Origin of the sequence: Marinobacterium ramblicola (assembly GCF_019084545.1) — a bacterium.
Lineage (GTDB): Bacteria > Pseudomonadota > Gammaproteobacteria > Pseudomonadales > Balneatricaceae > Marinobacterium_D > Marinobacterium_D ramblicola.
This window is the reverse complement of sequence record NZ_JAHREP010000026.1, coordinates 1-57,671: the sequence shown is the minus strand read 5'-3', so window position 1 is coordinate 57,671 and position 57,671 is coordinate 1. Positions and strand designations below refer to the sequence as shown.

Annotated in this window: 53 protein-coding genes (1 of these 53 running past the window's edge); 10 read left to right on the top strand and 43 right to left on the bottom strand. The window is 58.2% G+C overall.

Annotated features, from left to right (window positions below; all coding sequences use genetic code 11):
* From KQ940_RS18160 to KQ940_RS18120, 9 genes are all read right to left on the bottom strand, one after another.
* A protein-coding gene (locus KQ940_RS18160; protein WP_217415243.1) for a TRAP transporter small permease crosses the window boundary here: on the bottom strand, positions 1-30 show its 5' portion. 492 nt of this gene lie to the left of the window's left edge; 30 of the gene's 522 nt are visible here — the first part of the coding sequence; the start codon lies at positions 28-30; the stop codon falls past the left edge of the window.
* Positions 31-91: 61 nt separating this feature from the next.
* On the bottom strand, positions 92-1,096 hold the full coding sequence (locus KQ940_RS18155) for a TRAP transporter substrate-binding protein (protein WP_217415241.1): 1,005 nt from the start codon (positions 1,094-1,096) through the stop codon (positions 92-94).
* A 76-nt stretch (positions 1,097-1,172) separates the two neighbouring features.
* Positions 1,173-2,135 (bottom strand): PDR/VanB family oxidoreductase, encoded by a 963-nt coding sequence (locus KQ940_RS18150; protein ID WP_217415239.1) that lies wholly within the window; start codon positions 2,133-2,135, stop codon positions 1,173-1,175.
* A 10-nt stretch (positions 2,136-2,145) separates the two neighbouring features.
* Entirely contained in the window at positions 2,146-2,901 is a 756-nt protein-coding gene (locus KQ940_RS18145; RefSeq protein ID WP_217415237.1) for an SDR family NAD(P)-dependent oxidoreductase, read from the bottom strand.
* A 12-nt stretch (positions 2,902-2,913) separates the two neighbouring features.
* On the bottom strand, positions 2,914-3,396 hold the full coding sequence (locus KQ940_RS18140) for an aromatic-ring-hydroxylating dioxygenase subunit beta (protein WP_217415235.1): 483 nt from the start codon (positions 3,394-3,396) through the stop codon (positions 2,914-2,916).
* 3 nt (positions 3,397-3,399) lie between these two features.
* Complete coding sequence (locus KQ940_RS18135) at positions 3,400-4,695, bottom strand: aromatic ring-hydroxylating oxygenase subunit alpha (RefSeq protein ID WP_217415234.1); 1,296 nt, start codon at positions 4,693-4,695, stop codon at positions 3,400-3,402.
* Positions 4,696-4,707: 12 nt separating this feature from the next.
* On the bottom strand, positions 4,708-5,259 hold the full coding sequence (locus KQ940_RS18130; protein WP_217415233.1) for a nuclear transport factor 2 family protein: 552 nt from the start codon (positions 5,257-5,259) through the stop codon (positions 4,708-4,710).
* A gap of 10 nt (positions 5,260-5,269) precedes the next feature.
* On the bottom strand, positions 5,270-5,632 hold the full coding sequence (locus KQ940_RS18125; RefSeq protein ID WP_217415232.1) for an IacB protein: 363 nt from the start codon (positions 5,630-5,632) through the stop codon (positions 5,270-5,272).
* A 20-nt stretch (positions 5,633-5,652) separates the two neighbouring features.
* Positions 5,653-6,804, bottom strand: a complete 1,152-nt coding sequence (locus KQ940_RS18120) for an acyl-CoA dehydrogenase family protein (protein WP_217415231.1) — start codon at positions 6,802-6,804, stop codon at positions 5,653-5,655.
* 662 nt (positions 6,805-7,466) lie between these two features.
* Between KQ940_RS18120 and KQ940_RS18115 the strand changes: the two genes are divergently transcribed.
* Positions 7,467-7,946 (top strand): MarR family winged helix-turn-helix transcriptional regulator, encoded by a 480-nt coding sequence (locus KQ940_RS18115; RefSeq protein ID WP_217415229.1) that lies wholly within the window; start codon positions 7,467-7,469, stop codon positions 7,944-7,946.
* Positions 7,947-8,050: 104 nt separating this feature from the next.
* On the opposite strand, the gene KQ940_RS18110 is transcribed toward KQ940_RS18115, so the two are convergent.
* From KQ940_RS18110 to KQ940_RS18095, 4 genes are all read right to left on the bottom strand, one after another.
* A complete protein-coding gene (locus KQ940_RS18110; RefSeq protein WP_217415228.1) occupies positions 8,051-9,529 on the bottom strand; it encodes a tripartite tricarboxylate transporter permease in 1,479 nt (492 codons plus the stop codon).
* 12 nt (positions 9,530-9,541) lie between these two features.
* On the bottom strand, positions 9,542-10,123 hold the full coding sequence (locus KQ940_RS18105) for a hypothetical protein (protein WP_217415227.1): 582 nt from the start codon (positions 10,121-10,123) through the stop codon (positions 9,542-9,544).
* A gap of 59 nt (positions 10,124-10,182) precedes the next feature.
* A complete protein-coding gene (locus tag KQ940_RS18100) occupies positions 10,183-11,031 on the bottom strand; it encodes a tripartite tricarboxylate transporter substrate binding protein (RefSeq protein ID WP_343222682.1) in 849 nt (282 codons plus the stop codon).
* A 124-nt stretch (positions 11,032-11,155) separates the two neighbouring features.
* Positions 11,156-11,743 (bottom strand): universal stress protein, encoded by a 588-nt coding sequence (locus KQ940_RS18095; RefSeq protein WP_217415224.1) that lies wholly within the window; start codon positions 11,741-11,743, stop codon positions 11,156-11,158.
* 379 nt (positions 11,744-12,122) lie between these two features.
* Between KQ940_RS18095 and KQ940_RS18090 the strand changes: the two genes are divergently transcribed.
* On the top strand, positions 12,123-13,178 hold the full coding sequence (locus KQ940_RS18090) for an FUSC family protein (RefSeq protein ID WP_217415223.1): 1,056 nt from the start codon (positions 12,123-12,125) through the stop codon (positions 13,176-13,178).
* Positions 13,179-13,247: 69 nt separating this feature from the next.
* Entirely contained in the window at positions 13,248-13,976 is a 729-nt protein-coding gene (locus KQ940_RS18085) for an IclR family transcriptional regulator (RefSeq protein ID WP_246590173.1), read from the top strand.
* A 75-nt stretch (positions 13,977-14,051) separates the two neighbouring features.
* Here KQ940_RS18085 and KQ940_RS18080 read toward each other — a convergent pair whose 3' ends face one another.
* The 20 genes from KQ940_RS18080 to KQ940_RS17985 all read right to left on the bottom strand — a co-directional run bounded on the left by KQ940_RS18080 (position 14,052) and on the right by KQ940_RS17985 (position 36,376).
* Positions 14,052-15,353, bottom strand: a complete 1,302-nt coding sequence (locus KQ940_RS18080; RefSeq protein WP_217415220.1) for an NAD(P)/FAD-dependent oxidoreductase — start codon at positions 15,351-15,353, stop codon at positions 14,052-14,054.
* A gap of 81 nt (positions 15,354-15,434) precedes the next feature.
* Positions 15,435-15,797, bottom strand: coding sequence for a nuclear transport factor 2 family protein (locus KQ940_RS18075; RefSeq protein WP_217415219.1), 363 nt, complete (start codon positions 15,795-15,797; stop codon positions 15,435-15,437).
* Positions 15,798-16,027: 230 nt separating this feature from the next.
* Entirely contained in the window at positions 16,028-16,858 is an 831-nt protein-coding gene (locus KQ940_RS18070) for a helix-turn-helix transcriptional regulator (protein WP_217415217.1), read from the bottom strand.
* Between the two features lie 270 nt (positions 16,859-17,128).
* On the bottom strand, positions 17,129-18,736 hold the full coding sequence (locus KQ940_RS18065) for a bifunctional 3-(3-hydroxy-phenyl)propionate/3-hydroxycinnamic acid hydroxylase (protein ID WP_217415216.1): 1,608 nt from the start codon (positions 18,734-18,736) through the stop codon (positions 17,129-17,131).
* Positions 18,737-18,834: 98 nt separating this feature from the next.
* Positions 18,835-19,293, bottom strand: a complete 459-nt coding sequence (locus tag KQ940_RS18060) for a VOC family protein (protein WP_217415215.1) — start codon at positions 19,291-19,293, stop codon at positions 18,835-18,837.
* A gap of 10 nt (positions 19,294-19,303) precedes the next feature.
* A complete protein-coding gene (locus KQ940_RS18055; protein ID WP_217415213.1) occupies positions 19,304-20,338 on the bottom strand; it encodes a VPS10 domain-containing protein in 1,035 nt (344 codons plus the stop codon).
* Positions 20,339-20,720: 382 nt separating this feature from the next.
* On the bottom strand, positions 20,721-21,119 hold the full coding sequence (locus tag KQ940_RS18050) for a carboxymuconolactone decarboxylase family protein (protein ID WP_217415211.1): 399 nt from the start codon (positions 21,117-21,119) through the stop codon (positions 20,721-20,723).
* A 6-nt stretch (positions 21,120-21,125) separates the two neighbouring features.
* Positions 21,126-21,902 (bottom strand): 2-keto-4-pentenoate hydratase, encoded by a 777-nt coding sequence (locus KQ940_RS18045; protein WP_217415210.1) that lies wholly within the window; start codon positions 21,900-21,902, stop codon positions 21,126-21,128.
* Positions 21,899-23,359, bottom strand: a complete 1,461-nt coding sequence (locus KQ940_RS18040; protein WP_217415209.1) for an NAD-dependent succinate-semialdehyde dehydrogenase — start codon at positions 23,357-23,359, stop codon at positions 21,899-21,901. Before KQ940_RS18040 ends, KQ940_RS18045 begins: the two co-directional genes overlap by 4 nt.
* 70 nt (positions 23,360-23,429) lie before the next feature.
* Positions 23,430-25,037 carry a bifunctional 3-(3-hydroxy-phenyl)propionate/3-hydroxycinnamic acid hydroxylase gene (locus KQ940_RS18035; RefSeq protein WP_217415208.1) on the bottom strand — a complete coding sequence of 536 codons (1,608 nt, stop codon included), beginning with the start codon at positions 25,035-25,037 and terminating at the stop codon, positions 23,430-23,432.
* 21 nt (positions 25,038-25,058) lie between these two features.
* Positions 25,059-25,895 carry an alpha/beta fold hydrolase gene (locus KQ940_RS18030; RefSeq protein WP_217415207.1) on the bottom strand — a complete coding sequence of 279 codons (837 nt, stop codon included), beginning with the start codon at positions 25,893-25,895 and terminating at the stop codon, positions 25,059-25,061.
* Positions 25,896-25,927: 32 nt separating this feature from the next.
* Positions 25,928-26,530: an amino acid synthesis family protein gene (locus tag KQ940_RS18025; RefSeq protein ID WP_217415206.1), complete on the bottom strand. Its 603-nt coding sequence runs from the start codon at positions 26,528-26,530 to the stop codon at positions 25,928-25,930.
* 20 nt (positions 26,531-26,550) lie between these two features.
* The gene (locus tag KQ940_RS18020; protein ID WP_217415205.1) at positions 26,551-27,009 is read right to left on the bottom strand and encodes a VOC family protein; all 459 of its coding nucleotides are present in this window, start codon (positions 27,007-27,009) and stop codon (positions 26,551-26,553) included.
* Between the two features lie 10 nt (positions 27,010-27,019).
* On the bottom strand, positions 27,020-28,054 hold the full coding sequence (locus KQ940_RS18015; RefSeq protein ID WP_217415204.1) for a WD40/YVTN/BNR-like repeat-containing protein: 1,035 nt from the start codon (positions 28,052-28,054) through the stop codon (positions 27,020-27,022).
* Positions 28,055-28,064: 10 nt separating this feature from the next.
* The gene (locus KQ940_RS18010) at positions 28,065-28,859 is read right to left on the bottom strand and encodes an SDR family NAD(P)-dependent oxidoreductase (protein WP_217415203.1); all 795 of its coding nucleotides are present in this window, start codon (positions 28,857-28,859) and stop codon (positions 28,065-28,067) included.
* A 20-nt stretch (positions 28,860-28,879) separates the two neighbouring features.
* Positions 28,880-30,373: an aldehyde dehydrogenase family protein gene (locus KQ940_RS18005; protein WP_217415202.1), complete on the bottom strand. Its 1,494-nt coding sequence runs from the start codon at positions 30,371-30,373 to the stop codon at positions 28,880-28,882.
* Positions 30,374-30,382: 9 nt separating this feature from the next.
* Complete coding sequence (locus KQ940_RS18000; protein WP_217415200.1) at positions 30,383-31,924, bottom strand: acetolactate synthase large subunit; 1,542 nt, start codon at positions 31,922-31,924, stop codon at positions 30,383-30,385.
* Positions 31,925-32,219: 295 nt separating this feature from the next.
* Positions 32,220-33,569: an aminotransferase class III-fold pyridoxal phosphate-dependent enzyme gene (locus KQ940_RS17995; protein WP_217415199.1), complete on the bottom strand. Its 1,350-nt coding sequence runs from the start codon at positions 33,567-33,569 to the stop codon at positions 32,220-32,222.
* A 19-nt stretch (positions 33,570-33,588) separates the two neighbouring features.
* Positions 33,589-35,001 (bottom strand): aldehyde dehydrogenase family protein, encoded by a 1,413-nt coding sequence (locus KQ940_RS17990; RefSeq protein WP_217415198.1) that lies wholly within the window; start codon positions 34,999-35,001, stop codon positions 33,589-33,591.
* A gap of 73 nt (positions 35,002-35,074) precedes the next feature.
* Positions 35,075-36,376, bottom strand: coding sequence for an alginate export family protein (locus KQ940_RS17985; protein WP_217415197.1), 1,302 nt, complete (start codon positions 36,374-36,376; stop codon positions 35,075-35,077).
* 519 nt (positions 36,377-36,895) lie between these two features.
* On the opposite strand from KQ940_RS17985, the gene KQ940_RS17980 reads away from it, so the two are divergent.
* From KQ940_RS17980 to KQ940_RS17970, 3 genes are read left to right on the top strand one after another with little or no spacing between them, the layout of a single operon-like run.
* Positions 36,896-37,909, top strand: coding sequence for a TRAP transporter substrate-binding protein (locus KQ940_RS17980; RefSeq protein ID WP_217415196.1), 1,014 nt, complete (start codon positions 36,896-36,898; stop codon positions 37,907-37,909).
* 14 nt (positions 37,910-37,923) lie between these two features.
* On the top strand, positions 37,924-38,451 hold the full coding sequence (locus tag KQ940_RS17975) for a TRAP transporter small permease (RefSeq protein ID WP_217415195.1): 528 nt from the start codon (positions 37,924-37,926) through the stop codon (positions 38,449-38,451).
* 3 nt (positions 38,452-38,454) lie between these two features.
* Positions 38,455-39,771 carry a TRAP transporter large permease gene (locus KQ940_RS17970; RefSeq protein WP_217415264.1) on the top strand — a complete coding sequence of 439 codons (1,317 nt, stop codon included), beginning with the start codon at positions 38,455-38,457 and terminating at the stop codon, positions 39,769-39,771.
* Positions 39,772-39,886: 115 nt separating this feature from the next.
* On the opposite strand, the gene KQ940_RS17965 is transcribed toward KQ940_RS17970, so the two are convergent.
* From KQ940_RS17965 to KQ940_RS17935, 7 genes are all read right to left on the bottom strand, one after another.
* Positions 39,887-41,326 (bottom strand): amidase, encoded by a 1,440-nt coding sequence (locus KQ940_RS17965; RefSeq protein ID WP_217415193.1) that lies wholly within the window; start codon positions 41,324-41,326, stop codon positions 39,887-39,889.
* Between the two features lie 81 nt (positions 41,327-41,407).
* Positions 41,408-42,628, bottom strand: coding sequence for an MFS transporter (locus KQ940_RS17960; RefSeq protein WP_217415192.1), 1,221 nt, complete (start codon positions 42,626-42,628; stop codon positions 41,408-41,410).
* Between the two features lie 15 nt (positions 42,629-42,643).
* Positions 42,644-43,564 (bottom strand): SphA family protein, encoded by a 921-nt coding sequence (locus tag KQ940_RS17955; protein ID WP_217415191.1) that lies wholly within the window; start codon positions 43,562-43,564, stop codon positions 42,644-42,646.
* 66 nt (positions 43,565-43,630) lie between these two features.
* Positions 43,631-44,623, bottom strand: a complete 993-nt coding sequence (locus tag KQ940_RS17950) for a helix-turn-helix domain-containing protein (RefSeq protein ID WP_217415190.1) — start codon at positions 44,621-44,623, stop codon at positions 43,631-43,633.
* 164 nt (positions 44,624-44,787) lie between these two features.
* Positions 44,788-45,705 carry an EamA family transporter RarD gene (gene rarD, locus KQ940_RS17945; protein ID WP_217415189.1) on the bottom strand — a complete coding sequence of 306 codons (918 nt, stop codon included), beginning with the start codon at positions 45,703-45,705 and terminating at the stop codon, positions 44,788-44,790.
* 114 nt (positions 45,706-45,819) lie between these two features.
* The gene (locus KQ940_RS17940; protein ID WP_217415188.1) at positions 45,820-46,452 is read right to left on the bottom strand and encodes a DsbA family protein; all 633 of its coding nucleotides are present in this window, start codon (positions 46,450-46,452) and stop codon (positions 45,820-45,822) included.
* 10 nt (positions 46,453-46,462) lie between these two features.
* On the bottom strand, positions 46,463-46,702 hold the full coding sequence (locus tag KQ940_RS17935) for a nitroreductase family protein (RefSeq protein WP_217415187.1): 240 nt from the start codon (positions 46,700-46,702) through the stop codon (positions 46,463-46,465).
* 273 nt (positions 46,703-46,975) lie between these two features.
* On the opposite strand from KQ940_RS17935, the gene KQ940_RS17930 reads away from it, so the two are divergent.
* The 4 genes from KQ940_RS17930 to KQ940_RS17915 all read left to right on the top strand — a co-directional run bounded on the left by KQ940_RS17930 (position 46,976) and on the right by KQ940_RS17915 (position 51,257).
* Positions 46,976-47,905, top strand: a complete 930-nt coding sequence (locus tag KQ940_RS17930; RefSeq protein WP_217415186.1) for a LysR family transcriptional regulator — start codon at positions 46,976-46,978, stop codon at positions 47,903-47,905.
* Between the two features lie 185 nt (positions 47,906-48,090).
* A complete protein-coding gene (hpaR, locus tag KQ940_RS17925; protein ID WP_217415185.1) occupies positions 48,091-48,513 on the top strand; it encodes a homoprotocatechuate degradation operon regulator HpaR in 423 nt (140 codons plus the stop codon).
* Positions 48,514-48,710: 197 nt separating this feature from the next.
* Complete coding sequence (gene hpaD, locus KQ940_RS17920; protein WP_217415184.1) at positions 48,711-49,565, top strand: 3,4-dihydroxyphenylacetate 2,3-dioxygenase; 855 nt, start codon at positions 48,711-48,713, stop codon at positions 49,563-49,565.
* Between the two features lie 429 nt (positions 49,566-49,994).
* The gene (locus KQ940_RS17915) at positions 49,995-51,257 is read left to right on the top strand and encodes a sensor domain-containing phosphodiesterase (RefSeq protein ID WP_217415183.1); all 1,263 of its coding nucleotides are present in this window, start codon (positions 49,995-49,997) and stop codon (positions 51,255-51,257) included.
* 37 nt (positions 51,258-51,294) lie between these two features.
* Here the strand turns inward: KQ940_RS17915 and glsB are convergent, their stop codons facing one another.
* From glsB to KQ940_RS17900, 3 genes are all read right to left on the bottom strand, one after another.
* Positions 51,295-52,248 carry a glutaminase B gene (gene glsB / locus KQ940_RS17910; protein WP_343222681.1) on the bottom strand — a complete coding sequence of 318 codons (954 nt, stop codon included), beginning with the start codon at positions 52,246-52,248 and terminating at the stop codon, positions 51,295-51,297.
* The gene (locus KQ940_RS17905) at positions 52,248-57,068 is read right to left on the bottom strand and encodes an NAD-glutamate dehydrogenase (RefSeq protein WP_217415182.1); all 4,821 of its coding nucleotides are present in this window, start codon (positions 57,066-57,068) and stop codon (positions 52,248-52,250) included. Before KQ940_RS17905 ends, glsB begins: the two co-directional genes overlap by 1 nt.
* 120 nt (positions 57,069-57,188) lie before the next feature.
* On the bottom strand, positions 57,189-57,671 hold a 483-nt coding region (locus tag KQ940_RS17900), incomplete at its 5' end, for an amino acid ABC transporter ATP-binding protein (protein WP_217415180.1).

Genomic DNA, 57,671 nt, shown 5'->3' with positions numbered 1-57,671 from the left:
GCTGCCTTTTTTACCAAGCATTACATTCATCGATTCACCTGCCAGTGTGGCTGCGCCACGCTCATTGAGTGACTCAATTTACCGGCTCGAGTTACTGGCTCAGACGGCGGAACTCGTCCAGCGCGGCCTGACCGTCCACACCCAGCTCGGCAGCGGTCTGCAGCCACTCGGCTTCCATCGGTGCACTGGCGCTACGGATCTCGTTCATGAAGCCCTCGCTGGCCGGTACGATGTTATTTCCGTTAGCCTTCAACGCCTCGAGCCCCTTGGCATCCTGGGTATCCCACATATGCCCGGCAAGCTGCGCCAGCGCGGCGCCGGAGACCGATTCGATCGCCTTGCGATCCTGCTCCGGCAGGCTGTCGAAGCGGTCGCGGTTCATCACCAGGAAGAAGCTGAAGTTGTACATGCCGCCGGGCACCAGCGTGGTGTGGGTCAGCAGTTTCTGCAGATTGAACGCGGGCACCGATTCCAGCGGGAACAGGGTCCCATCGGCAACGCCGGTGGAGACCAGCTCATAGGTGCTGGAGGAGGGCTTCTGCAGGGTCACCGCCCCCAGTGCACCGGCGATATCGTTCATCACCCCGCCGCCGACACGCAGCTTGAGACCGGCCATATCGGCAGCCGAGTTGACGGTGCGTTTGCTGTTGTGGATGGCACCGGGACCGTGGGTGAACAATCCCAGCAGCTCCACATCCTTGTACTCGCCGGCCTGCTTCAGATATTTGTTGTACACCTTCCAGTACGCCACGGACGCGCTCTCGGAGCTGTTACCGCCGAACGGGAACTCGACCATCTTGTAAAGCTTGAACCGCCCCGGCGTGTAGCCCTGCGCGCCGTAGGTGATATCGGCCTGACCGTCACGGGCCAGATCGTAGTGCACTTTCGGGTGGCCGAGCGCGGAGGGCAGCATCACCACCTTGACCCGCCCTTCAGTGGCCTTCTCCACGCTCTCGGTCCAGGGGACGATGACATCCTTGACCAGCGGATGACCGGACGGCAGCCAGGAGGAGAGCGTCAGTTTGGTTTCCGCCTGCGCACCCCACGCCATCAGCGTCAGTGCGACCGCACAGCCTGTCTTGATCAGTTTTTTCATTATTATCACTCCACTGTTGAGTTGGACGTGCCGCGAAGGTTTGTGCGTCGCGGCACGCCGGGTGTTGAGTTCTACTTCAGATATCGATGACCAGGCGTCCGCCCTTCGCCCGCGAACAGCAGAGCGCGATCTGGTCGTTGTCCTCTTTCTCTTCGTCGGTCAGGAAGTGGTCACGATGGTCCGGTGTGCCCTCCAGCACATCGCAGATACAGGTGCCGCACACGCCCTCTTCACAGGACATCGGCACCTTCACCCCGGCCGCTTTCAGCGCCGCAGCGATGCTTTCATGCGGGCCGACCTGTACGGTCACGCCACTGGTTTCGGCAAACACCTCAAACGCCTCGCCGCTGATATCGACCTCGGCGCTGAAGTACTCGAAATGGATCTGCGACTCCGCCAGCCCGGCCACCTTCGCCTGCGCGATAACCCAGTCCATGAAACCACTGGGACCGCAGACATAGAGATGCGCCTGCGGCTGTGACGCCGCCAGCGCCGCCGGATCGATCCGGCCGGCGTCACCGGCATCGTCGAAGTGCAGTACCAGACGCTCGTCGAACTCGCGCTTGAGCTCGTCGAGGAAGGCCGCCTTGCTTTCGCTGCGACTGCAGTAGTGCAGCTCGAACGAGCGCCCGGCGGCTTTCAGCGCGTAGGCCATGGCAATCATCGGCGTGATGCCGATACCGCCGCCGATCAGCAGGCTGTGTTCGGCCTGCATCTGCAGCGGAAAGTGGTTGCGCGGGGCGCTGATCTGCAGCTCGGCACCCGCTGTCAGTTGCTCGTGGATCCGCCGGGAGCCACCGCGGGAGTTGGGGTCGTTGAGGATGCCCAGGCGGTAAACCGTCTCGCCCGGTGCGTTGCTCAGCGAGTACTGGCGGATCAGGTCCTCGGCCAGCACGACGTCGATATGGGCGCCAGCCTCGAACAGCGGCAGCGGCGTGCCATCGGCGGCGGCCAGCTCGAATACCGCGATCTCGTCGGTGTGCTCCTCACGCCGGGTGACGCAGGCCTGGATCAGGGTGTTGTTGATACTGCTTGTCATAGCTTTTACCTCAGCGCATGAATAGGCCGCCGTTGATGTCCCAGGTGGTGCCGGTGGTGAAATAGGCCTCCGGCCGCGCCAACTGCACCACCATGTCGCCGATAAAGTCGGCATCGCCCAAACGACCCGCCGGAATGGCGGACAGCAGCGTCGGCAGACGCTCCTCGGGGACCAGTGCTTTCACCATCGGGGAATCGATCGGGCCTGGAGCGATGGCGTTAACGGTTACGCCCCGTGAAGCCAGCTCCTTGGCAAATACCTTGGTCAGGGTGATGATTCCGCCCTTGGACGCGGCATAGTGGGCACCGGTGGAGGTGCCCCCGTTCTGCCCGGCCAGCGACGCCATGTTAATGATGCGGCCGTAGCCCAGTCCGGCCATGTACCCGCCGATCACCTGGCAGCCTGCGAAGGTGCCGCCCAGATTGATGCCGACCACCTCGTTGAACTCCTCGAGTGCGATCTCCATCACCGGTGTTGCACGGGTCACGGCAGCGTTGTTCACCAGCACGTGAAGCTCACCCCAGCGATCGACCACCGCCGCCAGCGCCGCCTCGAACTCCGCCCGGCGGGCCACATCGAGCGACACCGCCATCGCGGTGTCGCCGCCGGCGTCCAGCGCACGGGCGGCATGCAGCGCCGCCTCGCCATCGATATCGCTGATCGCGACCTTGAAACCTGCCGCATGCAGACGCTGGGCGATATGTTGGCCCAGTCCCTGGGCCGCGCCGGTGACCAGCGCAATCTGTGTGTGTGTTGGGTTACCCATGGCCGTCGCTCCTTAGAAGATGAAGCTGACCGTGCGCAGGAAGCCGTCGGCGTGCAGCAGCTTGACCACCTTCCGCTCCAGCTTGAGGCCCTCGGCGCCGGTCTTCAGGGTGTACTCCACGTTGGCCGGATAGGTCACCAGCTTGCCGTGGCGCAGCTCGTTCAGGGTCATCGCGCAACGGGCGATCACCAGCTCGTCACCGGCTTCGAGGATGCGTACACGGGACACCATACGTACGGTGGAGCCGACCGACATGGCGGAGACCGATTCACCGTTTTCCAGCCGGGCGACACGCATGCGGCGCATGTCGGCGTCATCCAGCGCCAGGTTCAGGGTGTTCAGGTAGTCGGTCTCGTTGAGGTCCGTCGGCACGATGTAGAGACCGCTGTCAGTCCACAGCGAAAGCCACTCCTGGTACGCCTTGTGATCGAGCAGGTCCGCTTCATAGCCGATGAACTCGGTGACCTGGGCAAGCAGTTGGGTATTGGATTTCATCGCTTATTTCTCCTCTGCCGCGGCCATCATCTTTTTGTACTGCTGGTAGGCACCGCGCATGCCGGTCTCGGAGCAGACCGCCCCCTGCGGGTTGCCATCCTCCGAGGTGCGCAGCTTGCTCATGCCGCGGTTGACCAGAATCCAGCCATCGGTGCCGGCCATGGAACCTTTCTGCACCCGCTCCCAGGCTTCACCGTCATCCGGGGTACCGAAGCCCATCGGGCCCTGGAAATGTTCGTGTAGGCGCATCCGCTTGTGGTTGAACGCATCAGGTGCGCCGTCACCACCAAGGGCCACGTGCTGAATTTCGGTTTCACCGACGGAGACCGGACGCAGCACACGGAAGAACGCCATGGAGCAGGAGACGTTGGGGAACAGGTTCAGGTTGAAACCGGTACCGTGCGCGGCACGCACCAGTTTTTTCACCTCATCTTCTGATTTGCCTTCGTCACGCAGCGCCTGCGCCAGTGCCGAGAAACGCTCCGGGATCGGTTGCTCGAGATCGGCCTCCAAGTCCACCAGCTGCGGGATCATCACCATGACGCTGTGCCCGTTGCCCAGGTCCTCGACGAAGCCCTCGCCGTCGAGGAAATCGAAGATATCGGCGGTCGCGTCATCCAGCGAGGAGACGAAGGACTTGTGCACAATCGGGAAGTGATAGGCGTCGGTGGTGTTCTCGAGCTGGATCTTCCAGTTGCCGGGGAAGTTGAAGCGGTGCTCGCCCAGTACTTTCACCGGGTAACCGCCCCCCTGTTTCATGAACAGGTCGATCCACTTTTTCGCCCCGCCAAGGAATTCCTCAAGCGGTTCGATATCGTTGTTGAAGGTGGCGAACACCATGCCCTGATAGCTCTCGACCCGCAGGCTCTCCAGCGGCATCTCGCTCTTGTCGAACACGCCGTCGTACTCCTCGGGCTTGGGCAGTGCACGCAGACTGCCGTCCAGACCATACCCCCAACCGTGGTAGGGGCAGGTGAACGCCTTGGTTTTGCCCTTACGCGCCTCGCAGACGGTGGCGCCACGGTGGCGACAGCGGTTTTGCAACACGTGCAGATTCATCTTGCGATCACGGCTGAGGATCACCGGCTGGCGACCGATGTAGGCGGTCTTGAAGCTGCCCGCTTCCGGCACTTCGCTCTCGTGGCCGACAAACACCCAGGTGTTGTTGAACACCCGATCCAGCTCCTCCTCGAAGATCTCAGGGTTGGAGTACAGCTCCTTCTTCACCCGGCCCTTCTCCACATCCACCATATCGGCGGCCTGCAGGCCGATGTTTTTCATATCGATCAACTGGCTCATCGTCGTTCTCTCTTATTCATTCTCTCCGGCGCCGACGCCGGACATCTGTTCTTCGGGCACCGGTAGCGGCTTCGGGTTATCCCAGGGGCTCTGCACAGGGCGGTTGAAGCGACTGGTGGTGCAGAAATGGGCGATCTTCCAGCGCCCCTGCTCACACCTGAAACGCACATCCAGCAGCGCACTGCTCAGCTGGGAGCGGCCGTCGGCAAAGGTGGCGGTCTGCAGCAGCACCCAGCTACCCTCGGCCTCGGTATCGCTCTGCACCTGCACCCGCTCGGAGGTCAGGAAGTGCACATTGAGGGCAAAATGGGCCGGTGGCAGGGTGTACTTCTCGAACATCGCCCGCACCGCTTCACGCCCCTCGCGCCGACCGAAGGTCGCGGCATAGCGCTTGCCCTTGCCTTCCCAGATCGCATCTTCCGTAAACAGCGCCATGAGCGGCTCAAGGTCGAAACCCTCGTCAAGGTAGTCGCACAGCTGCATGTACCGATGCAGACAGGCACTGACCTCGCGGGCTGCCTCAAGCCTGAATACCCGCTGCTTCAACTGCTCCAGCTCGCTCATGGACAGGACCTCAGGCGCGCTGCACGATCAGTTCGCGACCGATGCGGGCCTCGACCTTGGCATAGCGCCACAGCTTGTACGGCCCTGAGCCCACCTCGGTGGTGCGAAACAGGTTGCAGCAGGCGGTGACCCGGCCGTAGTCCGCCACATCGGCGAGCAGGTAGGTGGTCCAGGGGTAGCCACTGGAGGGGCCAACCATGCTCTGGTCGTCATCCATATTGCCGATCACCTCGACCCCCTCCATGTCGTGGATGGCGTTCCACATCTGGCCGAACGCGGCCCAGACATCGAGTTGCTCGTCACGCGGTGCATCCATGAAGTTCTGGTTGATGCCCATGCAGAACAGGACGCGCAGTGGTTTGTTGTCACTCATGATCTGTCTCTCCGTTGCGATTAGAGGTAACCCGGCAGCGGGTCGTGGCCGAAGAACATGGCGCCGGCATTCTTGAAGGTGACGGCGCCCATGAAGGCATGCTGGGTCGCCAGCATGGCATCACGCGCCACACGGCATAGCGGGTGGTCGGTGTAGGCACTGGTCATGCCCGCCAACTCATATGCGGTGCGCACCACGGCGGCACACTCATGGGTCAGGTGGCTGGTGGAGAGGCGCAGCAGATTGGTCTGCTCGCGGCTCGGCTCGCCACCGGCCAATACGGCATTCCAGGCTTCGTCGGTGGCGTCGTAGAAGAACGCACGCGCGGATCGGTAGCGTGCTTCCGCCTTGCCCACCTCGATCTGCACGTATTCACGCTCACCGAGGTTGGGGGCACCGGTCACCGACTTGCGACCGGCGGCCATGCCCTGAATCACATCCAGCGCTTCACGGGCCAGACCCGCCGTGGTAACCGACAGCACCTGGGAAGCAAAGGAAAGCGAGGGATAGCGAAAGAACGGCGCATCCATGTTCGGTGCGCTGCCGCGAACGAATGTCCACTCGTCGGGCACAAACACATCCTCGACAACCAGATCGTGACTGCCGGTGCCGACCATGCCGATCACGTCCCAGTTCGGCTCTATCTTGACCTGCTCTGCCGGCATCACCGCCAACAACGGCAGCTTCTGCTCGCCGCCGTCCGGCTGGATGCCGACCGCGAGAAGATCCGCCCCCATGCAACCGCTGCTGAATCTCCAGCGTCCGTTGAGGATGTAACCACCCTCGACACGTTTGGCCGGCTGGATCGGGAAGATACCGGCGGCAAACACCACGTTGGGGCCCTGTGCCCAAACCTTGTCGATGGTCTGCGGCGGCAGCGATGCCAGGTAGGCGGGGTTCATGCCGAAGCTGGCGATCCAGCCGGCAGAACCGTCGGCTGCCGAGATCGCCTCGACCATCTGCAGGAACTCTTTCGGGGAGCGTTCATCACCGCCAAGTGTCTTGGGCACCATGGAGCGATAGACACCTATCTCCTTGAAGGACTCGATAACATCCTGCGAGATATGCTTCTGTTTTTCGAATTCGTCGCGGCGCTCACGCACCTCGGCCAACAGGGCATCGAAGACCTTCTCTCCGCCCCAAAGGGATTTATCGATCTGATGGGCTGGCATCGTACACCGCTCCCTTAATCGTATTTATTGTCATGCCGGAGCTGTTTCCGGCGAGGAAGTTTTGTGTCTTGGACGCTAGTTTTTTCAACACTTTTCCGGCAGCTCAGCTCTGTAGAAATACGCATGATCAAACTCGCCTATCTCGGGTTGTCACCAAGGGTGTAACCGCTCGAACCGTTCGTCCGAAGACACCTTGAGAATTTCACCATTCACTTGAATCGTCAACTAAATATCGAGACATATTTCCTATGACGAAGGTCAATGCAAATTGACGCAGGCTATTTTCACGAGCATGCAACAGTCGGCGAACAGGTCTTGAATTACAAATATAAATAGTTATTTATCAATATGTTAAATAAATTAAATCCTTTTTGTCGCCATTGCGAAAAACCTGTTACTTCGCTGGTGCAAAAAATAAATTTCCATTTATGAGATGTTCGATTCCCATAAATAACGGTTAAAAAAAGGCTACAAAAAAGTGCACCAAGCTATGCTTATTGGCATCAAAAACGTGCAGCCCCCTGCACCGTTACGGGACATTGCGCCCCTGGCTTGAGCAAAAATCCATACAGCCTCTGCACGGTAGACACAAGACACTGTATACTTGACCGGTCAACTAATTTTAAACTGAGCCCCGTGCGGAAAACGACGAGAAAGCAGGCATGAACAAAAGCAGCAAATTCGATATGTACGATCCGCTGGGAGACAACTTCAGACGACGCGAGTTTCCGTTCTACTGGGTGGCACAGGTAAACGCCTTATACACCCAGGAGATGGAGAGAATACTGAAGAAGATCGATATGGATCTGCCGCGCTGGCGTATTCTGTTGATTCTGAATGAACATCAGCCACTGAGCATTTCAGAGATCGCCCAACATGCCGTCGCCAAGCTGCCGACCATCACCAAGATCCTCTATCGCATGCAGGATCAGGGGCTGGTGGAGCTGACCACCTCAGCCAGCGATGGCCGCGTCACACTGGTCAGGCTGACCGACAAGGGGTATGGCAACCTGAACGAGGTCAGAGACTCGGTCAGCAGTATCTTCAAGCGCAGCTTCAAAGGTTTCAGCAATCCACAGATTCACCGCATCAATGCACTGCTGGAAAAGCTGTTCGACAACCTGAAGTCGATTCGGGACTGACCTCCCGAATCCGGACGCTTCTTTCAGGCTCGCCTCCTGCAAGACGCAAAAAGCCCCCTCTGAAATGTCAGAGAGGGCCAAAGAATTACACCAAGCCAACGTATTCAGGCGTTTCTGGCGCGCATACGGCCTACCACATACACCACGATCGACAGTACCGTAATCGACAGCAGCACCAGGCTGATCGGTCGAGAAACGAATAGCGTCAGATCCCCGTTGGATATCCCCATCGACTGCTTGAGCCGGGTCAGGAACACGGGGCCAAGCACCATGCCCAGCACGATCGGAATGGCCGGGATGTCATTTTTCCTCAAGACATAGCCTATGCCCGCAAAAAACAGTGCAATCAGGGCATCGGATACGCGGTAGCTCTGGCTATAGCTGCCGACAAACCCCAGCACCAGAATTACTGCGCCGATAAACCGGCCGCTGATCCGAGTCAGATTCACCATCCAGCGTGTAGCGAAAGTCAGATAGAAAAAGGCCACGATATTCATGACGAACAGCGAGATATAGAGCCCCGATATGAACTCCGGACGCTCAGCAAACAGCGTAGGCCCAGGTACATAGTTATGCACCATGAAGACCGCCAGCAGCATCGCCATCAATGCATCAGTCGGAATCCCGAACGCCAGCAACGGCACCATGACCGACGCGGTAACCGCATTATTGGAGGTTTCCGAAGCGATCACCCCTGCCGGGTTGCCCTTGCCGAAACTGTCTGGATCCTTGGAGAACTTCTGCGCCAACGTATAGGAGAAGAACTGGGAACCGAACTCGCCTACACCGGGCAGCAACCCCATGATTACACCCAGAAATGCAGACCGTGCCACCACCATCTTGTGACGGCAGAGTTCGATGACGCCGGAGAAATACCCCCCCTCGTCCAGCTTGGTGCGGAAGCTGTCACGCCCCTTGTTCGAGAGCAGAACAAACGCCTGCGACATGGCAAAAAGTCCGATCACGGCCGGAACCAGAGGTATCCCCCCCAACAGCCAGGGCTGACCGAAGGTATAGACTTGGGTATTGAAGGAGCGATCCAGACCGATCGACCCGAGCAGAATGCCGAAACCGAGCATGACGATGGCGGCCGCCACGTGCTTGCGATGCGCCAGCACGACAAAGATCATCCCCAGCAGCGCCAGCATCGCGAACTCCGGCGAGCCGAACTTCTGCGCGATTTTGGCCAGCACCGGCGCCAACAGCACCAGCGACGTGACACTGATCATGCCTCCAACAAAGGATGAGGTATAGGCGATAGAAAGGGCTCTCTTGCCCTCCCCCCTCTGAGCCATAGGATACCCGTCGTATGTCGTCAACACAGCCACTGGCGTACCAGGTGTATTCATGAGTATCGAGGGTATTGCCCCCCCATACCAAGCACCTCCGTAAACACCGACAAGTAACATCACCCCGGCTAACGGCGCCATGGTAAAGCTCAAAGGCAGCAGTATCGCCATGACTCCGGCAGGTTCCAGACCGGGGATCGATCCGATGGTCACCCCTATAAGCGCACCGATAACGATCGCCGCCAGGACGTTGAACGTCGCGACCTCGTTAAGACCAAGCAGGATGTTTTCCATATTGCTAACCGCCTATAGGTACATATTGCAAAAATCAGCCACTGCATTCGGAAGCAGCTCGTACAGCCAAACGTCATCCATCCACAGCCCTATGGCCACCCTGAAGATCAACATGATCAACACCGTGGCCATAAACGCCATCAACAACCAAAATCGATTGAGCAACCGTGTGAGAAAAATCAGCGTCGTAATCAGCAAAAATGTCGACAGAAAGAAACCGATCTTGTCGATAGATTGCAGAAATACGTAGAACAGGATGCTGGTAATGATGGCGACACGACTCTCCGACACCACCTCGTAGATATATTCCAGCCAGACACTTGGTGATATTCTGACCAGTCTCAACAGAGCGCCACATATCTGAACGAAGGAGAACAGCAGCATTGTAACCAAGCCGATCAGCGGCCCGAGCGCAGGCTGAAGATACCAGCCTTCGTCACTCATCACCTCGACCTGTTCAGGCATCAGCAACAACATAACCAGACAGACGAAGAACAGGACCGTATAGAACGGGTATCGTTTATCGCCGCGCAGCAGATCATCTGATTCATCGCTGCAACTGCTTCGGGCGAGTTCAGACTCTTCAATTGACATACTTCACATCCAAACGCCCGCGCGGCGCTTCGACCGCGCAGGCATACTTTACCCTTGATTTATCGCATGTAGATCAACAGATCCTTACTCTGCTCCATCTCGTCGGCGATGCGCTTGCGGGACTCCTCTTCGCCCTGCCAATACACGATGGCACCGGTTGTCTTGCTGATCTCGCGGACACGGTCGGAATCGAGGGCCTTCTGTGCAATCTCGGCAATACGTGCCTTGACCTCTTCAGGTGTACCCTTGGGCACGAACAGCCCGTTCCAGGTCGTCAGAGGAATGCCGGCGATTTCATTCAGCGTCGGCACATCCGGAGACAGACTGAGGCGTTCGGAGGTGAAAGAGGTCAGAATCTTGGCATCGCCCGACTTCAGGCACGCCAGTATCAGCTGTGTCGTGGTATTGATGACGTCAACATCACCATTGGCGAGCGTAGAGCAGTCAGTTACGTCAAATGGAGCATCGGAAGAGAACTTGATCCCCAGTTGCTTGGCCGCCTTGAAGGTCATTGCGGTAGGCCCCGCCTGATAACCGAAATGTCCCAGAGACACCTTATGATCCTGAGAGTAATCCGCCAGCTCCTTCATGCTGCTGTACGGTGCGTCACCGCGTGTCGCCAGTACAAAGGGGTAATCTAGGAAGATACCGATAGGTTCGAAAGTGGAGCTATCCCAGGGTACGCTGTCAGATAGGATCTTGAACGTCAGCAGATCGTTCACAAACGAACCGATCGTCAAGCCATCGGGCTTGGCACGCGCAACTTCGGCCGTTCCGATAACCGCGCCGCCGCCGGGCTTGTTCACAACAGTTGCCGGCTTACCGGTCTCGCTGGTCATCTCCTCGGCGATGATTCGTGTCAGCACATCCTCAAGATCACCCGGCGGCCAGGGCACGATGAATTTCACCGGTCGGCTCGGGTAATCCGAGGCCATAGCAACAGGCGCCCCAACCGCGGCACACACGACAGCGCACCCTATAATCAGTTTTTTTAGCTTTTTCATTATTCACCTCTTATTGGTATCGACTCAGTCAGTTGCCTGAATCTGCTTTCAGTGGAACGATCAAAACCGGTATGTCACTGTGATGGATCACTTTCTGGGCGGTGGAGCCCAGGAACACACGCGCCAATGACGAGCTGCTGCGATCCCCCATCACAATCAGATCAGCATCGAAACGATGCGCCGCTTTCAAAATGCACTTGTCAGCCTTCCCCTGAATCACTTCCACGATCGGTTCCTTGACCTCATCGGCCCAGTGCTCGGCCAACTCCTCTTCATGAAAATCCGATAAGCGCTGGCATATGCGCTTCTTCAATTCCGCGATCGTCTTATCTAGCCGAGCCTGACTGAGTGACTCCGGCAGATAAGCATTGATCAACTCTTCCGCCGCCCCGCCAATAGGCTCCAGTACATGGAGATATATGATCTGGGCATCATTCACCGCCGCCTGATGTATCGCCGCCCGAAACGCTGGTCGACTATTGCCGCCCAGGTCGGACGCGTACAGGATCCGTTCAATCTTCTTCATAGGAAAACCAATTTCATTCTCATCATTTGAGACTACATCCACAATATACAATAAATCAACAGTTAATTTATCTATTTTTCTCAAATTCAATAGAATCACATTGTGCACAACGATAGAGCACGGCCAGCCACCGGCCCCTGTGCACGGATTCGATGATGAAAAGCAGGCTGGAGTTGCTTACCCGGCCGGAATAAATAACATAACCAATTGTTTTATAAGGAAATAAAAATCAAACGCCAGGCAACGGGAGAGGCAGGCTTGAAAACGAACTGTTCTCACCCCGAGAGATTCAATGCAGATCAAGAAGAGAGGAACACCCGCGGAAGGAGAGAAATATGCTCCATGAGAGCGAGATTCTCAGGCCACAAACACAAAAGCTGTGCACAAAAAACACCAAAATCACACACCAATACGAATATTTATCATAAAATGAGATTTCACATAGAATTAGAAATGTTCAGCAGCCAGCATGACTCACGACTATCCGAGCCCAACGCGACACAACACATTATGGCTGAGCATCAAACAGATCGGACAGCTATTGCCCAGCACTCGCCCTCTGCACCGCGGCATCCTCTCAGCCATTGCCTGCAGCCTCCCGGCCTTTACCGGTATCCTGAGCGGGCGGTTTACCGACGGCCTCCTGGCATGCATGGGAGCACTCGTTATTCTTTATCTGCCGGATCAGCGACTGCGTGACCGTATCTTTGTCATGCTCTCCTGCTCGTTCATCTTTGCAATCAGTTTTGCGGCGGGATCACTTGCGGCGATTTCGTCCACCGTTTCGGTTATCGCGATAGGGCTACTGGCCAGCCTTGGCTCAATCGCCTGCACCGGCTTGGCCATCGCCCCCCCAGGAAATTTTTTCTTTATCATGCTCGCCTCCGTCGCCACGGTTATGCCTTACGACCCCGCGTCAATCCCCGAGCGAACAGGCCTGATAGCACTGGGCAGTCTTTCATCGTGCGCGCTGGCTGTGCTCTACAGCCTGCTGACCACAGCTAACAACGACGAAGGGAGAGTGCCAGCCGCCATCGGCACCACCCTAAATCATGTGCCTTTTGCACTGTTTGACGGGGTAATCATCGCCTGTGCTTACGCTCTGGCGCTGCTACTGGAGCTGGACAACCCCTATTGGGCGCCAATTTCCTGTGCAGCAGTGCTGCAAGGGGGCAAGTCCATTCTGGTGTGGACACGCAAGGTACAGCGTATTATTGGCACTGTGCTGGGGCTCGGCATTGCCTGGGGGCTATTTTCACTCCAGCTACTCGATTGGCAGATTGCCACTGCGATTTTGCTGCTGACACTGGCGATCGAGACACTGATCTATCGCAATTACGCTTTGGGGGTGGTATTTATCACTCCTTTGACGCTTCTGTTTGCGGATATCACCAGCCCCCCCCTCTCGACAAACGCATTAATCTACTCACGCTTTATCGATATCGCGCTGGGTAGCAGTATCGGTGCAATTGGCGGCTGGTTGGGCACTATTAGAGCTGCTCGTTACACCCCTGTTTTAAAGTAATGAATGGCGTGCTAATTTCGCGCGCGGTACGGAAACACTATTGGAGGCACAATGACTAGCTTAGGCCGAATGCTGAGTATCCTGAAAATGTTCGGTCCCGACTCTCTCGCCATAGAGGTAGAGGATATTGCGCAGAAGATGTCGCTATCACGCGCAACCGCCTATCGTTATGTCAAAGAGTTGTGTGACTCCGGCCTTCTTACCCGGGCAGAGGGGCTTTATACCCTGGGCCCCAGAATTATCGAACTTGACTGGATGATGCGCCTTTATGACCCGCTTATTCACAGCGGGCGGGAGCTTATGGCGGAATTTTCCAAAGCGACTGGCCTTACCGTATACCTGAGTGTCTATTTCGATGGCCATATCATCAACACCCACATCGAGGCCGCACAGCAGAAGCACGGCTTTACCTTCGGCCGCGGGCGTCCCCTGCCCCTGTTCAAGGGTGCACAATCGAAAGTACTGATCTCGTTCCAAAAACCGCACCGGCTGAAAAAGATCTACGAGGAGTTCATCAGTCAGGACCCTGAACTGGACCTTTCGTGGAAAGAGTTCAGCAGTGAAACCAAAAGAATACGAAAAGATGGATACTGCCTGACACACGACGAGCTGAATCTGGGACTGACGGGTATTGCGGCCCCAATCATCGACAGCGAAAACCTGGACGAGATTCGGGGCAGCATCGCCATCGTCGGCTCAACCTCCGGATTCGAGCTATTCGACAAAAACGCCCTGATCGAGCGTCTGCAGCAGATGACCCGGACGATTGCGGAAAGTGCCCACCAATCCCCACATTGAATCCGGTTGATCGTTTGAGCACACGGAGCCGGGGTCGCATTGATGCGGCCCCGGCTATTTGTCGGCCGGCAGGGTCTATCGTCTACCGACTCTATACGCGTCGAGTTGCTGCGAGATCTTACCCAGTGATACAACCAGGGACCTGCAGCTATCTTTACCATATACGGTCTTGCGAGGGATCGAGCTCATTGCATCCCAGGCTTTTGAGCCATCGCTCATCCCGTCTGCTATAACCTTCGCGATCACATGACTGGGCGTCACACCAAATCCGGAGTAGCCCTGAACAAAAAACGCATTCTTATGATCCGGCAAGGTCCCGATCTGAGGGAAAAGATTTAGAGTACACTCCATAGGGCCTCCCCAGGCAAGATCAAGCTTAACGTCTTTCAAATAGGGGAATACTCTCATTAACTTTTTATGCAGGAACAACTTCAAATCGGTAGGCACATATTCAAGCAGCATCCCGCATGTACCATATAAAAGCCTGTTATCGTTTGTAACGCGGTAGTAATCGATAATGGGGGATATATCACTGAACGCGCCTCGTATAGCGCTAATTTTATTAATAATATGTTCAGGCAATGGTTCTGTGACGGAGTTGAACGCATATACATTAACAGTAGAGCGATGAATTTCAGGTTCGAGCTGATCAAGAAAAGCTCCGCACGACCAAAGTATTTTATCAGCTCTAACGGATCCTTTAGCCGTTCTGACTACTATTTTATCGCCATACTCTACCTCGAGAGCAGGCGTATTCTCATAAATTTTTCCGCCATGCGTTTCATTAAACGCCTTCGCAGCACCCAGAAGCAAGTTAAGAACATGGACGTGGCCATTGCCCATATGCTTCAATGCACAAGTATATTTTTCAGACCCAACAATATCCTGAATTTCACTACCTTCCAAATATGAAATTTCTTGATCTGGATTTAACTCTGAGAATACTTTTTGCCAAGACTGAAGTGTCTTCGCCTGGCGCTTATTCCAGCCCAAGTAACCATAGCCATGTCTAAAGTCTGCATCAATATCGTACTTTTTCATACGATCTTTTATGATAGATGCCCCCGTATCACTAATATTAAGTATAGCTTCAAGCCCTTCGGGCCCGACATGTTTGGCAATTTTATCCAAGTCATGGCCAATGCCGGCCATAACGTGTCCACCATTCCGGCCGGAACCGCCAAACCCTATATAATTACTCTCCAATACAACTACGTCTTTTGTGCCGCGTTCGGCCAACTCTAAAGCCGTGTTTATGCCGCTAAAACCGCCACCTATTATGACAACCTCTGCGTCAATATCCTCTTCTAAAGCTGGATAGCTAAGATTATATTTTTTAGTTATTGTGTAATAATTTGACGGATTTTCAAGCGACATAATTTAACCTTTATCTTTATTAAGCCAATTATAAAAATGAGTGCACTAGCCCCTGAGCCATGCACTCACATTGAGCTAATATTAGAAACGACCAACCCCAAACATATCGGAAAGAATCTTCCACTTCCCTTCATGTTTAGTCCACACAGTCAGTGATCGGAACTCAATTACGCCGTCATCAGTTGGAGAAATCCACTGAAGCCATGTGGCAACTGCGGATTCATTGATTGGTTGGGATTCAATAACGGATATGGATAAATTTGGAGTTTCTTTCATCACGTAAAGCAAAACTTCACGAATAAACGCCTCACCACTCGCGATAGCTGGTGCCCCTTCACCACAGATCATGACATCTGGAGAGAAACACTCATTTTGCAATCTATCCACATCACCAGATTCAAAGAGATCTTCAAGATTTTTAACTGCTTTTACGATATCGGTCATTTTAAACCTCTAAAAGTTATTTAGATTTTTAAATACATATTTCCTTCATAAAACATCATGATGGATGACCGACCAGACGTGTATCCCCCACATGTGTCCGCCCCCTCCCCCGAAAGGGGGGGGCATGAGCATAAAACGGCTAATATCCCCAACCATTCTGTAGAGAGGACACTGTGCTACGTTACTGTTCAGGGAAAAGAGGAATCAGAAAATGGAGTGATTTAATATTATTACAAATATGTTGATAATGGATCTAGAGACTTATCCGGGTCGTATATTTTTAGTGCTTCAATAAACACATTAAATAATTCAGATTGAGATCTTATATCTAATTTCTGATATAGACTTTTTTTGTAAGACTTTATAGTTTCAGCACCAATATTTAATATTTTCGCCTGCGCTTTGACGGAGTGCCCTTCCAATAGTAGCCTTGCAACCTGAGTTTCTCTAGGCGTTAGAAGCGAAGAGCCAAAATTATCAAGCGCACATCCTAACTGAGGGCCAAAAGATACTGTTTTGTCGAATCTGTCTTTTTGCTTTTCGTACCACCATTTTTTAACGATGACATCTAAGATTGAGTAGCAACTATACATATAATCGAATGCCCAAGTTTCGTAGACACTCTGAGAATCGACTCGGCAAACCGATACAATGGCCGATATATCATCAGATAACTGTATGATCGCGCACATTTCATCAACTACATCGACCGCCTCATAAAAAACGCGATAAAATTCAGTTTCGTTGAATTCATCTGGAACATTATCTTTCAGGCAAAATACACCTTCATACTTACCTTCAGATAAATGATAGTATGGATCCAGCAAGTAGGCCCCATTTCGGTATCTCAGAGACAGCGACTTCCATTCACGCTCACTCATCCTACTTTTGAATGGCCAATAGGGTTTGGCATCTTTTGAGTAAATAATCATGGTACTTATATGACTATCAACCAGATCAGCTAGCTCACCTATTAAGTTAGCAATCGATTCATCAGAGAACCCGAACTTTATTGATTCTGCTACAGCGTCATTCCAGGACTTGAGTTTTTTAGAACGCATAGAAAACCTACTTTCACTTCTCTACTCGACGTTATGAGCTCTGCATAAATATATATTCTTAACGACAGCACTCATCGCAACTCTAGCGCAGAGGAAATTTCTCCGAAGATCATAGAAAAATCTTTACTTGCGGAGCACATTTTTTCAATGAAAATCGTAGAAACTCCTGCGTTCCTTAAATACTCCGTTGAACGAAAAAGCCGGTATTCTCGATAGAATACCAGCTTTATAGGGAGTACTACCCTGAAGAGGAGCCTCAGTGATATACAATCATGAGAGGCGTTTGCGCAGCTCGTCCAGCGCTTCGTTCAAGCGCGCAGGCGAGGTAATCGCCGCGACGAATCGATCCGGACGCACGATCACGATCTTGTTGCGCACCGCTCCGAACCAGTCGGCCAGACCGTTATCCACATCTTCGACACTGCTCGCACCTGACGCCGTAAGACGCTCGTCATAACTCAACCCGCTGCGTGAGCGGTTGACCTGTACGTAGCGCGTCTCCAGCGTGTCCCAAAACGCCCGGTTCTCGTCGGACATGAAATCCGCCGGATTGACGCGATAACCGACCACGGCAAACCAGTCACCCAAAATCTCATCGAACTTGCGGCGATTACCCTCGGCATCCTCCACATCCGGCTGGATGAACAGCTGACCCACAGCACTGTCTTGGTAAACCTCATCGCCCTCGTGATACACGATCCCCTTGGTGATCTGGGCGACCGGCTTGAACTTGAACTCGGCCAGATGCTCGCGCAGATTGTCCACCGAGTCCGAGGCTTTGAAGATCCAGTCGCGCACACCGGCCAGAATCGGGTTAGTCATGCCCAGCACGGCCCCCATGTTATCCGCCAGTGCAATCAGATCGGTGGCATGCCCACGGCGTTCGGTATCGTAGGTCTGCAGAATTGACTGGGGCGCACGCCCCTTAACCACGGCCGCCAGCTTCCAGCCGATATTGACCACATCGCGCAACCCCGAGTTAAGTCCCTGCCCGGCCCAGGGCGGTGTGATATGCGCGGCATCGCCGCACAACATGACGCGCCCCTTGGCGAAGGTCGATGCCACACGGGAGTTGTGGGTGTAGGCGCGGATACGGACGATATCCAGTTCATCCACCGCATCACCGATATGGTTGCGAATCAGGGCGCGGATCTTACCCTCTTCACACATCGTCTCCTCATCCTCGCCCGGGTGCAGCATGAACTCCCAGCGGCGGTACTGATAAGGCATATGGATACACACGAAGGGACGCTCAGGATCGGCATGCAGCGCCGTATAGGGGGCGTCCAGCTTGTCGTTGGCGGCATCGACCACAATCCATTTCGCCGGGTGGGTCATGCCGGTGTAACCGATATCCAACTGATTGCGGATCTCCGAGCGGGCACCATCGGCGGCCACCACATATTGCGCCTTGATGCTGTACTCCCGCCCGGTGTTGTCGGTTACCGCCAGGGTGACGCCTTCGGCACCCTGAGCGATGCTGTTCATGTTGTGCCCCAGGCGCAGATCCACCGATTCGTAACGCGAGAGCCCCTCGCGCAACGTGACTTCGGTCAGCTGCTGCATGAAAATGTTGCGCATCGGCCAACCATACTTGGCCGTCGTCGGCTTCACCTCGGCAAAGCAGACACCGCGCGCGTTGTAGTAACGCAGCGGTACGTTGCGGATCATATCCTTGAGTGCGGGTTCGGCAAGACCGACGCCCTGCAGAACCCGCACCGCTTCGTCATCCATGCCCACCGCTCGCGGGTAGGGCAGGATCTCCTCGGAGGAGTCGAGTACCAGCGTGTTGATGCCGTACATCCCCATATAATTGGCCAGCGCGATACCGTTAGGACCGCCACCGACAATCACCACTTCAGTCGTTTCAATACTCACTGTGTCATCTCCGAATAATTTGCCATTAAATTCTTATTGTCGTGAACCGGGTTGCGCCGGTTCACGGGTCTATTCGGGTCGTGGGGACCCGCCATCATTCAGTCGTAGATCGGGTCCAGCGTGATCTCGCGGCTGGGTGCATTGGCCGCCTTGAAGCGCTCCTTCGCCCGGGCATCGTCGTGATCGGTTTCGAGGAAGAACTCCAGCCGATTACCGTCCGGATCGGTGAAGTAGAGCCCTTTGCCAATCTCGTGATCAGTGGTCTTCACAACACTGACCTGTTTGGAGAGCAACATGCCGTAGAGACGGCGCAAGGTGGTTTCATCGCCGTCGATCTCCAGGCCGTAGTGCTGCAGGCCGAGGGTGCCTTGAGCCGAGCCTTCCGGCGCTTTGATCAGGGCGATATCGTGATGCTTGTCTCCGAACCCCATCATGATCCAGGCATCGCCGTTGCAGCCGGTACGCTCCATACCGAGGATATCGGCATACCAATTCGCCGAGCGCTCAGGGTCGGTAACAAACAGCGCGATATGCGTACGATTGACTTTGACTTTCACGGGCATCACCTCAGTTTTTGATCACTGACTGGTGGGCGGCAACGATCTCGGCCGTGGCCGGGGTCCACAGCACATCGGCGATTTCACTAAACTCGCGCCACTCTTTTTTCCAGCCCTTACCGCCGTTCTCGCTGGTGAACAGATGGCCGTACTTGGTTCCCATCACCACCTGATCGTGGTTGGCCGGATTCACGTGAATACCCCAGATGCAGGAGTTGGGCTGCTGCGGCAGCGGCAGTACCTGCCAGGTTGCCGCAGCGTCGCGGGAAACCAACACCTGGCTGGTGGTGCCCGGCGTGCCATCGGAGATACTCAGATAGAGGGTGTCCTCAGAGCCGGCCGGCACCGCCGCGGCACGTGCGTAGTACAGGCCGAACGCCTCTTTCGGGTTAAATCCTTCCCAGGTTTCGCCATCATCCAGGCTGCGGTACACCGCGTTCACGCAGACCACCACGACCACCTTCTTGCCGTGGTTCGGCAGCACCCTTACCGCATGGATATCGGTGTGAAACTCCCACAGCAGACGCGAGTCGACACGCTCCCAGCTGTCGCCACCGTCAACGCTCTTGAACAGGCCGCCCTCTTCCAAGCCGAACCAGAGGATGTTGCTGTCGATGGGATCGAAGGAGAACGCCAGAAGACGGGGTTTGCTGACGCCAGCACAACGCTCGGGGATATCCACAGGGCCGCGCTGCCAGTTCTGACCACCATCGGTGGTGCGCCAGAGCGCTGCACGCGATGGTGCGCCGGTACCGACAAAGATACGTTTGGGGTTGTTTGGATCGACCGCCACTTTCCAGACAGTCTGATCGTTAAACGGGGTATCCATCTGCTTCCAGTTAGCACCGGCATCCAGACTGACGCACAAGCCGGTATCGGTGCCGAGATAGATCCTCTTCGGGTCTTGGGGGTCCATATCCAGAGACCGGGTGATTGCATCGAATTCGATCTCCTGGCCGAGACTCAAGCGGTGCCAAGTTTGACCGTTGTCGGCACTTTTCACCACACCCTGACCGGCCGTAGCCACCAGTATTGTTCCACTCATCAGATAATCCTCTACTTGAACGATTGTTTTTCTAGGCGTGATACTGACCTGATACCCCCTCAAGCCAAGACAAAATAGGAAATCCCACAATGTTTAAATACCAACAAAAACAATGATAAAAAACAGGTCACAATTCACTCAAGTCTCATAATATGCGATTTATTTTATTCTGTAAGAAATATAGACCGGCGTAATTTGATCTATCTCAAGAAAAAGCGAATGAGTGGACGCAGCGATGAGAATGCGTCGCCTCAGCGCAGAAAACAGGGCAAAGGCGCAGCGGGGAACACAACAGTACGTGAACAGACAGGCATAAAAAAAGGCGAGGCTCTATCGAGTCTCGCCTTGGTGTGAATCAGCGCTGCGGACACCTTTAAGCGCTTTAGCCTTCGCTCAGGGCGTCGAGGTCCACACCCTCTTCAGCCAACACCCGGCTGGCCACGCGGAATGCATCGATCGATGCGGGCACCCCGGCATAGATCGTTACCTGCAACAGCACCTCGCGGATCTGCTCGGCGGTCAAACCGTTGTTGAGAGCGCCACGCAGGTGGAGTTCGAGCTCGTGCGGCCGATTCAGCACGGCGATCATCGCCAGGTTGATCAGGCTGCGCTCACGCAGCGCCAGCCCGTCGCGTTGCCACACATCGCCCCAGCAGTACTCCGTCACCAACCGCTGCAGCGGCTTGGTGAAGGCGGTCGCATTGTTGATGGAGCGGTCCACATACTGATCGCCGAGCACCGCCTTGCGCGTCACCAGCCCTTTTTCGAACTTGTCGCTCATAGCCTGTCACCTGTATTCCAGTTTGAGTTGCTGACCGAACATCCGCAGACAGTAGGTGGTGCCCGTCACCATATCCAGCGGCTTGGTCAGCGAGCCGCTGAGAAAGTGCTGGCCGGCTTTCACCTCGCCGTAGCGCGCCACGATATCCCGCACCATACCGACCATGGATCCCAACGGACCGCCGATCACATTGTCCACCGAGCCCGACTGAGCAGTGCCGTCAAACGCCAACACACAGTCGATATCGTCAAACGCCAGACCGGCGTCAAACGGCTGCAGCTCACCTAAGCGGTAGTGGCTAGCGACCGCCAGGTCAGCCACGAAGGTGGCGATGTTGAAGCGCCAGCCCGCCATCCGCGAGTCGGCTACCTCGAACGCCGGTGCCAGAGCGCCGATGGCGTTGATGATCTGTTCGTCGCTGCACTGCGCGGCGACGATATCCTCGTGCAGTACAAACAGCACTTCGGCCTCGAGTTTCGGGGCGATAACCCTCTGCAACGACAACACTTCGCTATGCAGACACATATCAGCGAACAGCGGCGCATAGATCGGCTTCTGCAGGCCGAACCGCTCCATCGCCGGGCGATTCGACATCGCCGCCTTCCAGCCAGTAATCCCGTTGTCGCGGGCCTGATTGAGCGCTATCTGGGCGCGCTGAACACAATACCCTTCGTCGACGCCGGCTTCGTCCAACCCCGACAGCAGCTGCAACGGCGCCGCCTGTCGGCGCGCACCGTCGAGTGCACCGGCGATCTCGTCGGCCATCATCTCCACCGCGCTCATGCCAACCCTCCAAGACAGACGTATTTAATCTCGAGGTAATCTTCGATGCCGTACTTGGAGCCCTCGCGACCGATACCGGAGGATTTGACGCCACCGAACGGTGCCACCTCATTGGAGATCAGACCGGTGTTCACCCCCACCATGCCGTACTCCAGCTCTTCGGAAACGCGGATGTAGGTGTCGATACTCGAGGTGTAGAGGTAGGAGGCCAGACCATACTCGGTGTCGTTGGCCAGGGCGATCGCCTCCTCCACGGTGTTGAAGCGGAACAGCGGCGCGATGGGCCCAAATATTTCATCGCTGTAAAACGCCATATCGGTGTTGGCGTCGGTCAGCACCACCGGGTTGAGAAAGCGCTTCTCGCCATCGACCTGTACCTCACGCACGGTCACCTTTGACGCGCCCTTGGCCAGCGCATCGTCGATCATCGCACTGACCGAATCGTAGGCGTTGGCGTCGATCAGCGGTCCCAGCTCACTGCCCTCTTCGGTGCCCGGAGCGACGCGCAATTTGTCCACCGCTTCGGCCAGTTTCGCCGCGAAAGCGTCGTACACGCCATCCTGCACCAGTATGCGGTTGGCGCAGACGCAGGTCTGGCCGTTGTTGCGGAACTTGGCGATCAGTGCGCCCTCCACCGCCTTGTCCAGGTCGGCGTCGTCGAACACGATAAAGGGCGCGTTGCCACCAAGCTCGAGCGACACTTTCTTCACGTTGTCGGCACACTGCTGCATCAACAGCTTGCCGATATCGGTCGAGCCGGTGAAGGAGAGTTTGCGCACCGTGGCACTGGCGCACAGCGTGTTACCGATGGCAGAGGCTCGCCCGACCACCACCTGCAATACGCCTTTCGGTATGCCCGCCTGTTCGGCCAACGCGGCCAGCGCTAGTGCCGTCAGCGGCGTCTGGGTGGCCGGCTTGATGATGATCGAACAGCCCGCCGCCAGCGCCGGCCCCGCCTTGCGGGTGATCATCGCCGCCGGGAAGTTCCAGGGCGTAATCGCCGCGCAGACACCGATCGGCTCCTTGCGTACGGTCAGGCGGGTACCCGGCGTGACCTCGGGAATGGTATCACCATAGACCCGCTTCGCTTCTTCCGAGAACCATTCGATGAAGGACGCCGCGTAGGCGATCTCGCCCTTGGCCTCCTGCAGCGGCTTCCCCTGCTCGCTGGAGAGGATCAGCGCCAGATCGCCCTGGTTCTGCATCAGCAGATCGAACCAGCGACGCAGCACCTGAGCGCGATGCTTGGCAGTGGTTTTACGCCAGGCCTTATAGGCCAGTTCAGCCGCGGCGATGGCGCGTTCGGTCTCCTCCGCCCCCATCATCGGCACGCGGACGATGGTCTCGCCGGTAGCCGGGTTGGTGACGTCGACGGTCGCGCCATTATCGGCTGCGCACCACTGACCATCGAGAAAGCAGGCATCACGCAGCAGCGAGGTGTTTAGCAGATCTTGCATAGCATCATTACCAGAAACGGGGTGACAGGAGAGGAATAAAAATGGGGGGCCGAAGCCCCCGAAGGGGTGATTAACTCAGTTTCGATCTCAGCGCATCCAGCGCCTCGTTCAGGCGGCTCGCCGAGGTGATGGCAGCGACAAAACGGTCGGGGCGGACGATCACGATCTTGTCACGCGCCTTGCCGAACCAATCGGCCAGCAGGTTATCCACATCTTCGACGCTTACGGCGCCTGACGCCTGCAGACGCTGGTCATGGCTCTTGCCGCTGCGCGAACGGTTGACCTGCACATAGCGGGTTTGTAGCTTGTCCCAGAACGCCTTGTTCTCTTCGGACATATGCTCCGCAGGGTTGGTCTTGAAGCCGACGATGGAGAACCAATCCCCCAGCACCTCGTCGAACTTGCGACGCCGGCCCTCCGCGTCCTCCACATCCGGCTGGATGAACAGCTGGCCAACCATGCTGTCCGGGTATACCTCTTCGCCCTCGTGGTACACGATCCCCTTGGTGATGTGGGCCTTGGGCTTGAACTTGAACTCCACCAGATGCTCGCGTAACGAATCAACCGAGTCGGTGGCCTTGAAGATCCAGTCACGAATACCGGCCAGGATCGGATTGGTCATGCCCAAAACCGCGCCCATGTTGTCGGCCAGCGCGATCAGGTCGGTGGCATGCCCGCGGCGCTCGGTATCGTAGGTCTGCAGGATGGCAGGATCGGCGAGCCCCTTGACCACCGCGGCGACCTTCCAGCCGATATTGACCACATCGCGCAGCCCCGAGTTGAGGCCCTGTCCTGCCCAGGGTGGGGTGATATGGGCCGCATCGCCGCACAGCAGCACCCGTCCCTTGACGAAGGTGGAGGCGACGCGGGAGTTATGGGTATAGGCGCGAATACGCACGATATCGAGCTCGTCGACAGCATCGCCGATGTGGTTACGGATCAGGCCACGAATCGTGCTCTCTTCGCACATCTTCTCCTCATCCTCGCCGGGGTGGAGCATAAACTCCCAGCGACGATACTGATAAGGCAGGTAGATGCAGACGAAGGGGCGTTCGGGATCGGCATGCAGTGCCGTGTAGGGTGCTTCCAGCTTGTCGTTGGCGGCATCTACCACTACCCACTTGGCCGGATGGGTCATACCGGTATAGCCGATATCCATCTGCTTGCGAATCTCGGAGCGGGCACCGTCGGCACCGATCACATAGTCCGCCTCCAGCGCGTACTCGACACCCTCGTGATCGCTGACGTTCAGTGTCACCTTGTCGGCGTCCTGGACGATGCTGTTCATGGTTTGCCCCAGGCGCAGGTCAACGCAGCCAAAACGCTTGAGCCCGTCGCGCAGCGTGACCTCGGTCAGCTGCTGCATAAAGATGTTGCGCATCGGCCAACCGTACTGCGCGGTGCTCGGCTTGACCTCGGCAAAGCAGACACCGCGGGCGTTGTAGTAGCGCAGCGGCACGTTGCGGATCATATCCTTGATCGCGATGTCGGCCAGGCCGACACCCTGGAGTACGCGCATCGCTTCGTCGTCCATTCCGACGGCACGCGGAAAGGGCAGAATCTCTTCGGAGGACTCGAGCACAACGGTATCGATGCCATACAGCCCCATATAGTTGGCCAATGCGATACCGTTCGGACCGCCGCCTACAATTACAACCTGTGTCTTTTGAACGCCCACTGTTACCGCCTCCGGGTTAAATCAGTTGTAACCAGCTTGGATAAAATCGACGACCGCCTTGTTAAACACGTCCGGCTGGTCGTCGTGGACATAGTGGCTGGCATTGTCGACCTCGACCGCTGAGAACGCCTGGTTGGAGGTCAGGATCTCTTGCACCGTCGCGCGCGGCAGGAAATCGGAGTCGCCCCCCTTCACCAGTAGCGCTGGACATTTCACAGCCTTAACCGCTGGCCAAAGATCGATCGGCTCAAATGTCAGTCTAGCTTCGGCTATTCCCAGTTGATCGTGCTTCCAGCCGATCTTGCCATCCCGCTCACGAAAGGAGTTCTGCAACCGTGCCTGCAGCGCCTCTTCGGTCAGGTTGGGACGGCTGAAGCGCCAGAACGCTTCAGCCTCTTCCCAGGATGCGAAGGTAAGCGGTGTATTCCTCATCTCGCGGCGGATGCGTTCGGCACCCTCACCCCGATTCGATGAGCCCGGGCCGATATCCTCGATCACCAGCCGCGTCACCCGTTCGGGATGACGACGCACATACTCCAACGCGTTGGTGCCACCCAGCGAGTGTCCGATCAATACGAACCTGTCCAGGCCGAGATGATCGACAAAGCGCTCCAGATCCTGCACATAGGTAGCGGTCTGGTAACCCTCGACCGGCCCCCAGTCGCTTTCACCCCGGCCACGCTGATCCAGGCCGTAGCAACAGTAACCCTCGCCCAAGGCGTCGGCCAGCGACTCCCAGGTCGCAGCGAAACCACGCAGACCATGCAACATCACCACAGGAATACCGGTTAGATCGCCCCACCGCAGGTAGTGCAGTTGCAGATCACCGCTTCTGAACAAACCACTCGTTTCGGACATCGCTCACCCTTTCACTTCTATTAACCGGCGCCTTAGTTAAGACCGTCTTCGCCGACAACCTCTTCCGCTTTAAGACCACCCAGACGCGCATGCAGGCGGCCTCGGGTTGCAAAGGCCCAGATCACCAGCAACTCGTCCCGGCGCGGCGCATCGTTGAACGACACGGAGATGGCGTCATAGTGCGAGCGCACGTAAAGCGCGTTCTTGTGCGCCAGCGGTACATCCAGAATGGCACCCGGCCCACCGATTTTGCCGGTCGAGGGCACCCAGGACTTACCACCGCCTACCGCATCACGTACCGGGTTGGCCGCCGGGTTGGTCAGAAACGCGTTGCCGTGCTCATACTCGCCATCGGCACCGACCAGGATCGCCTTGCCGTAGCTGACGATCTCGTTGTCACCGGCCAACTCGTTGATGCGACGCCCAAACTCCTTGCCCAATTCAGGGGAGTGCTCGATCAGCTCGGACAGATCCTCTTTGAACTGACCGGCCAGCGGATTGTGGATCGCCGCAGCGATGACGTACTTTTTCACCGGTTCGCCATCGGCCAACGCGCCGGTTTCGTTCGCCTGGGTTTCTTCGTAGAACGAAAACCATTTGCGGATGTGGTAGGGGCCAAAATTTGCTACTTTCATCTCGAATATGCCTACAAAAATCAGTCGAAAATGGGGTCAAGCTCGATCGGACGGCTCGGACCGTTAGTGGCCTTGAAACGCTGTTTGGCCAACTCGTCGTCATGTTCCGTTTCCAGGAAAAACTCCAGACGAATACCGTCGGGATCGGAGAAATAGAGACCGATCCCCACCTCATGATCGGTAGTCTTGACGATGTTCACGTTCTTCTTCAGCAGCATGCCGTAGAGTTTGCGCAGCGTGGTTTCATCGCCGTCGATCTCAAATCCGTAGTGCTGCAGCCCGATGCCGCCTAACTGCGCGCCCTCGTCGGCACGAATCAGCGCGATATCGTGATGTTTGGGACCGAATCCCATCATGATCCACTGATCGCCGTTTTCGGCGTGTCGTGCCATACCCAACACATCCTCATACCAGCGTGCCGATGTTTCCGGGTCTTTTACGAAGAGGGAGATATGGGTTCGATTAACTTTGACCTTCATCGGGACATCCTCACTTGGTGATGACGGACTGGTGAGCCGCTTCGATCTTCGCCTCGGCAGGCGTCCACAGCACATCGGCGATCTCGCTGAACTCGCGCCACTCTTTTTTCCAGGACATGCCACCGTTGGTGCTGGTAAAGAGGTGTCCGTACTTGGTACCGATCACGACCTGGTTGGCATCCGCCGGGTTGACGTGGATCGCCCATACACAGGAGTTGGGCTGAACCGGTAGCGGCAGAAGCTGCCAGCTGGCCGCTGCGTCGCGAGAGACCAGAACCAGACTGGTGGTGCCCGGTGTGCCATCCGACACACTCAGATAGATGGTGTCTTCCGAGCCTGCCGGTACGGCAGTGGCACGGGCATAGTAGAGACCAAAGGCTTCGTTGGGGTTGACGCCTTCCCAGGTCTGACCGTCGTCAAAGCTGCGGTAGATCGCATTCACGCACACCACAACGACCACTTTCTTGCCATGGTTCGGCAGCACGCGAATCGAGTGAATATCCGAGTTGTACTCCCACAGCAGGCGTGAGTCGACCCGCTCCCAGCTGTCACCGCCGTTGTCGCTGTAGAAGAGCCCGCCCTCTTCGAGACCGAACCACAGCTTGTCGCTGTCGGTCGGATCGTAGGCGAACGCCAGCAGGCGCGGCTTGCTCACCCCGGCACAGTGCTCGGGAATCTCAACCGGTGCGCGATCCCAGCTCTCACCGCCGTCGGTGGTACGCCAGAGCACGGCGCGCGACGGTGCGCCGGTGCCGACGAAGATACGCTTCGGATTCTGTGGATCGACCGCGACCTTCCACACCGTTTCCCCGTTGAAGGGTGAGTCGATGCGGGTCCATTTCGCACCGGCGTCTGCACTGACGCACAGACCGACATCGGTACCGATGTACAGGCGCTGCGGATCGGTGGGGTCAACATCGAGGGAACGCGTGATCGCGTCGAACTCGATATCCTGGCCCAGACCCAGTCGGTGCCAGGTATCGCCCTTATCGGAACTTTTGATGACGGCCTGACCGACCGTCGATACCAGAATAGTGCCGCTCATGATCCCTCCGTTAAATAAAGATACCGCGGGTCAAGCCACCGTCGATACCGATGGATTCACCGGTAACCGCACCGGCCTTGGGCGAGGCCAGGAAACCGATCAGCCAGGCGATCTCCACCGGCTGCAGCGTACGGCGGATCGGCGTTACATCGATGTAGCCCTGCTCCACCTCTTGCGGCGTCTTGCCCTGCAGCTTGCCTTCGCGTTCATACAGCTCCTGGATGTGCGGCGTATCGACGACACCCGGGTGGATGATGTTGCAGGTGATGCCGTTCGGACCCAGTTGGTCGGACAGGTTTTTCGTCATGTGCACGATGGCCAGGTTACGCATACCGGACATCACCTTGCTGCTGCGACCGGTCAGACCACCGATGTTGATAATGCGACCGAAGCCGGCCTGCTTCATGTGCGGTGTCACCGCCTTGGCACAACGGAAGTAACCGATAACCTTGGTGTCCAGATCGCCGAGCAGCTCGTCGTCGCCGGCAAACTCGATGGAGTTGCGCACCACGCCGGACGGCGCGGCAGCGCCATTGACCAGGATATCGACCTTGCCGAACTCTTCGATGGTTTTCTCGACCATCCTGTTGACCGACTCCATGTCGGTGGTATCGCAGGATACCGGGACAATGCGGCGACCGGTGGCTTCGCTGATCTCGGCGGCAGTTGCCTCCAGCACGGACATCGTGCGCGAGCAGATCACCAGGTCGCAGCCCTCTTCCGCCAGGAAGCGCGCCACATCCTTACCGATACCCATACCGCCGCCGGTTACAATCGCCACACGGCCTTTCAGTTCCAGATCCATCAGACAATCCTCACAAATACTTAGCTCAGGTCTACAAAGACGCTCTTGGTTTCGGTGTAAGCGTCGATCACGTTTTTACCCATCTCACGGCCCCAGCCGGACTGTTTGTAACCGCCAAACGGCGACGCGGGGTCAACCACGTTCCAGCAGTTGATCCAGACGGATCCCGCTTTCAGCTTCGCGGCGATGGTATGGGCTTGTTTCAGGTTGTTGGTCCAGACACCGGCGGCCAAACCAAAGGGGGTGTTGTTGGCGCGGTGAACCAGTTCGTCGACATCGGACCAGCTCATCACCGTCACCACCGGGCCGAAGATCTCTTCGCGGGCGATACACGCCTGCTCCTGCCTATCCAGGAACACGGTCGGTTCCATGAAGTAGCCGCCTTCGAGATGCGCCGGCGCCTTGCCGCCGCAGATCAACTCGGCGCCCTCATTCAGCGCACGGTCGACATAGCCTTTCACGATCCCATGCTGTTCACGGGATACCAGCGGCCCCATGGTGTTGGCCGGATCAAGGCCGGGACCGACCAGGTGCGCAGCGGCATGCTTGCGCAGCTCTTCCAGCGTCTGATCCAGCACGCTCTCGTGTACATAGAGACGGGACGCCGCGGTACACACCTGGCCCTGGTTGTAGAAGATGCCGTCGGCGGAGCCTTTCGCGGCGCGCACGATATCGGCATCCGGCAGGATAATGTTCGGCGACTTGCCGCCCAGCTCCAGCGACACCTTCTTCATGTTGCCGGCCGCCGCCTTGGCGATCATGCGACCCACCCCGGTGGAGCCGGTGAAGGCGATCTTGTCCACGTCGTCATGGGCTGACAGCGGTGCGCCGGCACGGTCGCCGAAGCCAGTCAGGACGTTGACCACACCCGCCGGGATTCCCGCTTTCTGAATCAGTTCGGCCAGGCGCAGCGCCACCAGTGGGGTCTGTTCGGCAGGCTTGAGCACGGCAGTACAGCCGGTGGCCAGCACAGGGCCCAGCTTCCAGGCGCACATCGACAGCGGGAAGTTCCAAGGCACGATCAGGGCACAGACACCCACCGGCTCACGCAGGGTGTAGTTGAGCATCGGCTCACCGCCGCGGGGCGAAACCGGAATGGTGCTGCCCTCGATCTTGGACGGCCAACCCGCGAAGTAGCGGATAATATTGGCCGTGATCACCACTTCGCCCTTGTAGGCGTTGGTATAGGGTTTACCGTTTTCCAGCGAGATGATCTGACCGAGGTTCTCGGCATCGGCTTCGATCAACTCGGCCAGACGGATCATCAGACGTGAGCGCTCGGCAGGTTGCACCTTGGCCCAGGCACCTTCCTGGGCGTTGCGTGCAGCGGCTACCGCCCTGTCCACATCGGCCTCGACCGCCATCGATACCTGGGCGAAATTCTGCCCGGTGGCCGGGTTTTCAACCGGAAAATACTCGCCGGACGAGGGCTCGACCCACTCACCGCCGATAAACAGTTTTTTCGGCTCTGACAGAAACTGTTGCACGTCAGAGAAGATATCCATGATCGCCATATCGCCTCCTTACAAGCTCATCTCAATTAGTCGCGGCTCTTTCGCTGCCACCGCTTCTCTCAGTGCCAACATCAGTTCGGCATTACGCTCTACGCTAACGGACGGCACGCCATAGCCTTTGGCCAGCGCCTGCCAATCCACACGCGGGCGATCCAGCTCGGTCAACGCCAGAGAGTTCTGGCCAAACTCCGTTACACCGTAACGGCGCAGCTCATTCTGCAGAATGTTGTACTTGTGGTTGGCAGCGATCAGGATCACCACCGGCAGGTTCTCCCGCGCGATGCTCCACAGCGTCTGGATGGTGTACTGAGCGCTACCGTCGGACTGCAGGCAGACCACGGTATTGCCCGGCTCGGCCAGTGCTGCACCGAAACCGGCCGGAATCCCCTGGCCGATAGCACCACCGGTGTTGGTGATGACGCGGTGCTTTGCGGCATGTGCCGACTGCGTGAAAAAGGGGTAACCGCAGGTACCGCCCTCAACCGAGACGATGCAATCGTGCGGCAGGCCCGCTGCCACCACCTGACCGACAGACACAGGTGTCAGCTTCTCGTCCGCATTCGGCATCGACACCTGCCCTTCCAGCGGTGCAAACGCGGGCGCATTAACCGCATCAGCCAGCGCTTCCATCGCACCGACCACGTCGTGACCGACCTCTGCCAACATCACCAGACGGTCCGGCTCGGCAAGCCGTGAGGGTATGCCTTCGTAGCCGAAGTAGGAGATCGGCTCCGGCACTCCGGCGCAGACCACCTCGTCGTACTGCTCGAGCACCTCTATCGCCACTTCGGGGAAGTACGGCAAGCGGTCCAGATCGGGCAGGCCGCCACCGCGATGACTGACACGGGGGAAGGTTTCGGCATACATCTTCACGCCCGGCAGCTGCGAGATACGACCGGCGGCCTTAAGGCCCGCTTCAGTCAAACCGTTGTCGCCGACGATGAACACAAGACGCTTACCGGCCCGGATGCGCTCGGCCACCGCCTCGACGCCATCGGCAAAGAAGCGACGCTTGGGCGGATTGATCACCATCTTTTTCGGTGCTGCGGTGAGTTCTGCCGCCTGCAGATCCATCGGCAGCATCAGCGTCGAGATCGCCCCACTCGGCTGCCAAGCCGCGTTGATCGCCGCGGCCATATCTTCAACCAGACCGTCGGCAGATCGAGAGGTACGTACAAACTTGGAAACCGGGCGCGCCAGAGACTCGATATCGCTGGCCAGAGGTGGATCGTAATTAACGTGCCAAGAGGCGTGATCGCCTACCAGATTAACGATAGGGCTGTTGGCCCGGCGCGCGTTGTGCAGGTTGGCGATGCCGTTGGCAAACCCCGGCCCAAGATGGGTCAGCGTCAATGCGGGACGACCTGCAATACGGCCGTAACCGTCGGCAGCACCGGTGCAGACGCCTTCGAACATGCTCAGCACCGGCCGAAAGCCAGGATCGCGATCCATCGCTGCAACCAGTGGCATCTCGGTTGTACCCGGATTAGCGAAGCAGTATTCGATTCCGGCTTCCACTGCCGCTTTGACTAAAGACTCTGCACCATTCATTTAACACCCCAAACGCAAAATATCATTTAATCTCATTTTATGCGACCAAAAACAAAACGGTCAACAGAAACAGCGATATTTATTTTAATATTTCGCGCATTTTGCGATTTTAATGCGCAAAACCAGGCCGCTTGACGCCCAAGCAGGGCAAATGTCGCATTCTGAGATCACTGAGAGTGAAGGATTAGAAGCAGCCGACATGTGCGTCGTGCCGAAAAAGCGCTACAGAGAACGGTTTGCACGCCCTCTGGCAAAAGGCCCCCTGCCGTCAGCAGGGGGAAGATCAGAGCATCGTTTAGTCGGCTGAGCCGAACGCTTGGTCCAGCGCACTGACGATCGACGAAGCCTCCTCCAGGGTGAGGGTAAGCGGAGGTGACAGAATGATCTTGGTACCGACAGGACGCACCAGCACCCCGGCCTTTTTCGCATATTCTGCGACACGATTGGCATAGCCCAGCTGGGGGTTCACCGGTTGCCGGGTCTGCTTGTCCGTCACCAGATCGAGGGCAATCATCAGTCCCTTGCCACGGACTTCACCTATGGCAGCGTGCTTGTCGACCAGAGTCTTCAATTGCTCCAGCAGTGATGCACCGACCGTAGCGGCATTGGCCGGTAGATCCTCACGCTCGACAATCTCCAGCACCTTGAGTGCCGCCGCACAGGCGGTCGGATGACCAGAATAGGTGTAGCCATGCATGATCATGCCGGAGAAGTCCTGGCTGTTCTCGATCGCATCGGCAATCCGCCTGTTGAACACGGTGGCACCCAGCGGGATGTAACCGGCGGAAATAGCCTTCGCCAGACAGAGGATATCCGGCGCGACGCCCCAGCCACGAGATCCGAGCATGCTGCCGCTACGGCCGAAACCGGTTACCACCTCATCGGAAATCATCAGAATGTTGTACTTGTTCAGCAGCTCACGCACCGCCGGCCAGTACTGCGCAGGGGGCACGATGACACCGCCGGCACCCTGAACGGGCTCGGCGATAAAGGCGGCGATGCTGTCAGCACCGTGGAACAGGATCTGCTCCTCAAGCTGGCGAATGCAGTGCCGGGTCAGCTGCTCTGGGTCTTCACAATCCCAAGGGTTGCGATAGAGCCAGGGTGTATCCACCTGAATACAGCCTGCCAACAATGGACCATGGTTCAGGTGATACACATTGTTACCGCCGACCGAGGTACCACCCATATGGACGCCGTGGTAGGCGTTACGCAGCGAGATGAACTTGATGCGCTTCGGCTCACCGGCAGCGATCCAGTACTGGCGCGACATTTTCAACGCCGTCTCGACCGCATCAGACCCGCCGCTGCTGAACAGTACGCGCGCCATATCCTCCTGCGCGAACATCTCCACCAACTTGTCTGCCAGGTCATAAGCGCGCGGATGGGCGATACCGTCAAACATCTGGTAATAGCCGAGCTCATCCATCTGAGCGTTGATCGCGGCCTTCACTTCCGCACGGTTATGACCAATGTTGACGTTCCAAAGGCCACCGATCGCATCGAGCAATCGGTTGCCGTCCACATCGGTGACATAGTTGCCGCTCGACTGGGTGATGATCAGCGTGTCACCTTTGTTACCGGGTGTCGGGGGCCCCATCGGATGCCAGAAACGTTTCTGAGCGCTTTTATATTTTTCGTACATGATTAATACCTATTAGCTGTTACTTCTGAACGTGAAGCACCTGAAGCGAGGTGAACTCAAGCAACCCTTCCAGACCAAACTCGACGCCGAAGCCCGACATCTTGCACCCTCCCATCGGGATGTTCGGTTGGATCTGGGCATGTGTGTTCACGAACGTGGTGCCACACTCCAGACGCGAGGCAATGGCCGCCGCCGCTTCCGTGTCCGGCCCCCATACAGAGCCATCGAGCCCCACTTCCACGCCGTTGGCCATCGCAACCGCTTCGTCCACATCGGAATACTTGATGACAGGCAGGACTGGGCCGAACTGCTCCTCCTGAACGAGACGTGCGTCGTTCGAGATATCGGCGACGATAGTCGGCGGATAGAAATACCCCACGCCCGCGACAGGCTCGCCGCCTGTCAGCACCCGAGCACCTCCCGCCCTGGCATTCTCGACCAGCTCGGCGACCAGATTCAGCTGATCCTCGTTTTGAACCGGTCCGAAGGTAACGCCCTCGTCCATGCCATTACCGACAACCTGTTGACCGGCGATGGCGACAAGCGCCGCACACATCTGATCGTAAAGCGACTCATGCACATAAAGACGCTTCAAAGCACCGCAGGTCTGTCCCATGTTTAGAAACGCCGCGCCAAAGATGGCAGGTGCCATTTTCTCGACATCGGCGCCCGGCAACACGATACCGGCGTCATTACCGCCGAGCTCCAGCGTCAGGCGCTTCAGGTTAGCCGCCGCATTGCGCATGACCGCCTGCCCGGTCGGCGTCGAACCAGTAAATACGACCTTTTGAATATTCGGGTGAGAAGTCAGACCACTGCCAATACCCCGCTCGCCGGTCAGGATATTGGCCACGCCGTTGGGCAGGTGGTTATTCATGATTTCAACCAGCTTGATGGTGCTCAGCGGTGTCAATCCGGAAGGCTTGCTGATAACGGTATTACCCGCCCGCAACGCCGGGAATAAATGCCAGACGGCGATCATGAAGGGCCAGTTCCAGGGTGTGATGGATGCCACAACGCCCAGCGGCTTGCGATGGGCCTCAATCCGCTTTTCAGCCGACTCCTCGAGCACCTCAACGGGAATATCCTGATCCGCTGCAAAGTGGGCCCAGGCGACCCCGCCTTCGACTTCACCGATTGCCAACGGCAGAGGCTTGCCCTGCTCCGCCACAATCAGCGCCGCAATTTCATCGCGCTTCTGGGCTATCTCATCCGCAATGCAGTGGAGCAACCGCTTACGCTCTTCATGCGAGGTATGCTGCCAACCGAGCTGCGCGTCCTGTGCGGCACTGACCGCCTGATCCAGCTGTTCCGGTGTCGCGTTGGCACAGGTGGCAACGGTCTCGAACGTAGCCGGGTTCTTGACGACAAAGGGCTCACTCGCCCCCTCGACCCACTGCCCGTTGATGAGAAGTTTGTAGTGATCGCTCATGTGTTTCACCCTTAAAACAAAATGACCGGAGGGAAACTCCCTCCGCTCTTTTTAGATAACGCAAGGCCTAGCCTCAGAACGGAACAATTGCCATCACCTGCATATAGGTGTTGGTGTTGTCGTTGCCCTGAGTGCTGCTATCGGAGTCCGGCGTATAGAAGCCGACCAGCGGACTGATGATAAGGTGATCGTGAGCCACCCACTCGGCCCAGATATCGATCTCGTTAGCATCGTTGCTGCCCGAGCCGCCAACCGTATCGCTGAAGTCAAAGTAGGACGCACCTACGGTCAGCATTTCGGTCGGATTAGCTTTCACACCCAGATAATGGATGTCGGAATCAGTCGCAAAGGGACCGGCGTAGTTAGCCGCCACCTCACCCTGGAACCAGGTGCCGTAACCGCGGCTGAGACCGAACAGCAGCGGGTCGTAGCCTTCGTCATAGCTGGTGTAACGGTAGTTCAGGCTCGGCGACCAGGGCAGGTCGGCAAAGGTCCAGCCCGCCTCGGCGTACCAGGCGTTGGCGTCCGGGTTGCCGTTGCCCTGAGACTGATCCACATACTCGGCGGAGAGGAACAAGTTCTTGACACCGGCGTTGCCCTGGAAGCGGACACTGGTGGTTTTCTGACCGTCACGACCGTCGTAACCTAAGAATGCGGCTTCGTTATCGTCCACATCCAACCCCTTCAAGTGCATCAAGCCGAAGGTGCCCTTGTCGGTGACGTACTCAAGGTTAAGACCCGCCATCTCGACACTGGCCTGAGCCGGGTTGTCGGACTCGAACCAGAACAGATCGGCACGCGGACCGGACTCACCGCCGACACGCAACACGGCGGTTTTATCGAACGCCTGGCGCGCCCCGAGCCAGTATGCGCCACCGCGGTTGGCACTGAAGCCCGGCACAATACCGTCCAGACCTTTACCCATGTTCAAACCGTCGCCGTTAAGGATAAAACCGTCGCCGATGACCAGCTTCTGACGCCCGAAAGAGAACTCGAACATGTCGTTGCGATAACCGACGTACAGGTCTTCGATATCGGTCTCGCGCTCATCACCTGTGCTAAGGCCGGCGGCATCACCGTCCCCCCAGGTGCCGGAAGTCAAGGCATTGACCGCACCGAACAGACTGCCATTGCTTAGCGCCTTGCTGCCGGAGAAGCCATATTTTACGTAACCCTCCGTCCAGGCAGGATCACTCTCACTATTGCCATAGGTTTCGTCGCTCCGAAATGTGCCGACCACCGCTTCCACATCCAGATTCAGGTTAACTCCCTCTTCTTCGATCAGCGTATAGGCCTGGGATGCGGTTGCGGCTGAAGCGGCGAGCAGAGCCACTGCCAACTTCGAAGCACGTTTGAGCATGTACGTTTGGTTCATCGTTCCACTCCATATGATGTTTATTATCTTATATTGAGATTTATTACACAAAATTGAGCCAATTAAAACTATTTTATTGATGTTTTTCTCATAAAGAACAATGAGCGGACAGGAAATGGGGTTGCTACGGAACTCGACTCCGTTCCGTTCACAGAGCTTCATTGCCCGGTTTGATGCAGCAAAGCAGCTCATTCGCCTGCGCCCGGGCTTAGACAAAGTCGACACACCCGAGCTATCACTCACGGGCAAGAATAAAAACAAATATTCTCGTAATGTGATACCAGATACAATATTAGATCTATTTATGTTGATTTAATTTACCAATATCTCCTATATTGACACTTAACCAAAAAGACAATCCGCAAGACTCAAGTTTGCGATAGCGATTGAGGGACAGCAAGTACGCAGTACGCCGGTCACCTGAACGGCGAACGCTGCACACGCATTCCTCAGAGGTAACAGTCAACCGAAACCAAGCTGGGCTGGTTAAGCCTCAACACCGATCAGGAGTCTTATAAAATGAGAAAATTTTTTGCGCTCACTGCTGCTGTTACCTTGGCTACAGTGGCGAATTTCGCGAATGCGCAGACGCGCCTTACGCTGTCCACGTTCGTGCCTTCCAGCCATCCGATGATGACCGATGTATTGAAACCCTGGGCCGAGAGCGTTGCACAGGCGACAGATGGCCGGGTAGAGGTCGTAATCCTGCCCTCTCCGCTGGGCCACCCCAAGGTGCATTACGATCTTGCCCGTGAGGGACAGGCCGATATCGGCTACGGCTCACAGGGGTACACGCCCGGTCGGTTCACGCTGTACAAGATGGTCGAGTTCCCGTTTGCAGGCGACAGCGCAGTGGGTACATCCGTCGCCTACTGGCGGGTGTATAAAAAGTATCTAGAACAGGCCGGTGAATATAAGGATGTCAAAGTGTTGGGGCTGTTCACGCACGGCCCGGGACATATTCACAATATCAAGCGCACCGTTAACTCCAAGGCCGATCTCAACGGACTGAAGATGCGCGTGGGTGGCGGCTTCATGAACGATCTGGCCTCGGAGCTCGGCGCGGTCACTCTGCAGAAACCTTCGCCCAGCAGTTATGAGCTGCTCTCCAGCGGCGTCGCCGATGGCACCCTGTTCCCGCTCGAATCCGTGGTGTCATTCAATGTCCAGAATATCGTCAAGCATACGACGCTGGTGCCCGGCGGGCTGTACAACTTCGGCTTTTTCCTGGTCATGAACAAGGAGCGTTTCGAGGCGCTGTCTGAACAGGATCAGGCCGCAATAGACTCTGTATCCGGGGAAGCGCTGGCCCGACTGGCAGGGCAGATGTGGGACAAGTGGGACGCCAAGGGGCTGGAAGCGATTACCGCCAACGGTAACGAGGTGGTTACAGCGGACGCAGCGTTCATGAAGGAGATCAGCGATTCCGCTGCTCCGATGGAGGCTAAATGGCTTGAGGAAGCGGCCGGCAAGGGCGTTGACGGCGAAGCGGCACTTGCCGAGTTCCGCCAACTGAGTCGAGCTGAGCAGTAAGCCGGGAGGTAACGGTGGCAACCCGATTCACGTCTAAATACAGCGCTCCGTTACGCTGGTATCAGCGCTGGATAGCACGCCCACTCAGTCTCATCGCCACCCTCGTCATGTTCTGCATGATGATGCTGACGCTGATCGATGTGGTTGGGCGCTACCTGTTCGCAACCCCCGTTACCGGAGCGTTCGAAGTCACCGAGCTTATGCTGGCATCGGTCATTTTTCTCGGGCTGCCGTTGGTTACCTCAGAGCGTAATCACATCGCGGTGGACATTATCGATGCTTTTCTGTCCTCGCGGTCGGTATCCCGACTGAAGATCATTGCCAGTCTGGTCGGGGCATTCTGCTTTACCCTGTTCGCGTGGATGCTTTGGCACCACGCGTTCAACCTTCTGCGTTACGGCGATACCACAGCCGTGCTGCAGATCCCCTATTCATGGTTATCGTTTTTGATGGCAGTCGCCGCCTCCCTGTCAGCCCTGGCCCTTTGCCTGATCGTAATAGGCGATCTGGCCGACCACCTGCAGTCGGACGAAGAGAAGTAAATGATGGAAGCAAGTATTATCGGATTTGCCGCCTTGATGACACTGATTCTTCTGCGGATACCGCTGGCGATCGCCATGGGTCTGGTGGGTGTGGTCGGGTTCGGTCTCACTCAACTGGAGCTTTACGGCAACCCACGCGGCTGGGACAGCGCACTGAGCATGATGGCGTCGGTCGCTTTCGACACCGGCCTCTCCTACGGCATGTCGGTAGTACCGCTGTTCCTGGTGATGGGCAACATCATCACCGAGGCGGGGTTTTCCAAGGGTCTGTATCGAGCGGCAAACGCTTACTTGGGACATTTTCGAGGCGGCCTGGCACTGGCAACCGTGGCATCCTGCGGTGCCTTCTCCGCCGTCTGCGGCAGTTCGATGGCCACTGCGGCAACGATGTCGCGAGTCGCCATGCCCTCCATGCGCGAATACAAATACTCTGACGGTCTTGCAACCGGCGCCATCGCGGCCGGCGGCACCCTGGGGATCCTGATTCCACCCAGCGTCATTCTGGTGGTGTACGGTCTGATGACGGAAACCGATATCGGCAAACTGTTTATCGCCGGTCTGCTGCCCGGTCTGCTCGGCATCATTCTCTATATGGCAGCGGTTGTCATCGCCGTGCGTATCAAGCCCGAGAGCGGACCGGCCGGCGCGCGCTCGAGCTGGGCTGAACGACTGTCAGCGCTGAAAGGGGTCTGGGCAATCAACCTGATATTCATCATCGTCATGGGCGGAATCTATCTCGGCATCTTTACCCCCACGGAAGCGGCCGGTATCGGCGCATCCGGGGCGTTTCTGATCGCGCTGCTGTCCGGCAAACTGAATTTCCACCTGCTAAACCGCTCGCTGAGCAACGCGGCGCGCACCACCGCTACGCTGTTCATTCTGGTGATCGGCGCAGTGATATTCTCCAACTTCATCAACCTCACCGGCCTGCCGATGCTGTTGAAAAACTGGGTGCTCTCTCAGGGCTTCAGCCCCATGGCAGTGATCTTGATCATCATTGCATTCTATGTGCTGCTGGGCTGTGTACTTGAGAGCATGTCGATGATTCTGCTGACGGTTCCTGTGCTCTATCCGATGGTCGAGGTGCTCGGATTCGATCTGATCTGGTTCGGCATACTGGTTGTGGTGGTAACCGAGATCAGCCTGATCACCCCGCCCGTCGGCATGAATGTGTTTGTCCTCAGGGGGATGATCCCGGATGTGAAGTTGATGACCATTTTCCGTGGCGTCACGCCGTTCTGGATGGCGGACATCGTGCGCCTGGCACTGATCCTCACCGTCCCCTCCATCGCCCTGCTGCTGCCCAACGCTGTGGGCTGACGGGTCAACTATTAGAAAAAAGCCCCGGGGTTAGCCGGGGCGAAGAACACTACAGAGGTGCCGTATTGCCTTTTACCCCCTGCCCGAGACACTGTGCCCGGACAGGGTAAACTGATCAGCCCATGCAGGCGTTTACCGGCGGACGGCGTTGCGCCCAGGGCTGTGCCTGCTCCAACTGATGAGCCAGTGCCAATAGCGTGCTCTCCTCACCGAAACGCCCGGCAAAGTGCGCACCGATCGGTAATCCACTCGCGGACCAGTACAGCGGTACCGACATCGCTGGCTGACCGGTCGCATTGAACAGCGCAGTATAGGGCGAGTAGCTGTGGAAACACTCGATCAGCGTCCCCATATCAGCCTTGTCATCGACAACATCAAGCGTACCGATCAGCGGCGGTTCGCGTGTCAACGTGGGCGTTAGAATCAGGTCGTAATCGCGCATGAAATTGGCGAAGGTGCGACCGAGGGCGTGAATCCCTTCGATCGCCTGCACATACTGCACGGCACCGATATCGCCCTTCTCTCTCAGGTAGATCCGGGTACGCGGTTCCAGCTCCTCTTCCGTTACCGGTGCCCCACGCATCGCACCCAGCAACTCCACATAGTTGCGCGTGTTCGGGCCGATGATGTCGAACGCCATCGCGAAGAACTGCGGCAGATCGACCGGCAGGGTTACCGGCGAGACCTGATGGCCAAGGTTTTCACACAGTTTTGCTGCATGACGCACCGCGGCCAACGCTTCAGGCGACGACGGCCAGGGCGCCATCTGCTCCACCAGTGCGATGCGTAGAGGCTTGAGCGGACGCTGCATCGCCTCGACATAGGAACCGGGGCGGCTTGGTGCCGCGTAGGGTGCACCCAGGTCGGCGCCGGCGGTGACATCCAGCAGCGCCGCGCTGTCCCGCACCGATAGCGAAATCGCATGACCTGTCCCCATGCCGCCCCAGCCTTCGCCGACCAGAGGACCGTTCGGCATCAGACCTCGGCTGGGCTTGAAGCCAAACACACCACAGCAGGAAGCCGGTACTCTGAGAGAACCACCGCCATCGTTACCGTGCGCGATCGGCACTACACGCGACGCCACCAACGCTGCCGCACCGCCACTGGAGCCACCGGCACTGCGCTCGGTATTCCAGGGGTTGCGGGTCGCACCGAAACGGGTGGACTCGGTCGTGTACGAGGTGCCGAACTCCGGCGAGGTCGAGGTTCCAACAAACACGAAACCCGCCCGCCGCCAGCGGCCAACGAGCTCGTCATCCAACCCGGGGCGCGCCTCGCCCAGAGCCAGAGACCCGTTGGCCATGCGCGCTTCCGCCAGCGGTGCGAACAGATCCTTGGTCAGGGTCGGTACACCGAAAAAGGGGCCCTCCACCGGTGTTTGTTGCCGTGCTTGATCGTATAGCTTTTCCGCCACCGCATTCAGTGCCGGATTGACCTGCTCCAGACGCTCGATAGTCGCCTCCAGCAATTCGTGCGGCTGCACTTCACCCGCACGAACCAGCCTGGCCAGATCTGTCGCATCCGATCGATCGATCTGCGCTTGTATATTCTGCATGCAGTTACCTTTTGGATAAAAACGAGCGCCATCCTTGGGGGAAGAGCGAATGGCACTCAAATGCAAATAAGTGTTCGACGGTCAGCTCATGGAGCTGTTTGCTGCGCCCTGCGCTGCACGTCCAGGAATCAGTCGCGCCAGCAACCAGACGCCGGCGCCGGCCAGCGAGGCGTATGACAGGGTCGCGATTACGCTGCGCAGATCTCCGCCTTGGGCCAGCATTCCCGCCACCACCAGCGGGCTGACGAACTGGCCGATATAGAGACTGGCGGTGAAACCACCCATCCCCCTGCCGCGCGTTGCGGCGGTCAGCGCATTCATCACGGGTGCCATGACGTTGGGCACCAGGAGACCGGCACCAACACCGTGAATGAACACCGCCACCAGCACGCCGTTGTAGCTCTGCGCGCCGGCAAGCAACCAAAGCCCCACGGCAATCAGCGCCAACAGCAGCGCATTGCAGCCGCGAATGCCGAGCCGGCGTCGCAGCAGCGGCCAGAACAGTGCACCGGCGAGAGTTGCCAGCAAACCGAGACCGGAGGCGGCGCCGATCAGGGTACTGGAGGTAATACCCATACTGACCAGTAGAGCAGGGCTCTGCACCGGCACGATAAAGTTCAGGATCATCCCGGCGCATACCAGAATGTAGCCGACCAGCAGAGCCCAGAAGTTGACCTGTTCCGGATCATTCGAGTTCGTGCTTTCAGCATGATGACGCGGCTCCCACAGCACCTTCATCATCAACGGCACCAGCAGTATCGGCAGAATGTAGAGATAGAAAGGCGTACGCCAGGAGTGCTCGCCCAGCGCTCCGCCTATGACGAAGAACAGCGCCCCCACTACCCCTATGGTGACCACCTGGTAGTTGACGTACCTGAACCGCTCTTCACCGCGCCAGTAGTCGGCAATCAGCGTGGCACAGCAGGTCATGATCGCGGCTTCGGTACAGCCGAACAGCAGGCGTACGCCGACAATCGCCTGCAGGTCGTTCAGCAAGGCCGGAATGGCGCCCAGCAACGCGTACAGCAGCGTGGCGATAACCAGCAGGTTCTTACGACCGACACGGTCGGCCAACCAACCCGCAACGGGGGCAAACAGCGCAATGGCCAGAGCAGGCCCGGTGATCGCTATGGGCACCAGCACATCGGCGTTAGATTCTATCGGGCCAAACTCGGCTCCCAGTTTCGGCAGGATAGGCGCCACCATCACCGCGCCCATGATGGTCAGGCTGCTGCCCGCCATGATCACCGCACCTTCGCGCCGCCCCGTGGCCTGACGGGGTACTGTATTCACTTCACTCATGACTGCCACTCCTCATCAAAAGCTCTGCGCGATGCGCAGTGCCAGTTGATAGCCCTCGGTGCGGTTTTCCGCATCGAACTCCTTGTAGGCATGCAGCCATACCGCCGGCAAGCCCGGTCGGAAGAAGCTCAGCGCAGGCCCCGCCGCGAACACCTGTGCACGGTTGCCATTGGTCAGCCCCGGGCCTTTGTCATCGCTGATCTGGCGGTAGTAGTAGCCACCCAGCCCCACAGTCCACTCCTTGACGTGCTGACCGACCGCGAACTCATGGCGATACTCGGTGCCACTGCGATAGTCCGTGTCATCGTTACGGGTATTGAAATCGAGCTGGAAGCTGGAGGAGAGCTCAAAACCGGTATCGGAGATATAGCTGGCGTTGAGAATCGGTGAGAAGGTCCAGTGGTTCAAACCCGGCGACACCAAACGGTTCTTGTCATAATCGCCGGTCGGTGCCTGGATCTGGAACTGGGCGTTCACGCCCAAGTTGCGCGAGGGGTTCCATTGCAGAATCAGCGGTGTCACCGTCATATCCGCCTGGCGGAACAGCTCGGCACTGTCGGAAAAGGTACCGAAAGGTGTCGGTACATTCAGCGATGCATCCATGCGGAAGAACGGCAGTACGGCACTCCAACCATACTTGGCGCCCCAGAGCTCATAATCCGTCATCCGTACATGGGCCAAACTGACCGACAGGACGTCGAGGGACAGATCCACCGGCGCATCCCCGCCCGAGTTGTCCTTGAGTTTATTGGCCGAATAGAAGGCCACACGGGTTCCAAACGCGCCATTCGGCGTCGCCGGCGGCATAAAGCCGGCACCGAAATCGTACAGACCAAAGGCAGTGGTCGGCGCACCGCCTTCGGTCGCCTGCACGGAAGCCGCAGATAGAATCAGGATCGCGCCGCCAACGGCACGCGTTATTGTTTTTGGACGCATTGGCTACTCCGGTGTTTTTTGTTGTTCGATACAACAATCACACTACAAAGGAGTCAGCCCGATGGGTTATCCGAAATCAGCACAATATTGCCGCGCTCGACTCAGGGTATCCGAGGGACGCTCACCGAACAGCTGCCGATACTCGGCGGCGAAACGGCTCAGGTGCCAAAACCCCCAGTTCGCGGCAATATCTTGAACGGTGATGGTCGAATCGGCCTGCAACAGCGCGCGGTGTACGGCGTTAAGCCGTAATATCCTCAGGTAGGCGACAGGGTTGACGCCAAGCGTCTCCTGAAAGCAGTACTGCAGCTTACGGCGACTGGCACCGACGTGGTTACACAGATCCATGATGGAGGGTGGGTTGTCGCGATGGCTCAATGCGAACTCACAGGCCCGGTCGACGATCCGCTTACGCGCGGTAGAGGAGAGCGGGGTAACCTCCTCGGAGTCGATCAGATCCAGCAGGTGCAGCAGGACCGTATCGCGGATGCCGGCTCGAATCGCCGTGTGAGCCAATAGTCCCGGCCCCTCTCTGTCCGTGACACTATTAATAAGGCTCGCAAGCTCTTCACGGCAGGAGAAATTAGCCAACTGAAAGCAGCCCGCTACAACGTTCAAATCCAGCCTGAGGTCACGTTGCTGCTTCGCCAGCATCGTCTCAAGCAGAGACTTATCGACCGCAACGCATAGCAGATCCACGTCGGCGGGCGTGCACAGATCCGGCAACTGATCGCCCGCCCCGGCCAGGACGCTCTGCACGTTGATCGCGCGACCGTCGCAATAGAACGAGTGATCTTTCGCCGCCAACGGCAGACTGAATGTCACCGCACCGTCCCAGGACTGACCACTTTTCACCATCGCCTGATTGGCCCGGTCTCTGATCAGCTGCATGCCGTCCAGGTCCAGCTCGGTTATGCTGCCTTCGAACAGGCCAGGAGTGACCTGGTTGTAGCGCATCTCCCAACCGCTGAAACCGCGTGCATGATCTTCGACATTGCGGGTATGGCGATGACGGAGGCCGAAACGCTCAAAAGGTATTTCAACGTGCTCTAGGTGCATGACGGCAACACCGACTTTCTTGTTATGATTATTTTTTAATCAGAACAATTTTCATGCCGATTGGCAACCGTCGACGCCACATTTGCCAAAATCGGATAGTGAGTCTGCATCGATTGATCTTATTGCCAGGTCAATTACCCTCCAATCCAATCGAATACCTCGCATCAATCCACTTTAGCGGCCGCCGACGGTCGCAGCAGCCGTTTCGCTTGCCGCCATCTACGCAACGAGTCGACGGTCATGATGCCAAGCGCTGTCCAGATCAGCCCGAAGGTGACCAGTTTGCCCGTACTCATCGGCTCGTCGTACACGAATACCGCCAGCAGAAACATGCCGCTTGGCGCAATGTACTGGAAAAAACCCAGTGCCGTCAGGCTGATCCTATTGGCCGCCGCCGCGAAACACATCAGCGGCACCATGGTGATCGGACCGGCGGCGAACAGCAGTAGATAGGTGACGGCCGTATGGTGAGCCGGCTCGCTGCCCGGACTGCTACTGAACAACAGGTAGCCCGCTGCAAGCGGCAGCAGCAGGCCGGTTTCCAGCGCCATGCCGGTAAAGCTGTCGACCCCGAGCTTCTTGCGCACCAGGCCGTACAACCCGAAGGTGGAGGCCAATATAAGGGCAACCCAGGGCAGGCGCCCGAACTGGATCAATTCGAACAGCACGGCAACGACGCACAGAGAGACGGCGAGCGTACGCACCCGGTCCAGCCGTTCACGAAAAAACAGCATACCCAGCAGGATGTTGATCAGCGGGTTGATGTAATAGCCCAGACTGGCGCTCAACATCAGGTTGGCGTTGACCGCCCAGATAAAGACACCCCAGTTCAATCCGATCAGCGCGGTGGAGGCAAGCAGAGCCCAGCGCGCGCGCGCCGAGCGTAGCGCGGCCAGCAGCACATCGCGTTTTTTCAGCAGCAGGATCAGACCAAGCGTCAGCAGAAAGGACCAGATGATGCGGTGTGCCAGAATCTCCACCGCCGGGATATCCTTCATCACCTTGAAGTAAACGGGCGCAACTGCCCACAGGATATAGGCGGTCAGGGCGTAGAGGACGCCGCTTTTGGTGGTCTGGTCCATGGCTGATCTTGATCGGTGTCAGTGGGGAGGTGAAGCAAGGATACCTGTTTTCCTGTCCGACAAGCCAAGAAAAGATAGACAAGATAAGGGCTGGACAGAGCCAGCCCTATCAACTCAGCGGGAATGCAGCGTATGCAGGAACTGGGTCCAGCGCTCCGGCTGACCATAGTAGCTGGAGACCTCAAGCCGACGCAGGCCTCCTTCCGTCTCCAGCAACAGCGTGGGAAAGCCGCCGCCACCGTTGGCGTCCAGCATCCGCCGGGTTTCATCGATATGGGCCATGACCGACTCGCTCTGCTGCGAAAAGGCGCTGCGGAAGGGTTCCGCCTCCAGGCCGAGCCCGGCGGCCAGTTCGACCAGGGTATCGAGTTCGGACACCCTGCATCCGTCGACATAGTGCGCATGCTGGATCGCCGCCTGCATCGCCAGGGGATCGGCTCCCAGCGCCGCCACCGCCCGAATCGCCGTGATCGGCGGCAGCGAATTTAGCACCGTAGCGGCGTCCTGCAGCAGCCCGTTCAGATAGGCGTCACCGAAGGGCTGGCCGGTGAGTTGCCCAATGCGACGATCACTGGCGATGATATGCCGGCGCATCGCCGGTGCGATCGCCTGACCACGCATCAAGCCGCCTCCATGCAGCACCAGTTCGAACGCATCCATTGCCTGGATCGCATCGATCAGAGGTTCCGCGGCGTAGCACCAGCCGCACAGCGGGTCGAAGATGTAGTGCAGTATCGGCTTTCTCACGAGCTCCTCCTTACAGAATCTGCACGACCTGGTCGAAGCGGAGACGATCGCCACGCGGATGATGACCGCCCTCGACGCCGTAACCCAAGTTGACGATGAAATTGACCTTCCAGCGCCCCTCCGGGAAGAACGCCTGGTTTACCTGGTGCGGATCGAAGCCGCTCATCGCGCCGCAGTCCAGCCCCAACGCTCGCGCCGCCATGATCAGGTATGCGCCCTGCAGGGAGGCGTTGCGGAAAGAGCTTGGCAATGGTGTCGTCGTCGACTGGCCGGTCGGAGAATTGGTTGTAGCTGTGTGCCTTAAAGAACAGTCGGTCGAGAGCGTCCTGATTCAATGCAGTTTTCAATGTTCAATCTCCAATCGGGTGTAGGGTACCGGACAGCTCAATGCTGATCACCAGTCTAAGCCGGCAGCGATCCGAGCATCTGCCTCGGCTTGTTTCAGTTGACGCTACTCTACCCTCTTGATTGGATCGCAAATACGCCCAAAAATGTTACTTATTATTTCAATTATTGAGCATATATGGACCGTTTAACCGCCATGCAGGTATTTGTCGAGGTTGCCAAGCGGGGCGGTTTCAGCGCCGCCGCCGAGCATCTCGATATCAACCGGGTCAAGGTCACGCGCTATGTCAGCGAGTTGGAAAGCTGGTTGGGCACTCGTCTACTGCAACGCTCCACCCGCCGGGTTTCGTTGACCGAGGCGGGCGAAGCCTGCCTGCGACAGTGTGAACAGATGCTGGCGCTGACTCAGGATTTGAGATCGACCATCGGACAGCGTGACAGCTCTCCGAGCGGGCAACTGCGGATGACCACCAGCATCTCGTTCGGCCAGGCCCATCTGACCAACGCCGTGGTCGATTATCTGAAGCTGTATCCCGATGTCTCAGTGGATCTGATGGTGGCCGACCACGCGGTCGACCTGGTCGAGGAGCGGGTGGATCTGGCGATCCGTATCGCCGGCGAACTGGATCCCAACCTGGTGGCGCGTCGCATCGCGCCCTGTCGCTCGGTGATCTGTGCGTCGCCTGGCTACCTCCAGACCAGAGGCACACCCACCCACCCGCAGGCGCTGACCGCGCATAACTGCCTGACCTATACCAATTTCGGCAGAAGCGAATGGCGCTTCGGCAATCGGCAGGGAGAGGAGGTCAATGTCGAGATCAGTGGCAACCTGACCGCCAACGAAGCCTCCATCCTGATGGCGGCCGCCCAGGCCGGCGCCGGCATCGCCCAGCTGCCGACCTACCTGGCCAACCCGCTGACCGATCGCGGTACGCTAATCGAGCTGTTGCCGGAATGGGACCCGCCGGAACTGGTGATCTGGGGCGTTTACCTGTCCCGTCGTCACCTGCCCGCATCGGTACGCACCATGCTCGACTTTCTGGCTGAACGCTTTCGCGATGCTCAATGCTGGGAGGGCTCAATACACTCGGGAGGTCGGACGCGGTAAAGCCTAGGTTTAACATCCCTGCGCATGCTGGCTGAAACCCTCTGGTCAACGCCTACCGATGCCACGTATTATCCCTAAGTTCGGCTGGACTTTAGTTAATATATTAATGACAATAAAGCCCTATAAATACTTAGAAATTTGACTCACCTGCCCGCAGATGCGTTCATCGGCACGGTACCGACACTATGCGTAAATTCGACGACTCAATCCCGCTGAAACTGCTCAAGGCGCGCGAAGCGTCGATGAACTTCTTCCGTCCCGTACTACAGGAGATTCCGCTGACCGAGCAGCAGTGGCGCGTCATCCGCGCACTGTACGAGTACAAGGAGCTGGAATCCAAACAGCTCGCCGATCTCTGCTGCATCCTCAGTCCCAGCCTCACCGGCATCATCAGCCGCTTGGAACAGCAGGGCTACATTCAACGCCGCAAGTCGACCGAAGATCAGCGCCGCGTACTGATCAGCCTGACCCAGCAGGCGATCGATATGTTCGAGCGCGTCAGCCCAACGCTGGAAGCGCGCTACCGCGCCATGGCCGAACAGTTTTCCGACGAGAACATGGAGCTGTTGCACGACCTGCTCAACAAGCTGTGCAAGATAAAACCCTGACACCGATCAATAAGAGTGCAACTGACTGAGCATACGCCCGGTTTGTGCATTGACTCTATTTAACATGTTAACTAGTTTAATATTTAACATGTTAATGAATTTGCCATTTTTGCCCTTCGGGCAAATACGGCTTGATGACCGGTCGGTGTTCCCGGCAGCCATCACACCACCCCCTCGACATAAGAAAGGTGTTCACAATGGGCGAAATCGTTCTTGCAGCTAAAATCACCCACGTTCCGACCATGCTGCTGTCGGAAAAGCCGGGCAAACTTGAAGGTTGTCGTCAGCAGGCGATCGACGGTCAACGCGAGATCGCGCGCCGCGCCAGGGCAGCGGGAGCCGACACCGTGGTGGTGCTCGACACTCACTGGCTGGTGAACGCCGGCTTCCATATCAACAGCAACCCTCACTTCAAGGGTGTCTACACCAGCCACGAGTTTCCCCACTTTATCCAGAACCTGGCCTACGAATATGAGGGCAAGCCGGAGCTGGGCGATGCGATCGCCGCCAAGGCGACCGAGCGCGGTGTGCACACCCTGTCGCATCAGGTGGAGACCCTGGATCTGGAGTACGGCACGCTGGTACCGATGTACTTCATGAACCCGGAAGCGGATCTGAAGGTCGTCTCGGTCGCCGCCTGGTGCACGGTGCACAACCTGAACGACTCCCGCGTACTCGGCGAGGCGATCGCCGAAGCGATCAAGGAGAGCGACAGCAAGGTGCTGCTGTTGGCCTCCGGCTCCCTGTCCCACAAGATCTGGGAGAACGAGCTGTATGAGGCGAACAACGGCACCTTTACCATCTCCCGCGAGTTCAACCGCCAGGTCGACCTGCGCGTGCTGGAGCTGTGGCAGAAGGGCGAGATCGCCACGTTCCTCAAGATGCTGCCGGAATACGCCCAGTACTGCGCCGGTGAAGGCGGCATGCACGACACCGCCATGCTGTTCGGCGCCCTGGGCTGGGACAACTACACCGGCAAGGGCGAACTGATCGGCGAATACTTCCCCAGCTCCGGTACCGGCCAGGCGAACGTGGTGTTCCCGGTCCAGTAAGCGACATCTGCTGTACCTCAAGCGGGGCCGGCAGGGCTTGAAGCCCCTGTCAGTCCCGCTTGAGCAATTCGCTCCAACTCGGGTCAATCCTCCCCTGCCGCGCCCTCTACGGAAGCAGAATCACCTCGAAATACGCCAAGCGTGGGCAGCAAACTCAACCTCATCGCTGTAAAAAAACTTACATATAAACGAGTTATAAGATCAGGCTTGGACTTTGCATTATTTTTTGCATTGGTAACGTTCGACACAACCAGATTTCCGGCAACGACGCCTCACCCGATTGCATCCCATCGATGCAGTCGCGTGGGGCGTTTTGTCGTTTATCACTCTGTTTAGCCAGCCCAACTGGAACGCATAGAGCTTTAGCCAGGCCTGGTGTCGAACCGGATAGAACCACCTCACAGGCGAATACACAAGGGAGAGTCTTAAATGCAGGGCGCCATACAACACCGTTTTCAGGAAAGCGACCTGCTGCCTCCCCAGCCCCATCCCGCCCCTCTGAGCCGACACTATCGAGGCAACGCTCTGAGCAGCCATTTCCAGCCGATCTACAGCATCGCGCACCGCTGCGCCGTCGGCTACGAGGGGCTGGTACGGGCTCAGCGCTGGGATGGCGTCTCGCTCACCCCCGCCGAGCTGTTTGCCCTGCCCTCGACCAGTAGCGAGATGCTGCAGCTGGACCGCCTGTGCCGCGCTCTGCATCTGGAAAATTTTGCCCGCCAGCAGACCGAACAGCAGTGGCTGTTTCTTAACCTCAACTCCCAGCTACTGATCAGCGAACAACCCGATAGCGGTTTTACCCGCCGCATGCTGGCAGACTTCGCCATCCCTGCGCACCGGATCGTGATCGAGATTCTGGAAAATCAGGTCCAGGACCTGGGCAGCCTGAAAGGCTTTATCGACCATCTGCGCGCGCTGGGCTGCCTGATTGCGGTCGACGATTTCGGTGCCGGTAGTTCCAACTTCGACCGCATCTGGCAACTGGAGCCGGATATCGTCAAGATCGACCGGCAACTGGTACAGCGGGCAGCCGAATCCAGCCGAGTTGGCAAAATGCTCAGCGGCATCATCGATCTGCTGCATGGTGCCGGCAGCCAGGTGGTATTGGAGGGTATCGAAACCGAGCAGCAGGCGATGCTGGCGATCGAGGCCAACGCCGATATGGTTCAGGGTTACTACTTTGCCAAGCCAGAGCCCCGAATCGCGAATCGCCCCAATGACAGGGAGCGCTTCGATCACCTGCTCATGCGGCGCAAGACCCAGCGCACCCAACTCCGTTACGCCAAGGATCTCTACATCCAGGCACTGGAATACCTGTTCAGGGTTGCGGCACAGCGATACCAACTGAGCCGGGATTTTTCGGCCAGCTGCAGCCAACTGCTGCAGGAGCCGAACACCCTGCGCTGTTATCTGCTGGATGAGTCGGGTGAGCAGATCCACAGCGGCATCACCCCTCATCATACCGGTCCCGATAGCAACCGACGCTTTGCACCGCTGCAGCAATACCGCAACGCCAGCTGGTCCCACCGCCCCTATCACTATCTGGCACTGGAAACACCTGGCCAGACCCAGATCAGCCAGCCCTATCTGTCGATCACCGATTCACGTCTGTGCATCACCCTGTCTCAGGCGATCGACCTGGGTAACCGATTGAGTGTGTTCTGCTGCGATTTTCTCTGCCCGGAGGAGTGAGTCGGATATCCTGCTCGATACCCGACTCCAAGGGAGATCAGCCCAGTTCGTTGGCCAGCAGCTCCAGTGCGTACTGCCCGGCGACCGAGTTGCCGTTGATATCGAGCGCGGGCGACCAGACGCAGACCGACATCCGGCCCGGCACGATCGCCGCAATGCCACCGCCGACCCCGCTCTTGGCCGGCAGCCCGACGCGGTAGGCGAACTCGCCCGCCGCGTCGTACATCCCGGAGGTAAACAGAATCGAGTTGATCTTGCGGGCCAGCTCCGGTTCGACGATCTGCTCCTGCGCCTGACGCGAATAGCCGGAGGCGGCCAGATAGTTCAACGCCACCGCCAGATCGGCACAGCTCATGCCCAGTGCGCAACAGGCGAAATAGGCGTAGAGCACATCGTCCACCTCGTTATCGATGTTACCGAACGCCTTCATCAGGTAGGCCATCGCGGCATTGCGCGAGCGGTGCTGCCACTCCGACTCCAGCACCTCGCGGTCGATCAGTACCCGGTTGTCGCCGGACAGCCGGCGCGCCACATCCTGCAGATACTGCGAGGGGGTGGCGAAGGCACTGACCAGGTGGTCGGTGACGACGATGGCACCGGCGTTGATGAAGGGGTTGCGCGGCTTGCCCCGCTCCACCTCCAGCTGGGTCAGGGAGTTGAACGGCATGCCGGAGGGGTTGAGCCCCACCCGCTCCCAAAGCCTGTTGCCGAACACCCGTAGCGACAGGGTGAGCAGAAACAGCTTGGAGATGCTCTGGATCGAGAACGCTTCTTGAGCATTCCCGGCGGTGTAAAGCTCCCCCTCGTTGGTGTAGATCGCGATACCGAAGCGGTCCGCCTCCTGCCGCGCCAGTGCCGGGATATAATCGGCCACCCGTCCCTGGCCCAGCCGGGTACGGGCGCGCTCGGCGATCGATTCAACCCAGGCCTGCATCTGCTGCGGACTCCGGTGCCCCCGGCCGGAGCCGGGGGTGGCGTACAGCAGCGGCATCAACCGGCTCCGGCCAGACTGCGCTGCGCCAGCATCCACAGCTCGCGCAGTGCCACCGAGAACACGGCACACTCCTTCTGCCCGACACCGCGCAGATCTGCCAGCATCTGCTGCCAACGGCTCAGCGCATCGCCATGATGCGACAGCCACCGCTCGATCACTGAGTCTGCGTCGGCGCTGTCGCGGTCGAACTGCAGCACGCTGACAGTCAGCGCGCGCTGCTGGCTGTCCAGCTCCTCACGGTAGCTGTCACGTGCCATCGCTTCCCAGTGGCTGTCGGCACTCAGTGCCTTGACCTGCTGATCGAACCAATGCAGCTCCAGCCGCTCGCCGAGACCGAAGTAGATATCCGCCACCTGCTCCAGCGGCTGACCGGTCTGAGCCGCCACCTCGATGATCGCCAGCGCCGAGTAGAGGCTGTCGCTACCGGCGACGACGCCGGCGAGATCATCCGGCACCCCGGCATCGGTGAGCTCATTGAAGCGGGCCTGCCAGTTCTGCAGCGGCTCGCCACTGAGGCGCACGGCAAGCGACTGGCTCAGTCCCGCCACGCCCTGACGGTAGCGCTCGACTGCTTCAGCAGCGTTGCGCAGCAGCTCCGGCTGACGCAACACCCAGCGGCAGGCGCGCCGCGCCAGACGTACCAGATCGCTCATCATGTCGAGCTGGACCGCGGCCGGCACCCGATTATCGAGTGCTTCGATTCGCCGCCAGAGTGCCGGCAGCTCGAACAGGTCACGGCTGATCACATAGGCGGTCAGGATCTGCGCCAACCCGGCGCCGGTGGACTGTCGCAGACGGTTGGCGAAGCTCGGCCCCAAAGTGTTGACCATATCGTTGGCCAGCTGCGTGGCAACGATCTCCGGTTTCAGACGATGCCGCTGCAGCGGTTCAGGGTAGGCCGCGACCAGACGCTCCGGGAAGGCGGTTGCCAGCGCGGCGCCCAGGTAGCAGTCGTCGGTGACCTCGGTCGCCCGCATCAGCTCCTCCTTCAGCTCCGCCTTGGCGTAGGCCAGCAGCACCGACAGTTCCGGACGGGTCAGGGCCGGACCGCGGTCGCGGCGCTCGGCGAACAGGGCATCGTCCGGTATCGCTTCCAGCACCCGGTCCAGGCGACCGCGGCTCTCCAGATGCTGAATCAGGCGCAGATACTCGTCCGGCGCGTGGCGCACATGGCGCTCGGCCAGGCTCAGCGCCTGCACCTGGCGGTAGTTGTTGCGCAGTACCAGCTCGGCCACCTCATCGGTCATCTCCGCCAGCAGGCGGTTGCGCTGCTTCAGCGTCAGGTCACCGGCGGCGACCAGGTCGTTGAGCAGGATCTTGATGTTGACCTCGTGGTCGGAGCAGTCGACACCACCGGCGTTGTCGATGAAATCGGTGTTGCAGGCACCACCATTGGCGGCGAACTCGGCACGGCCCAGCTGGGTGAAGCCCAGGTTGCCGCCCTCGCCCAGCACCCGGCAGCGCAGCTCCCGGCCATCGATGCGCAGTCCGTCATTGGCCTTGTCGCCCACCTCGGCGTGGGTTTCGCTGCTGGCCTTGACGTAGGTGCCGATGCCGCCGTTCCAGATCAGGTCCACCGGCGAGCGCAGCAGCGCGCTGATCAGCTCGTTCGGCGTCAATCGTGTCTCTGTGATACCGAAGCGCTCGCGCATCGGTGCGGTTATCTCGATCCACTTGGCACTGCGTAAAAAGACACCGCCCCCCTGGGAGATCAGACCGGAGTCGTAATCGGCCCAGGTGGTGCGGGGCAGTGCAAAAAGTCGCTGCCGCTCGGCAAAGCTCGCGGTAGCGTCCGGCTCGGGATCGATAAAGATATGCTGATGGTTGAATGCCGCCACCAGGCGGATATGCTCGGACAGCAACATGCCGTTGCCGAACACGTCACCCGACATGTCGCCGATGGCGACGACAGTGAAGCTCTCGCTTTGGGTATCCAGCTCCTGCTCGCGGAAGTGACGCTTGACCGACTCCCAGGCGCCGCGGGCGGTGATCCCCATCTTTTTGTGGTCGTAGCCCTGGCTGCCGCCGGAGGCGAAGGCATCGCCGAGCCAGAAGCCATACTCCTCAGCGATGGCGTTGGCGATATCGGAGAAGGTGGCGGTACCCTTGTCGGCTGCCACTACCAGGTAGGGGTCGTCCTCGTCGTGACGCACCACCTCGGCCGGCGGCACCAGTTCGCCGCCGACCAGGTTATCGGTCAGGTCCAGCAGGCCACGGATAAAGGTCTGGTAGCAGGCGATCCCCTCGGCCAGCATCGCCTCCCGGTCACCGCCATCGGGCAGCCGCTTGGCGACGAAGCCGCCCTTGGCCCCCACCGGCACGATCACCGCGTTTTTCACCTGCTGCGCCTTGACCAGGCCCAGCACCTCGGTACGGTAGTCCTCCAGCCGGTCCGACCAGCGCAGGCCGCCGCGGGCCACCTTGCCGCCACGCAGATGCACACCCTCGACCCGGGGCGAATAGACGAAGATCTCGAACTTCGGTCGCGGCTTGGGGATCTCCGGAATCGCGCCCGGGTCCAGCTTGAAGGAGAAGTAGCCGCGTGGCAGTCCCGCTTCGTCGGTGCGGAAATAGTTGGTTCTCAGCGTCGCCTTGATCAGCACCAGGTAGCGGCGAAGGATCTTGTCATCGTCCAGGCTGGTGACGCGATCCAGCCCCTCCAGGATGCTCTGCTCCAGCCGCTCAGCCAGCGCCTGCACCTTGTCGCTGACCTGACGCGCGGGCTCGAAGCGGGCGCGGAACAGCGCCACCAACTGGCGGGCGATCTGTGGATAACGACACAGCGCCTCGGCGATATAGGTCTGGCTGAAGCCCAGACGCAGCTGTTTGCTGTAGCGCGCATAGGCGCGCAGCAGCGCCACCTCACGCCAGTTCAAACGAGCCGACAACACCAGGCGGTTGAACGGGTCGTTCTCGGCATCGCCATGCCACAGGCGCAGAAACGCCTCCTGCACGATCGGCTTGATCGCCTCCAGCTCCACCGGCTCGGCGGCACGGGGGACCAGCGTAAAGTCGTGCAGCCAGAAACGCTGGCCGTCGCGGCGCTGCACCGGATAGGGGTGCTCGCCCAGCACCTTGAGCCCGAGCTGTTCCAGGATCGGCAGCACATCGGACAGCACGATGGAGCGCTCGGCCTGATACAGTTTGCAGCGCAGCACCTCGGAGGCCGGTTCCAATGCCCGGTAGAAACTCATCGCCACCGGCTGCTTCGCGGACAGTTGTTCAAGGTGGTAGATATCGAGCAACGCACTGCGCGGCGAAAAATGCTCGCGATAGGCGGATGGAAACGCCTGTGCATAATTCATCGCCAGACGGTTGCCCTGCTCCTCACCGTTGACATCCACCAGGCCGCCCTTGAGCTCGTCATCCCAGGCGCGGGAGGCTTCGATGACCCGGCGCTCCAGGCGCTTGAAGTCGCAGCCCGGCTTCGATTGCGGATCGACTCTGAGTACGAAATGGACACGGGCCAGAATCGAATCGGAGAAACGGGTACGGAACTCCACCTCCTGCGCCTGCAGCTGCTCCGTCAGCACCGCCTGGATCTTCTGTCGCAACGCGCTGTTAAACAGTTCGCGCGGTACATAGTAGAGACAGGAGTAGAACTCCTGGCAGGCGTCCCGGCGGATCAGCAGGCGGACCTTATGCCGCTCCTGCAGATCGAAAATGCCGATTGCGGTTTGATAAAGCTCATCGGTGGTGGCCAGGAACAGCTCTTCGCGCGGCAGATCCTCGAGGATATCCAACAGCTCCTTGCTGCTGTGGCCATCGGGGGTGAAGCCGGCACGCTTGAGCACCGCCTCCGCTTTCGCCCGCACCAGAGGAATCTCGGTCAGCGAGCGTCGATACACCGGCGAGGTGTAGAGGCCGACGAAGCGATGGATAGCGGTCACCTTGCCGCCGGCATCGACGCTGCGCACACTGACAACATCCAGATACGCGGGACGGTGCACCCTGGAGCGGCGCCCCTCACGGGAGAAGCTCAACGCGCTGCCGTCGGTTGCAGCAGCCAGGCTGTTCGGCGGTGTCTGCTCTCCTGCCAATGCCTGAATGCCTAGTGAGGCTTGCGTCAGCCGTTGCCAGCCTTTGCCTTTTCCGGCGGACTCAAAAACCTCGTAACCAAGAAACGTGAAATGGTTGTCCAGTAACCATGCGAGAAACTCTGCCGTGTGTTGCGCCTGCTCCCCGCTCTGTGCCTTTGTCATCTCAACCAGCTGACCGACGCTGGCACGCATCTGCGTGTGATCAGCGACCGCCACCCGCACCTCGGCCAATACTTCCAGCAGCCCCTGCTGCAGGGCTTTCAGTACCTCGGGATCGGACTGGCGGTCGATCTCGAGATGGATCAGAGACTCTCGGCGGCACTCCTCGCCCTGTTTCTCTTCGTTCAGTATCGCTTGCAGTTGCCCCTGATCGCGCTGCACACAAAGCACGGTGTTGCAGATGGTATGGATAGCCAGTTCGCGGCGATTCAGCTCCATGCGGATTGAGTCGACCAGGAACGGCATGTCCGACTGCAGCACCTCGATGACGGTGTGGCCGGACTGCCAGCCATGCTGCTCGAAGTCCGGATTGAACACCCGTACCTTGGGTTCGTCGACGCGGTGTTGCTGCAAAAACTGCCAGGCCGACAGGGTAACGCCGAGCAGGTCATCCAGCGAACGCTGCATCAGTTCGTCGCTGGGGATCACCTGGTAGTAGCGTCGTGCGAGTGAGGTGATGGCGTCTACCTCCTCGCGGGGAAAGCGTGCCTGGAGATTTTCGCCAATTCGGTTGATCAGTTGTTCTTTATTATCGTATTCGGGGTGACTATCGGACATTGGGGCACCTTGCGCGGACACGCAATACGGTTCTTTGGGGTTGCTTATGGTCTGTTGCTTATAGTGATTCCGGGTGCAAAAACGCCCGCCCGCAGGCGGGCGTCCCGTACCCGGTTTGGATCAGTGATTGAGGATCTGGCTGAGGAACAGCTGGGTCCGTTCATGCTGCGGGTTGTTGAAGAACTCGTGCGGGTCGTTCTCCTCCACGATCTGCCCGGCGTCCATGAAGATCACCCGGTCCGCCACGGTCTTGGCGAAGCCCATCTCGTGGGTCACGCAGAGCATGGTCATCCCCTCCTGGGCCAGCTCGATCATCACGTCGAGCACCTCCTTGATCATCTCCGGGTCCAGCGCCGAGGTCGGCTCGTCGAACAGCATCACGTCCGGGTTCATGCACAGACTGCGGGCGATCGCCACACGCTGCTGCTGACCGCCGGAGAGCTGCCCCGGGTACTTCAGTGCCTGCTCCGGGATCTTGACGCGTTCGAGGTACTTCATCGCCGTGGCCTCGGCCTCCTTGCGCGGCACCTTCTTCACCCAGATCGGCGCCAGCACGCAGTTCTCCAGCACGGTCAGGTGCGGGAACAGGTTGAAGTGCTGGAA

What these genes read in the sequence shown, in the direction of transcription:
- KQ940_RS18155 (WP_217415241.1), bottom strand. Translation starts at nt 1,096, where the DNA reads ATGAAAAAACTGATCAAGACAGGCTGTGCGGTCGCACTGACGCTGATG.
- KQ940_RS18150 (WP_217415239.1), bottom strand. Translation starts at nt 2,135, where the DNA reads ATGACAAGCAGTATCAACAACACCCTGATCCAGGCCTGCGTCACCCGG.
- KQ940_RS18145 (WP_217415237.1), bottom strand. Translation starts at nt 2,901, where the DNA reads ATGGGTAACCCAACACACACACAGATTGCGCTGGTCACCGGCGCGGCC.
- KQ940_RS18140 (WP_217415235.1), bottom strand. Translation starts at nt 3,396, where the DNA reads ATGAAATCCAATACCCAACTGCTTGCCCAGGTCACCGAGTTCATCGGC.
- KQ940_RS18135 (WP_217415234.1), bottom strand. Translation starts at nt 4,695, where the DNA reads ATGAGCCAGTTGATCGATATGAAAAACATCGGCCTGCAGGCCGCCGAT.
- KQ940_RS18130 (WP_217415233.1), bottom strand. Translation starts at nt 5,259, where the DNA reads ATGAGCGAGCTGGAGCAGTTGAAGCAGCGGGTATTCAGGCTTGAGGCA.
- KQ940_RS18125 (WP_217415232.1), bottom strand. Translation starts at nt 5,632, where the DNA reads ATGAGTGACAACAAACCACTGCGCGTCCTGTTCTGCATGGGCATCAAC.
- KQ940_RS18120 (WP_217415231.1), bottom strand. Translation starts at nt 6,804, where the DNA reads ATGCCAGCCCATCAGATCGATAAATCCCTTTGGGGCGGAGAGAAGGTC.
- KQ940_RS18115 (WP_217415229.1), top strand. Translation starts at nt 7,467, where the DNA reads ATGAACAAAAGCAGCAAATTCGATATGTACGATCCGCTGGGAGACAAC.
- KQ940_RS18110 (WP_217415228.1), bottom strand. Translation starts at nt 9,529, where the DNA reads ATGGAAAACATCCTGCTTGGTCTTAACGAGGTCGCGACGTTCAACGTC.
- KQ940_RS18105 (WP_217415227.1), bottom strand. Translation starts at nt 10,123, where the DNA reads ATGTCAATTGAAGAGTCTGAACTCGCCCGAAGCAGTTGCAGCGATGAA.
- KQ940_RS18090 (WP_217415223.1), top strand. Translation starts at nt 12,123, where the DNA reads ATGACTCACGACTATCCGAGCCCAACGCGACACAACACATTATGGCTG.
- KQ940_RS18085 (WP_246590173.1), top strand. Translation starts at nt 13,248, where the DNA reads ATGCTGAGTATCCTGAAAATGTTCGGTCCCGACTCTCTCGCCATAGAG.
- KQ940_RS18080 (WP_217415220.1), bottom strand. Translation starts at nt 15,353, where the DNA reads ATGTCGCTTGAAAATCCGTCAAATTATTACACAATAACTAAAAAATAT.
- KQ940_RS18075 (WP_217415219.1), bottom strand. Translation starts at nt 15,797, where the DNA reads ATGACCGATATCGTAAAAGCAGTTAAAAATCTTGAAGATCTCTTTGAA.
- KQ940_RS18070 (WP_217415217.1), bottom strand. Translation starts at nt 16,858, where the DNA reads ATGCGTTCTAAAAAACTCAAGTCCTGGAATGACGCTGTAGCAGAATCA.
- KQ940_RS18055 (WP_217415213.1), bottom strand. Translation starts at nt 20,338, where the DNA reads ATGAGTGGAACAATACTGGTGGCTACGGCCGGTCAGGGTGTGGTGAAA.
- KQ940_RS18050 (WP_217415211.1), bottom strand. Translation starts at nt 21,119, where the DNA reads ATGAGCGACAAGTTCGAAAAAGGGCTGGTGACGCGCAAGGCGGTGCTC.
- KQ940_RS18045 (WP_217415210.1), bottom strand. Translation starts at nt 21,902, where the DNA reads ATGAGCGCGGTGGAGATGATGGCCGACGAGATCGCCGGTGCACTCGAC.
- KQ940_RS18040 (WP_217415209.1), bottom strand. Translation starts at nt 23,359, where the DNA reads ATGCAAGATCTGCTAAACACCTCGCTGCTGCGTGATGCCTGCTTTCTC.
- KQ940_RS18030 (WP_217415207.1), bottom strand. Translation starts at nt 25,895, where the DNA reads ATGTCCGAAACGAGTGGTTTGTTCAGAAGCGGTGATCTGCAACTGCAC.
- KQ940_RS18025 (WP_217415206.1), bottom strand. Translation starts at nt 26,530, where the DNA reads ATGAAAGTAGCAAATTTTGGCCCCTACCACATCCGCAAATGGTTTTCG.
- KQ940_RS18020 (WP_217415205.1), bottom strand. Translation starts at nt 27,009, where the DNA reads ATGAAGGTCAAAGTTAATCGAACCCATATCTCCCTCTTCGTAAAAGAC.
- KQ940_RS18015 (WP_217415204.1), bottom strand. Translation starts at nt 28,054, where the DNA reads ATGAGCGGCACTATTCTGGTATCGACGGTCGGTCAGGCCGTCATCAAA.
- KQ940_RS18010 (WP_217415203.1), bottom strand. Translation starts at nt 28,859, where the DNA reads ATGGATCTGGAACTGAAAGGCCGTGTGGCGATTGTAACCGGCGGCGGT.
- KQ940_RS18005 (WP_217415202.1), bottom strand. Translation starts at nt 30,373, where the DNA reads ATGGCGATCATGGATATCTTCTCTGACGTGCAACAGTTTCTGTCAGAG.
- KQ940_RS18000 (WP_217415200.1), bottom strand. Translation starts at nt 31,924, where the DNA reads ATGAATGGTGCAGAGTCTTTAGTCAAAGCGGCAGTGGAAGCCGGAATC.
- KQ940_RS17995 (WP_217415199.1), bottom strand. Translation starts at nt 33,569, where the DNA reads ATGTACGAAAAATATAAAAGCGCTCAGAAACGTTTCTGGCATCCGATG.
- KQ940_RS17990 (WP_217415198.1), bottom strand. Translation starts at nt 35,001, where the DNA reads ATGAGCGATCACTACAAACTTCTCATCAACGGGCAGTGGGTCGAGGGG.
- KQ940_RS17985 (WP_217415197.1), bottom strand. Translation starts at nt 36,376, where the DNA reads ATGAACCAAACGTACATGCTCAAACGTGCTTCGAAGTTGGCAGTGGCT.
- KQ940_RS17980 (WP_217415196.1), top strand. Translation starts at nt 36,896, where the DNA reads ATGAGAAAATTTTTTGCGCTCACTGCTGCTGTTACCTTGGCTACAGTG.
- KQ940_RS17970 (WP_217415264.1), top strand. Translation starts at nt 38,455, where the DNA reads ATGGAAGCAAGTATTATCGGATTTGCCGCCTTGATGACACTGATTCTT.
- KQ940_RS17965 (WP_217415193.1), bottom strand. Translation starts at nt 41,326, where the DNA reads ATGCAGAATATACAAGCGCAGATCGATCGATCGGATGCGACAGATCTG.
- KQ940_RS17960 (WP_217415192.1), bottom strand. Translation starts at nt 42,628, where the DNA reads ATGAGTGAAGTGAATACAGTACCCCGTCAGGCCACGGGGCGGCGCGAA.
- KQ940_RS17955 (WP_217415191.1), bottom strand. Translation starts at nt 43,564, where the DNA reads ATGCGTCCAAAAACAATAACGCGTGCCGTTGGCGGCGCGATCCTGATT.
- KQ940_RS17950 (WP_217415190.1), bottom strand. Translation starts at nt 44,623, where the DNA reads ATGCACCTAGAGCACGTTGAAATACCTTTTGAGCGTTTCGGCCTCCGT.
- rarD (WP_217415189.1), bottom strand. Translation starts at nt 45,705, where the DNA reads ATGGACCAGACCACCAAAAGCGGCGTCCTCTACGCCCTGACCGCCTAT.
- KQ940_RS17930 (WP_217415186.1), top strand. Translation starts at nt 46,976, where the DNA reads ATGGACCGTTTAACCGCCATGCAGGTATTTGTCGAGGTTGCCAAGCGG.
- hpaR (WP_217415185.1), top strand. Translation starts at nt 48,091, where the DNA reads ATGCGTAAATTCGACGACTCAATCCCGCTGAAACTGCTCAAGGCGCGC.
- hpaD (WP_217415184.1), top strand. Translation starts at nt 48,711, where the DNA reads ATGGGCGAAATCGTTCTTGCAGCTAAAATCACCCACGTTCCGACCATG.
- KQ940_RS17915 (WP_217415183.1), top strand. Translation starts at nt 49,995, where the DNA reads ATGCAGGGCGCCATACAACACCGTTTTCAGGAAAGCGACCTGCTGCCT.
- glsB (WP_343222681.1), bottom strand. Translation starts at nt 52,248, where the DNA reads ATGCCGCTGCTGTACGCCACCCCCGGCTCCGGCCGGGGGCACCGGAGT.
- KQ940_RS17905 (WP_217415182.1), bottom strand. Translation starts at nt 57,068, where the DNA reads ATGTCCGATAGTCACCCCGAATACGATAATAAAGAACAACTGATCAAC.